General features: G+C 58.5%; 48 protein-coding genes and 4 pseudogenes (1 of these 52 running past the window's edge). 27 read left to right on the forward strand and 25 right to left on the reverse strand.

Going from position 1 to position 57,671, the window contains the following annotated elements:
* Positions 1 to 43 precede the first annotated feature (43 nt).
* From ALO43_RS11405 to ALO43_RS11445, 9 genes are all read left to right on the forward strand, one after another.
* Entirely contained in the window at positions 44 to 787 is a 744-nt protein-coding gene (locus ALO43_RS11405) for a CPBP family intramembrane glutamic endopeptidase (RefSeq protein WP_054997522.1), read from the forward strand.
* A 268-nt stretch (positions 788 to 1,055) separates the two neighbouring features.
* Positions 1,056 to 4,532 carry a type I restriction-modification system endonuclease gene (gene hsdR, locus ALO43_RS11410; RefSeq protein ID WP_054997523.1) on the forward strand — a complete coding sequence of 1,159 codons (3,477 nt, stop codon included), beginning with the start codon at positions 1,056 to 1,058 and terminating at the stop codon, positions 4,530 to 4,532.
* Positions 4,533 to 4,610: 78 nt separating this feature from the next.
* Complete coding sequence (locus ALO43_RS11415) at positions 4,611 to 5,255, forward strand: hypothetical protein (RefSeq protein WP_054997524.1); 645 nt, start codon at positions 4,611 to 4,613, stop codon at positions 5,253 to 5,255.
* The gene (locus ALO43_RS11420; protein WP_054997525.1) at positions 5,252 to 5,956 is read left to right on the forward strand and encodes a hypothetical protein; all 705 of its coding nucleotides are present in this window, start codon (positions 5,252 to 5,254) and stop codon (positions 5,954 to 5,956) included. Before ALO43_RS11415 ends, ALO43_RS11420 begins: the two co-directional genes overlap by 4 nt.
* Complete coding sequence (locus ALO43_RS11425) at positions 5,957 to 6,643, forward strand: PP2C family protein-serine/threonine phosphatase (protein ID WP_054997526.1); 687 nt, start codon at positions 5,957 to 5,959, stop codon at positions 6,641 to 6,643.
* Between the two features lie 53 nt (positions 6,644 to 6,696).
* Positions 6,697 to 8,241: a class I SAM-dependent DNA methyltransferase gene (locus ALO43_RS11430; protein ID WP_054997527.1), complete on the forward strand. Its 1,545-nt coding sequence runs from the start codon at positions 6,697 to 6,699 to the stop codon at positions 8,239 to 8,241.
* Positions 8,238 to 9,587, forward strand: coding sequence for a restriction endonuclease subunit S (locus ALO43_RS30700; RefSeq protein ID WP_054997528.1), 1,350 nt, complete (start codon positions 8,238 to 8,240; stop codon positions 9,585 to 9,587). The genes ALO43_RS11430 and ALO43_RS30700 overlap by 4 nt, the downstream gene beginning before the upstream one ends.
* 28 nt (positions 9,588 to 9,615) lie before the next feature.
* Entirely contained in the window at positions 9,616 to 10,527 is a 912-nt protein-coding gene (locus ALO43_RS11440; RefSeq protein ID WP_054997529.1) for a restriction endonuclease, read from the forward strand.
* A 475-nt stretch (positions 10,528 to 11,002) separates the two neighbouring features.
* Entirely contained in the window at positions 11,003 to 11,872 is an 870-nt protein-coding gene (locus ALO43_RS11445) for a type III effector (RefSeq protein WP_083492155.1), read from the forward strand.
* Positions 11,873 to 11,929: 57 nt separating this feature from the next.
* On the opposite strand, the pseudogene ALO43_RS31410 reads toward ALO43_RS11445, so the two are convergent.
* Positions 11,930 to 12,121: pseudogene (locus ALO43_RS31410) on the reverse strand (site-specific integrase); the annotation flags it as partial.
* A 564-nt stretch (positions 12,122 to 12,685) separates the two neighbouring features.
* Here ALO43_RS31410 and ALO43_RS11450 point away from each other — a divergent pair.
* Positions 12,686 to 13,501: a formate/nitrite transporter family protein gene (locus ALO43_RS11450; protein ID WP_005896541.1), complete on the forward strand. Its 816-nt coding sequence runs from the start codon at positions 12,686 to 12,688 to the stop codon at positions 13,499 to 13,501.
* A 139-nt stretch (positions 13,502 to 13,640) separates the two neighbouring features.
* Here the strand turns inward: ALO43_RS11450 and ALO43_RS28695 are convergent.
* The 7 genes and pseudogenes from ALO43_RS28695 to ALO43_RS11480 all read right to left on the reverse strand — a co-directional run.
* Positions 13,641 to 13,883 (reverse strand): annotated as a pseudogene (locus ALO43_RS28695) (LysE family transporter); the annotation flags it as partial.
* Positions 13,853 to 14,113: pseudogene (locus tag ALO43_RS28700) on the reverse strand (AraC family ligand binding domain-containing protein); the annotation flags it as partial. The pseudogenes ALO43_RS28700 and ALO43_RS28695, both read right to left, overlap by 31 nt.
* 98 nt (positions 14,114 to 14,211) lie before the next feature.
* Positions 14,212 to 14,842 (reverse strand): annotated as a pseudogene (locus tag ALO43_RS11460) (4'-phosphopantetheinyl transferase family protein).
* Complete coding sequence (locus ALO43_RS11465) at positions 14,839 to 18,873, reverse strand: Pls/PosA family non-ribosomal peptide synthetase (protein ID WP_054997530.1); 4,035 nt, start codon at positions 18,871 to 18,873, stop codon at positions 14,839 to 14,841. The pseudogene ALO43_RS11460 and the gene ALO43_RS11465 overlap by 4 nt, the downstream one beginning before the upstream one ends.
* A 243-nt stretch (positions 18,874 to 19,116) precedes the next feature.
* Positions 19,117 to 19,626, reverse strand: coding sequence for a GNAT family N-acetyltransferase (locus ALO43_RS11470; RefSeq protein WP_054997531.1), 510 nt, complete (start codon positions 19,624 to 19,626; stop codon positions 19,117 to 19,119).
* Positions 19,627 to 19,671: 45 nt separating this feature from the next.
* Complete coding sequence (locus tag ALO43_RS11475) at positions 19,672 to 20,901, reverse strand: type II toxin-antitoxin system HipA family toxin (RefSeq protein ID WP_054997532.1); 1,230 nt, start codon at positions 20,899 to 20,901, stop codon at positions 19,672 to 19,674.
* Positions 20,901 to 21,224 carry a helix-turn-helix domain-containing protein gene (locus tag ALO43_RS11480; RefSeq protein ID WP_005896527.1) on the reverse strand — a complete coding sequence of 108 codons (324 nt, stop codon included), beginning with the start codon at positions 21,222 to 21,224 and terminating at the stop codon, positions 20,901 to 20,903. Before ALO43_RS11480 ends, ALO43_RS11475 begins: the two co-directional genes overlap by 1 nt.
* A gap of 308 nt (positions 21,225 to 21,532) precedes the next feature.
* Here ALO43_RS11480 and ALO43_RS11485 point away from each other — a divergent pair, with 308 nt between their 5' ends.
* From ALO43_RS11485 to ALO43_RS11530, 11 genes are all read left to right on the forward strand, one after another.
* On the forward strand, positions 21,533 to 22,603 hold the full coding sequence (locus ALO43_RS11485; RefSeq protein WP_005896525.1) for an FUSC family protein: 1,071 nt from the start codon (positions 21,533 to 21,535) through the stop codon (positions 22,601 to 22,603).
* A gap of 11 nt (positions 22,604 to 22,614) precedes the next feature.
* On the forward strand, positions 22,615 to 23,076 hold the full coding sequence (locus tag ALO43_RS11490) for an Lrp/AsnC family transcriptional regulator (RefSeq protein ID WP_005896523.1): 462 nt from the start codon (positions 22,615 to 22,617) through the stop codon (positions 23,074 to 23,076).
* Positions 23,077 to 23,226: 150 nt separating this feature from the next.
* Positions 23,227 to 24,906, forward strand: a complete 1,680-nt coding sequence (locus ALO43_RS11495) for a flavin monoamine oxidase family protein (RefSeq protein WP_005896521.1) — start codon at positions 23,227 to 23,229, stop codon at positions 24,904 to 24,906.
* A 14-nt stretch (positions 24,907 to 24,920) separates the two neighbouring features.
* Positions 24,921 to 25,721, forward strand: a complete 801-nt coding sequence (locus tag ALO43_RS11500; RefSeq protein ID WP_054997533.1) for a carbon-nitrogen hydrolase family protein — start codon at positions 24,921 to 24,923, stop codon at positions 25,719 to 25,721.
* 129 nt (positions 25,722 to 25,850) lie between these two features.
* Positions 25,851 to 28,181, forward strand: a complete 2,331-nt coding sequence (gene pqqF / locus ALO43_RS11505; protein ID WP_054997534.1) for a pyrroloquinoline quinone biosynthesis protein PqqF — start codon at positions 25,851 to 25,853, stop codon at positions 28,179 to 28,181.
* A 135-nt stretch (positions 28,182 to 28,316) separates the two neighbouring features.
* On the forward strand, positions 28,317 to 28,391 hold the full coding sequence (pqqA, locus tag ALO43_RS28710; RefSeq protein ID WP_003422658.1) for a pyrroloquinoline quinone precursor peptide PqqA: 75 nt from the start codon (positions 28,317 to 28,319) through the stop codon (positions 28,389 to 28,391).
* Between the two features lie 85 nt (positions 28,392 to 28,476).
* On the forward strand, positions 28,477 to 29,388 hold the full coding sequence (pqqB, locus tag ALO43_RS11510) for a pyrroloquinoline quinone biosynthesis protein PqqB (protein ID WP_054997535.1): 912 nt from the start codon (positions 28,477 to 28,479) through the stop codon (positions 29,386 to 29,388).
* Between the two features lie 8 nt (positions 29,389 to 29,396).
* Positions 29,397 to 30,152: a pyrroloquinoline-quinone synthase PqqC gene (gene pqqC, locus ALO43_RS11515; RefSeq protein ID WP_024689714.1), complete on the forward strand. Its 756-nt coding sequence runs from the start codon at positions 29,397 to 29,399 to the stop codon at positions 30,150 to 30,152.
* Positions 30,149 to 30,433, forward strand: coding sequence for a pyrroloquinoline quinone biosynthesis peptide chaperone PqqD (gene pqqD / locus ALO43_RS11520; RefSeq protein ID WP_005896508.1), 285 nt, complete (start codon positions 30,149 to 30,151; stop codon positions 30,431 to 30,433). The genes pqqC and pqqD overlap by 4 nt, the downstream gene beginning before the upstream one ends.
* On the forward strand, positions 30,426 to 31,595 hold the full coding sequence (gene pqqE / locus ALO43_RS11525) for a pyrroloquinoline quinone biosynthesis protein PqqE (protein ID WP_054997536.1): 1,170 nt from the start codon (positions 30,426 to 30,428) through the stop codon (positions 31,593 to 31,595). Before pqqD ends, pqqE begins: the two co-directional genes overlap by 8 nt.
* Positions 31,558 to 33,390, forward strand: coding sequence for a S9 family peptidase (locus tag ALO43_RS11530; RefSeq protein WP_054997537.1), 1,833 nt, complete (start codon positions 31,558 to 31,560; stop codon positions 33,388 to 33,390). The genes pqqE and ALO43_RS11530 overlap by 38 nt, the downstream gene beginning before the upstream one ends.
* A gap of 42 nt (positions 33,391 to 33,432) precedes the next feature.
* Here ALO43_RS11530 and ALO43_RS28715 read toward each other — a convergent pair whose 3' ends face one another.
* The 10 genes from ALO43_RS28715 to bioB form a co-directional block, all read right to left on the reverse strand.
* A complete protein-coding gene (locus ALO43_RS28715) occupies positions 33,433 to 33,594 on the reverse strand; it encodes a YqaE/Pmp3 family membrane protein (RefSeq protein ID WP_002555565.1) in 162 nt (53 codons plus the stop codon).
* Positions 33,595 to 33,985: 391 nt separating this feature from the next.
* Positions 33,986 to 35,764, reverse strand: coding sequence for an acyl-CoA dehydrogenase C-terminal domain-containing protein (locus ALO43_RS11535; protein WP_054997538.1), 1,779 nt, complete (start codon positions 35,762 to 35,764; stop codon positions 33,986 to 33,988).
* A 168-nt stretch (positions 35,765 to 35,932) separates the two neighbouring features.
* The gene (locus tag ALO43_RS11540; protein ID WP_054997539.1) at positions 35,933 to 37,231 is read right to left on the reverse strand and encodes a GGDEF domain-containing protein; all 1,299 of its coding nucleotides are present in this window, start codon (positions 37,229 to 37,231) and stop codon (positions 35,933 to 35,935) included.
* A 319-nt stretch (positions 37,232 to 37,550) separates the two neighbouring features.
* On the reverse strand, positions 37,551 to 39,356 hold the full coding sequence (locus ALO43_RS11545; RefSeq protein WP_005896496.1) for a phenylacyl-CoA dehydrogenase: 1,806 nt from the start codon (positions 39,354 to 39,356) through the stop codon (positions 37,551 to 37,553).
* Positions 39,357 to 39,689: 333 nt separating this feature from the next.
* On the reverse strand, positions 39,690 to 39,986 hold the full coding sequence (locus ALO43_RS11550; RefSeq protein WP_024669206.1) for a hypothetical protein: 297 nt from the start codon (positions 39,984 to 39,986) through the stop codon (positions 39,690 to 39,692).
* A gap of 154 nt (positions 39,987 to 40,140) precedes the next feature.
* Positions 40,141 to 40,821, reverse strand: coding sequence for a dethiobiotin synthase (gene bioD / locus ALO43_RS11555; RefSeq protein WP_024669205.1), 681 nt, complete (start codon positions 40,819 to 40,821; stop codon positions 40,141 to 40,143).
* 25 nt (positions 40,822 to 40,846) lie between these two features.
* A complete protein-coding gene (gene bioC / locus ALO43_RS11560) occupies positions 40,847 to 41,662 on the reverse strand; it encodes a malonyl-ACP O-methyltransferase BioC (protein WP_054997540.1) in 816 nt (271 codons plus the stop codon).
* A complete protein-coding gene (locus ALO43_RS11565) occupies positions 41,655 to 42,386 on the reverse strand; it encodes an alpha/beta fold hydrolase (protein WP_024689718.1) in 732 nt (243 codons plus the stop codon). The genes bioC and ALO43_RS11565 overlap by 8 nt, the downstream gene beginning before the upstream one ends.
* Positions 42,379 to 43,569, reverse strand: coding sequence for an 8-amino-7-oxononanoate synthase (bioF, locus tag ALO43_RS11570; RefSeq protein WP_005896487.1), 1,191 nt, complete (start codon positions 43,567 to 43,569; stop codon positions 42,379 to 42,381). Before bioF ends, ALO43_RS11565 begins: the two co-directional genes overlap by 8 nt.
* 64 nt (positions 43,570 to 43,633) lie before the next feature.
* Positions 43,634 to 44,692, reverse strand: a complete 1,059-nt coding sequence (gene bioB, locus ALO43_RS11575) for a biotin synthase BioB (protein ID WP_005896486.1) — start codon at positions 44,690 to 44,692, stop codon at positions 43,634 to 43,636.
* Between the two features lie 91 nt (positions 44,693 to 44,783).
* Here bioB and ALO43_RS11580 point away from each other — a divergent pair, with 91 nt between their 5' ends.
* From ALO43_RS11580 to ALO43_RS11590, 3 genes are all read left to right on the forward strand, one after another.
* The gene (locus tag ALO43_RS11580) at positions 44,784 to 45,521 is read left to right on the forward strand and encodes a ComF family protein (protein ID WP_024669200.1); all 738 of its coding nucleotides are present in this window, start codon (positions 44,784 to 44,786) and stop codon (positions 45,519 to 45,521) included.
* Between the two features lie 135 nt (positions 45,522 to 45,656).
* Complete coding sequence (locus ALO43_RS11585) at positions 45,657 to 46,421, forward strand: TOBE domain-containing protein (RefSeq protein WP_005896482.1); 765 nt, start codon at positions 45,657 to 45,659, stop codon at positions 46,419 to 46,421.
* Between the two features lie 81 nt (positions 46,422 to 46,502).
* The gene (locus tag ALO43_RS11590; RefSeq protein ID WP_054997545.1) at positions 46,503 to 48,419 is read left to right on the forward strand and encodes a PhoX family protein; all 1,917 of its coding nucleotides are present in this window, start codon (positions 46,503 to 46,505) and stop codon (positions 48,417 to 48,419) included.
* A gap of 104 nt (positions 48,420 to 48,523) precedes the next feature.
* On the opposite strand, the gene ALO43_RS11595 is transcribed toward ALO43_RS11590, so the two are convergent.
* From ALO43_RS11595 to ALO43_RS11620, 6 genes are read right to left on the reverse strand one after another with little or no spacing between them, the layout of a single operon-like run.
* Positions 48,524 to 49,357, reverse strand: a complete 834-nt coding sequence (locus ALO43_RS11595) for a phosphodiesterase (protein WP_005896476.1) — start codon at positions 49,355 to 49,357, stop codon at positions 48,524 to 48,526.
* Between the two features lie 25 nt (positions 49,358 to 49,382).
* Positions 49,383 to 50,414, reverse strand: coding sequence for an ABC transporter ATP-binding protein (locus ALO43_RS11600; protein ID WP_054997541.1), 1,032 nt, complete (start codon positions 50,412 to 50,414; stop codon positions 49,383 to 49,385).
* On the reverse strand, positions 50,411 to 51,205 hold the full coding sequence (locus ALO43_RS11605) for an ABC transporter permease (RefSeq protein WP_024689721.1): 795 nt from the start codon (positions 51,203 to 51,205) through the stop codon (positions 50,411 to 50,413). The genes ALO43_RS11600 and ALO43_RS11605 overlap by 4 nt, the downstream gene beginning before the upstream one ends.
* The gene (locus ALO43_RS11610; protein ID WP_005896469.1) at positions 51,202 to 52,071 is read right to left on the reverse strand and encodes an ABC transporter permease; all 870 of its coding nucleotides are present in this window, start codon (positions 52,069 to 52,071) and stop codon (positions 51,202 to 51,204) included. Before ALO43_RS11610 ends, ALO43_RS11605 begins: the two co-directional genes overlap by 4 nt.
* A complete protein-coding gene (locus ALO43_RS11615; RefSeq protein ID WP_053931825.1) occupies positions 52,071 to 53,072 on the reverse strand; it encodes an ABC transporter substrate-binding protein in 1,002 nt (333 codons plus the stop codon). Before ALO43_RS11615 ends, ALO43_RS11610 begins: the two co-directional genes overlap by 1 nt.
* Entirely contained in the window at positions 53,056 to 54,075 is a 1,020-nt protein-coding gene (locus tag ALO43_RS11620) for a LacI family DNA-binding transcriptional regulator (RefSeq protein ID WP_024669192.1), read from the reverse strand. Before ALO43_RS11620 ends, ALO43_RS11615 begins: the two co-directional genes overlap by 17 nt.
* A gap of 193 nt (positions 54,076 to 54,268) precedes the next feature.
* Between ALO43_RS11620 and ALO43_RS11625 the strand changes: the two genes are divergently transcribed.
* Both ALO43_RS11625 and rarD read left to right on the forward strand, forming a co-directional pair.
* Positions 54,269 to 55,243: a serine/threonine protein kinase gene (locus tag ALO43_RS11625; protein WP_024689725.1), complete on the forward strand. Its 975-nt coding sequence runs from the start codon at positions 54,269 to 54,271 to the stop codon at positions 55,241 to 55,243.
* A gap of 133 nt (positions 55,244 to 55,376) precedes the next feature.
* Positions 55,377 to 56,264, forward strand: coding sequence for an EamA family transporter RarD (rarD, locus tag ALO43_RS11630; protein WP_054997542.1), 888 nt, complete (start codon positions 55,377 to 55,379; stop codon positions 56,262 to 56,264).
* 224 nt (positions 56,265 to 56,488) lie between these two features.
* Here the strand turns inward: rarD and ALO43_RS11635 are convergent, their stop codons facing one another.
* Positions 56,489 to 57,007, reverse strand: coding sequence for a glycine cleavage system transcriptional repressor (locus ALO43_RS11635; protein WP_005896459.1), 519 nt, complete (start codon positions 57,005 to 57,007; stop codon positions 56,489 to 56,491).
* Between the two features lie 319 nt (positions 57,008 to 57,326).
* Between ALO43_RS11635 and ALO43_RS11640 the strand changes: the two genes are divergently transcribed.
* Positions 57,327 to 57,671, forward strand: partial view of a malate synthase G gene (locus ALO43_RS11640; protein ID WP_054997543.1) — the beginning only. The gene runs 1,833 nt beyond the window's last position; the window shows 345 of its 2,178 coding nt (coding positions 1–345); it begins with the start codon at positions 57,327 to 57,329; its stop codon lies off the right edge, out of view.

The raw sequence follows: 57,671 nt of genomic DNA on the forward strand, positions 1-57,671 counted from the left end.
TTTCGCGGGCGCGAAAATCTGAACATTACGAGGAGTGAAGACGATGGCAAACCAAGCTAAGAATGACTCTGAAACACCCAGACCAAAAGTGTGGCACCTATTTTGGGGAGATCACGGTTTGGCACTGATGCCCTGGCTGCTCATAGGCCCTGCCGTTTACGTTATTTACCGGCAGCTCGTTAAAATACTTATGGAGAATACTCCATACCTCACTCTGATAGCCTATGACGTCCCCATTCTTTATGGTCCACCTGCAATTCTGCTTGTCGCAGTGCTATTGCTGCAGAAGCGACTTAGACCACACCAGAGCTTGCTGGGCACAATTAAGCGTCGCCATCTAGTAATTGGTCTCGTATCGGTATTAGGAGCTTACGCAGCCAGTATCGGGGGGTCCATTTTTCTCGGCTTCGGCAGAGAGCTATCGATGCAAGGACTCGGATTTGGCAAAAGCGAGCCGCAGTACCTGCTTATGGTCATCTCATTACTAATCCTGCCGCCTATCGTGGAGGAGATTGCATTCAGGCACTTCATCCTTGGCATGCTGCCGTTCAAGCACCATTTCCTCGTAGCTACTGTGGCAGTGACCCTTTCATCCATCTTTTTTATGTACGCGCACTTAGGCCGCTACGATTTCTGGCCCACACACGCGTTGATGCTTACCCTAGGGGTGATTTTTTCTGTGGCGAGGATTCAGACAGGCGGACTTTTGCTGCCGGCGGTTCTGCACAGCGCAGCGGTGGCAATTGCTCTTACCGCCAACCTCTTTTGGGGCTCTTTGGATGGGTGAACTTTTGCGTAATCGTTGTGAATGGTTTTAGAAATTCCCTCAATGAAAGCGGTGATGAACAACTCCCATAGAGAAATGCAGATAGCCTCCAACGTCCTGAAACAGCCATGGGCCACCTAAGCATGCCAGCAACCCACTGCACGTGTCGGACTATTGAGTAGCACAGTGCCATGGCCAAACTCGTCCTACCTTGGTTAAGCTATCGACACTTACGCATAACAAAGCCAGGCTTCGCGCTCTGACTGGATACGCAACCGAAGGATCGACCATGGCAACCAGTAGTAACTTCGCGTTTCTCCAGGAGCACGATCCCGTCTTCCTAAAGCTTGCAAGCACGGCCGAGCAGGCATTCGCCAGCGATCCCAACACCACTCTGATCAAACTGCGCCAACTTGGCGAAGCCTTGGCCCAGGACCTGGCCAGCCGCTCCGGTATCGAATTTGCTACCAATACCTCCCAGTCCGACCTGCTCTACAAGCTCAGTCGTGAGATCCAGCTGGATCAAAACATCCTTAGCTTGTTTCATACCTTACGCGTCGAAGGAAACAGAGCCATCCATGGGTTCCGCACCCAACATCGTGAAGCTATGGATGGGCTAAAGGTCGGTCGTGCCCTGGCCATCTGGTATCACCAGTCCTTCGGCAAGAACGCCTACGCCTTCAAGGCCGGTCCTTTCGTTACACCCAGCGACCCCAGTACCCCACTACGCGACCTGCAAAGCCAGATCGAACAGTTCAAAGCGCAGCTCAGCGAATCCAATCAGCAGTTGGAGAGTAATCAGCAGCTCGCCGAACTGCTCAAACGCGAAGCCGAGGAATATGCTGTGCTCGCCGAGCAGATGGATGCCGAGTCTCGCAACCATAAGCAATTGGCCGCAGAGCACGAAGCCGCTTTACACAAGATGCGCATCGAGCATGAACAAAGCCTCAAAGCACTGCAGCAAAAACTCGCTGCACAGCCACAGGCCAGCAAACAGGTTGCCAAGAAAACCCAGCAGGCCAGCAGCAGCTTTGATCTCTCCGAAGACCTTACCCGCATCCTGATCGACCAGCAGTTGATCGATGCTGGCTGGGCCGCAGATTCCCTCGACCTCACCTACAGCAAAGGCGCACGCCCCGAGAAGGGTAAGAACAAGGCCATCGCAGAGTGGCCCACCAGCAGCCCCAAAGCTTGTGCCGATTACGTGCTGTTCGCCGGACTTACGCCCATAGCCATCGTCGAAGCCAAGCGTAAACGCATCAATATTGCCGACCGCATTTCCCAAGCGGAGCGTTATGCCCGCGAGTTCAGCCTCTCCCCCGAACATCTACAGCCCTGGCTGCAAGCTGGCCAAGCACACCCTTGGAACGATGGTGAAGGCAGCTACTTCCGTGTGCCCTTTGCCTTTTCCTGTAACGGGCGCCCCTTTATCAAGCAGCTCGCAGAACAATCCGGCACCTGGTTCCGCGACCTGCGCAGCCCCGCCAACACGCGCCGGCCGCTGCCAGACTTCCACACGCCAAGCGACCTGCTCGACCTGCTCAAGCGCAGCCAGGCTGAAGCCGAGGCCAAGCTCGAAGTAGAGGGCTTTGCTTACCTGAAACTGCGCGATTACCAAGAGAAAGCCATCCAGTCAGTGGAGCAGGCGCTAGCTAACAACCAGCGAGATTGCCTGCTGGCAATGGCCACTGGCACCGGTAAAACCCGCACAATCATTGGCCTGATGTATCGCTTCCTCAAGACCGAACGCTTCAAGCGCATTCTGTTTCTGGTCGACCGCAGTGCCCTTGGCCAGCAGGCCATCGACTCGTTCAACGACACCACGCTTGAGCAGAATCACACCCTAGGGCAAATCTACGACATCAAAGAGCTCGGCGACATGGCTGCAGAAGCGGAAACCCGCGTCCAAGTCGCCACCGTGCAAGCCATGGTCAGCCGTATTTTTCGCTCGGACAATCCACCGCCCGTAGGGGAGTTCGACTGCATCATCGTCGACGAAGCCCACCGGGGTTATACGCTCGACCAAGAGATGACCGAAGGTGAGCTGGCCGTGCGAGATCACAGCCAATACCTTTCGCAGTACCGTCGCGTGCTCGATTATTTCGATGCCTGCCGTATTGGCCTTACGGCAACGCCAGCCAAACATACCAGCGAAATTTTCGGCAAACCGGTATTCACCTATAGCTATCGGGAAGCCGTTGCCGACGACTGGCTTATAGATCACGAACCACCGATTCGCTATGAAACTCAGCTCACTAAGCACGGCATACATTATGAAAAAGGCGAGTCGGTCAGTGTTATCAACACCCAGACTGGTGAGGTTGATGTCGCAGAACTGGACGACGAGCTGACCTTCAATATCGAATCGTTCAACCGTCGCGTTATCACACCCGCCTTTGACAAGGTCATCTGCGACGAGTTGGCCAATGAACTGGACCCGTTCGGCGAAGAGAAGACGATGATTTTCTGCGTCAACCAAGCCCATGCCGAACGAGTGAAGAATCTGCTTGATGCTGCTTTCAAGGCAGCTTATGGCGAGCAATACAATGAAGCGACGGTGCGTATCATCACGGGCCAGAGCGACAATGTTGAACAACTGATTCGACGCTACAAGAACGAACCTCACCCTAGTATCGCCATTACCGTGGACTTGTTAACCACCGGTATTGATGTGCCGAAAATCTGCAATCTGGTGTTTATGCGCCGTGTACGCTCGCGCATTCTCTATGAGCAGATGAAAGGCCGCGCTACCCGCCGTTGCGACGAAATAGGCAAAACCGTATTCCGCATTTATGACCCTGTCGACCTCTACGCCAGCCTTGAAGCGGTCGACACCATGAAACCGCTAGTCAAGAATCCCAACATATCCTTGGAGCAGTTGGTCAGCGAACTCAGCAAAAGTGCCAGCCACGATGCACCCGGCAGCCAACATGACAGCAGCCACGCTCACGATGTGCTCGACCAACTGAGTCAGCGCGTCATGCGCATTCTGCGCAAGGCTCAACACAAAGCCGAGAGCAAACCGAGCCTCAAGCAAAAGTTGGATGAGTTGCAGGATACCTGGGGCGTCGAACCATCAAAACTTCACAGCCACCTGCATAAACTCGGTCCGCAGCTAGCCGCTAACTTTGTGAACGAACACAGCCAACTGATCAACCAACTGGCCACCGTCAGCGCTCTACTTGGATCGGAAAACTACCCGATAATTTCCACACACGCCGACGAGTTGATGGTGCGCGAGCAAAACTACGGCAAGAACCAGAAACCTGCGGACTACCTTGAAAGTTTCCATGAATTCATCCACAAACAGCTCAATCAGTCTGCGGCCCTTGGCGTCGTGGTTAACCGCCCTAAAGATCTGACGCGTGAGCAACTCCGTGAAGTGCGCTTGCTCCTCGACCAACATGGCTTCAGCGAGGCCAGCCTGAAAAGCGCCTGGCGCTCCCAAACCAACCAGGAAATAGCCGCCAGCATCATCGGCTATATCCGCCAGGCAGCCATCGGCGAAGCATTGCTCCCGTTCGAGCAGCGAGTGATGCACGCCATGCAAAACATCTATGCCCTGCAACCTTGGACGCCCGTGCAGCGTCGCTGGCTCGAGCGATTGGCCAAACAGTTGGTACATGAAGTGATCATAGACCCGCAGCAGGTCAATGATGCATTCCGAAATGATGGCGGCCTCAAAGGCCTGAACCGCAATCTTGGCGGCAACCTGGGCCTAGTTCTGGACGCTTTGAACGATAACCTGTGGCAAGCAACTGGCTAAGCATTGACACGCACTATGCGTAAACGCTTAAAATGTCCTCAGTCCTAGGACAGAGGACAGTCACTAGCTGAGGCCGCAATGAAGAGTCAAGATGTTCTGCTGCTAATCAAACTGATCTGCCTCGAGCAGCGCGAGCGCGAGCAGCAAAGGCTCGCAGGCGAAATGACAGAACTGATCAAGCAGGGTGATGCCTATCTATCAGATCAATGGCGTGGCTGGGAGGATCAATCAGAGCAGGACCCTCCGGTCCATAACGACAGCTATTCCGTTCGTGCTTTACAAGCCTCACTTGGAATTAGCAAAACTGAAATTGCCTCCGCACTGAAACGCTGCCAATACATCGGACTATTACGTGTAGACCCCGACACACAGCTGCCTCGGGTCAATAGCAAAGCATTGCTGGGCTTTATCGAACATGGCCTGCGCTACGTGTTTCCAGCCAAACCTGCAGAAATGGTCCGGGGCATCCCTACAAGCTTTTCCGCGCCAATGCTGCAGGGCAAACTAATGAGCGGCGGTGACCTTATCCATGTATGGCCAGACGCCTACGGTAATCGTAAGGGTCAATCTGTAACCCCTCTGTTCAAAACAGTACCGGGCGCAGTCAAGAAAGATCATTCCCTGTATGAATACTTGGCCCTTATAGATGCAATTCGACTGGGAAACGCCAGGGAAGCAAATCTAGCCAACAAGATTTTGCGTGAGAAGGTTCTGCAATCATGAGCCGTACACAAAACATTCAGATGCTGGAAGTGGTTGCCCAGGCGCTCGGCCAAGAGCTCTGCCAACAGGTTGCCTTTGTAGGAGGGTGTACCACAGCCCTACTTTTGACCGACGAATTTAGCCGTGAAGAAGTACGCTACACAGATGATGTCGACCTGGTTGTACATTTGACGGGGTACGCTGGCTGGCAAAGGTTAGTTGAACAGCTTAGGCAAAAAGGCTTCACACAGTCGCCGGAGGATGAGGTGATCTGCCGTATGCGCTTGGGCGAGCTGAAAGTCGACTTCATGCCAGAAGATGCGCAAACCGCCGACCTGTTGGGCTGTAATAACCGCTGGTTCACTGACGGCCTGGCCAGCGCACAATGGCACGAATTGCCGAGTGGATGCCGCATTCGCCTGTTCACTCCCCCCTATTTTCTAGGCAGCAAATTAGAAGCCTATGCAGGGCGCGGTAAGGAAAACCCTTTAGGCAGCCAAGACCTTGAGGACATTCTCAACCTTGTGAACGGTCGAGAGGAACTGCTGCACGAAGTGGACACCGCCGCGCCAGACCTGCGGGCTTATCTTGCCCAAAAGCTGGCAGCGCTAATGGAAAATAACGATTTCGGCTACCTGGTACAAGACGCCGCACGTGGAGATGACGAACGTGAGCAGATCATCTGGCAGCGTTTGCGCCATATCGCTCAGGTAGCCGACTAAATGCGAGCATCCCTGCAATGGCAGTCCCAGGCCGGCACCTTCACAACTGACAACCGGGATGCCTTCGCCCATGTCGAGTTAGCCCATGCCAGCCTTTACCTGGTCGCCGACGGGAGCAGCAGTCACCCTCTAAGTGGTGAACTGGCCAATGCCTTGCTGGCAAAGCTAGTAGCGGATTTCACCCACGCGCGCACAGAAGAGATGAACGCAGAGCAAACAGCCGAAGCGTTATTGCATATAATCGCCACCAGCCAGCAGGTGCTGCGTGATGAATACCCTCGCGCTGCTTGCAGTTACTTGGTGTTATGCCTACTCACCGATGCTGCATTCAGCATTCACGAAGGCGACTGTTGCCTTGGCCTGATTGAGCCGACCGCCAGTATCCATTGGTTAAGTAGCGTGCATTGTGCCGCTAATTGGCAAGGCAACCTCACACATGCAGAGATTGCCCAGGACACATCACGCCACCTACTGACTCGCTGCTTCAGCGCCAGACGCCCTAGTAATCCTGAGACCAAACACTGGCCTACTGCCCCAAACCAGCGTTGGCTGCTGGCCAGCGACGGCTTCTGGGCCTGTCTGAGCCACCAGGAACAACTGACTTTTTTGCGCACCGGCAATCTACTCGCACCGCCTACGGATGACGACATCAGTTGCCTAAGCGTTTCAACGCCCCCTATTAGATGAGCCGAACCACTCCACGGTTCGACTCACAACCTGATCAAATTAGAGTGCTACCCATGACCAATTCCGACATCGTCCAGAAACTCTGGAACCTTTGCGACGTACTGCGCGATGATGGCATCAACTACAGCGACTACGTCACCGAGCTGGTACTGCTGCTGTTTATCAAGATGGAATACGAGCAAGTACAAAACAACGACAGCTTTGCCCACAAACTGCCACTAGGCGCGCGCTGGCCGGACCTGGCTGGCAAGTCTGGCCTTAACCTGCTCGACTACTACCGTCAGATGCTGCTGGACCTGGGCAAGAACAGCGACCCGCTGATCGCCGCCATTTATACCGATGCGCAAACCCGCATGAAGGAGCCGCGCCATCTGGAGCAACTGATCAAGAGCCTGGACGGGATCGACTGGTTCAGCGCTCGCCGTGATGGCCTGGGCGATCTTTACGAAGGCCTGCTGGAAAAGAACGCCAGCGAAACCAAATCCGGTGCAGGGCAGTACTTCACTCCGCGTCCATTGATCGACAGCATCATAAACTGCATCAAGCCCCAGCCAGGAGAGACCATCCAGGACCCTGCTGCTGGTACCGCTGGTTTCTTGATTGCCGCCGACGCTTATATCAAGAGCCACACTGACGACCACTACGATCTCGATGCCAAGGCCCAGTCCTTCCAGCGTAACCGTGCTTTTGTCGGCATCGAATTGGTGCCCGGCACCCGTCGTTTGGCGCTTATGAACACCCTGCTGCACGGTATGGAGGGCGATGAAGAAGGCGTGGTTCACTTGGGCAACGCCCTCGGCCAAACCGGGGCTAACCTGCCCATGGTTGACGTGATTCTCTCCAACCCGCCGTTCGGTACAGCCAAAGGTGGCGGTGGCCCTACCCGTGACGATCTGACCTACAAAACCAGCAACAAGCAACTGGCCTTTCTTCAGCACATTTACCGCGGTCTGAAACCGGGCGGCCGAGCTGCTGTGGTACTGCCGGATAACGTACTGTTTGAGGCTGGCGTCGGCACCGATGTGCGCCGCGACCTGATGGACAAGTGCAACCTGCACACTATCTTGCGTTTGCCCACCGGCATCTTCTACGCCCAGGGCGTGAAGACCAACGTGCTGTTCTTTCAAAAAGGCACTGCCGATAACCCGCGCCAGGAGCATGGCAGCACACAACGCACATGGATCTACGACCTGCGCAGCAATATGCCCAGCTTTGGCAAACGCACGCCCTTTGGTACTCAACACCTCAAGCCTTTTGAAGACGCCTATGGGGAGGATGCCAACGGCAATAGCTCGCGTGCCGAGAATGTTGAAGGTATCGGGGAAACTAGCCGCTTTCGCGTGTTCACCCGCGACTTTATTCGTGAGCGTGGCGACTCGCTAGATATCAGTTGGCTCAAAGATGGCGACAGTCTCGACGCCGCTGATCTACCCGCGCCAGAAGTACTGGCTGGTGAGGCTATGGCCGAACTGACTGAGGCATTATATGAACTGGAGGAACTGATGAAAGCGTTGGGGGCTGGGGATGAAGTAGCAGCTCAGAAGCAATTGATGGCGGAAGTGATGGGGTTGATGGTAGTTGAGGGAAATGGAGAATGAGGGAGTTACCTAAGGGGTGGACTGAAACAACTTTAGGTGACGTCGCTAACTGGGGCTCAGGGGGCACTCCATCTCGCAGTGAACCGGGTTTTTACGGCGGAACAATCCCGTGGATAAAAAGCGGGGAACTAAATCGCAGCTACGTAATGACAGCTGAAGAGCACATCACGGAAGCAGCACTCAAAGGCTCTAGTGCAAAGCTATTCCCTGCTGGCTCCGTTGCTATAGCCATGTATGGAGCAACGATTGGTAAAACAGCAATTCTTGGTATCGATGCAGCAACAAATCAGGCCTGTGCAGTTGGCGCACCAATAGAAGGTCTTATTGGAAAGGAGCTCCTGTATCGACTTCTGCAAAATGAAAAAAATGCTTTCATTGAGAAGGGTAAAGGCGGTGCACAGCCGAATATATCGCAGGCGGTTATAAAGACCCATGTAATAGGGCTCCCACCTCTCGCGGAACAAGCTCGTATTGTCCAAAAACTCGATGAACTACTCGCACAGGTCGACACCCTTAAAGCCCGCATCGACGCGATCCCCGCCCTGCTCAAACGCTTTCGTCAATCCGTCCTAGCGACAGCATTTTCTGGGCAGTTGACGGACGAATGGCGCACCCAACAGCAGAGCATCCAGCCAGAATGGAGCACAAGCCATATCGGTGAGATATCTTTTGTCACTAAACTTGCGGGGTTTGAATACACCAAGTTCGTCAAATACAGACTAGGTGGTGACTTAAAAGTAATCAAAGCAGAGAATGCTGGAAAACAAGGCTTTAAATACACAGATTTCTCTACCATTCGCTCTCAAGAAGTAGCCTCACTAACCCGCTCCAGGCTAAGCGGAGGTGAGCTGCTTATGGTATTTGTAGGAGCAGGAACGGGCCAAGTAGCGGTCGTTCCAAAAGGTGACAATTGGTTCTTAGGCCCCAACATAGCCATGATCAAACCAAATAATGAACTTGTAATCTCAAAGTATCTGGAGCACTACTGCAGAAGCCCTCAGGGTTGGGCCGAAACTCTCAGCTTCCAAAAAAGCACGGCCCAACCTAGTTTGTCAATGAAGACAATAAGACAAATAAAATTGCCATTGCCTTCTATTGATGAACAAACCGAAATCGTCCGCCGCGTCGAACAACTCTTCGCCTTCGCCGACAACCTGGAAACCAAAGTCGCCGCAGCCAAAAGCCGTATCGACCATCTGACCCAAAGCATTCTGGCCAAAGCCTTCCGTGGCGAACTGGTACCGCAAGACCCCAACGACGAGCCAGCCAGCATGTTGCTGGAGCGCATCAAGACACAGCGTGCCTCCGCGCCCAAAGCCAAATTCAATCGTAAGACATCGGCCTGAGCCCAAGCGACCGAACAGGAAGTTATTTATGCCTATCCCGGATTTTCAGAGCGTTATGCGGCCGATATTAGCCACCGTTGCCGATGGTACTCCGCTTGCGCTGAGCGATCTGCGTGAGCGAATTGCCAACGAGTTTCAGCTCAATGAAGAAGAGCGCAGCGAGCACCTGCCTTCCGGGAAGCAGACGGTGATTAACAACCGAGTCGGTTGGGCACGCACCTACCTGAACAAGGCTGGACTGCTGAGCATTCCGGCCAAGGGGATGGTGCAAATTACCGAGCGCGGACGAGAGGCTCTGACTAACGGTCAGGCACGCATTACCGTAAGCTGGCTTAAGCAATACCCGGAGTTCGCCGCGTTTCATTCCACTAGCCCCGCCGACAGTTCGGCCCCCACCCTGCAGAGCGAGCCGGTAGAGCAATCTACCCCCGATGAGCAGCTAGCTGCAGCACACCAGACGCTGACGCAATCACTGGCCGATGATCTGCTGACCCAAGTTCGGGCTGCCTCGCCGACTTTTTTCGAGCAACTGGTGGTCGACCTGATGATCGCCATGGGCTACGGCGGCTCACGCAAGGAAGCAGGGAGTGCGACGCAACAAACCAACGATGACGGTATCGATGGCATTATCAAGGAAGACAAACTCGGCCTGGACGTGATCTACCTGCAAGCCAAGCGCTGGTCTAACACCGTACACCGCCCGGAGATCGACAAGTTCATAGGTGCTCTGACCCGCCAGCGCGCCCGCAAGGGAGTGTTCATTACCACCTCTGACTTTTCCAGCGGTGCCCGCGAGGCAGCAATGAGCCTGGATATAAAGGTGGTGCTGATCGATGGTTTGGAGTTGGCACGCCTGATGGTCGAAAACAACCTGGGTTGCAATGTGAAGCAAGTTTACGAAGTGAAGCAACTGGATAGCGACTACTTCATCGAAGACTGATCTGCTTCATACCTAAAACAGAGTCGGTGCTTCTAAACTGCACCGCCCCCAAGCTACACACGGAGTAAATATCTCCTCCGCGACACAGAGGACGGCATTAGCGATGTCATCCGATGGAAAAGCAAAAACTGGCCGTTTGGCTACCCGAAGAACAGCACACTGACGGTACAGTGCCCAGCTTTTAAAAAATACGCTCAATTACGCTACAGCCCTTATATCACGCTACTTCCAGCTCACTGTACCTTCGCTAAGTTATGCCCGATTTCACTGGACCAACAACGTTTCTAAGCAACAAGAATCCCATGGTCCAACACCGGAAAGCTCTGAGGCTCACCCTGCCAGGGTGCGTACGAACTACCCTTACTCATCAGTAAAAACAAGATTGCCGCCCGTTGCTTCTGCAGGCAGAGCGCTGCCTGAAGTACTGTCTTCACTGCCCGGCTACTTACTGTTGCGAAGGCTGGACCATCGCCCTGTGGACCAAGAAGGTATTAACAGTCTGATCCCGGCAGACAAGGCTGTGACTGAAGCGCGCCGTGCATTGCCCTTTGGAAGAGGCAATATTGATGTGGATGCGCAACTTACCAATCAGGAAAGTAGAGCCCGCACAGTTGCAGCACGGCGCTTGAGAAAAGATGCTGAGGCCGCCGGTCATGAGCCTATGCCTGCGAATGCGCCGATGAACTGGCATGTTCTTGTTGCGATGTCAGGCCAGGTGTTCGGCGCGGGCAACTGTGGCGAGCATGCGCATATAGCAAGCTTCGCCTATGGAGCTTTGGCCCAGGAAAACGGACGGCCTGAAGATGAAAACATTCACTTGGCTGCATCCACTGAGGAAGATCATGTGTGGGCTGAAACCGACGAATCCCGGTCTGGCACCTCAACGATTGTCATGGACCCGTGGTCAAACGGTCCCGCCATATTTGCGGAAGACAGCAGGTTTGCGAAAAATCGAAATGCTGTAGAGCGTACAGATACGTTTAAACTTTCAACCGCCGCCGAAGCGGGCAACATTACGCGTGAAATAGCGGAGAAGGCTTTGACGCAGGCCACACCCCGTCTGCAGCAGCGTCTGGCGGATCAACAGGCGCAAGTCTTGCCCATCAGAAGTGGTCGCTATCGACAAGAACAATCGGTACTTGATGATGCGTTTGTCCGCAGAGTGAGCGGCAAGTTAACCACTCTCAATCCGCAGCGTGCACTGCAGGTGGAAATGGAGGCGGTCGGCGTCGCAATGTCGCTCGGTGCCAAGGACGTCAAGGAAGTTACTCGAAAAGCCCGACCTCTGGTTGAGCTGGCAGAGAAAGTCGCCTCTCCCCGAGGCTTGTCGCGACGAGATGTTTGAACCCTGAATGGACCTCGCCGGTTTCTAATTGCATGCGCACCTTGCGAATGGCCCTAATGTATAGGAACTGGACGGGCTGACTTCACGCATATAACGCAGCAGGGCATTCTCAGGTGTCATGCGCTCGGAGTGGATGTACACCTCTCTGACCATTTCGTCTTCGATACGCTGTGACCAGTCCTCTGCATCACGCTAGGTGCGGAAAGTTTTCGCTACTATTGGCCAGCCGATTTTATGCCTTTGAACGATAGGACTCCATCAGTGGAGAACCACCCAGAAACGCGAAAGCCGCGCAATGCGCGGCTTTGAGTATGGTGGGCCCACACGGACTCGAACCGTGGACCAAAGGATTATGAGTTGGCTCTGCGGTTGAGTCGATGATGATTGCGCCGCCTTTCCAGCGCCTTCATTCGAAATGCTCGGCAAAGGACCGGTTACGCCAGCGTTATGGATTTTCATTGCACCCTCAACGAATCGAATACTTTAACCATGTTCGCTAAGTCGTCACCTGGTCCGGGTTGGTTCCTCCCAAGCAGGTCCGCTCATCCAGGCTGTGGCCACTGAAGCGAAATCAATTGGCTTTCCGAATGACTCAGGCTATTGCGCACTCGAGACAGAAACTACCGAACCTCACCGTGAGCCTAAGCCCAACAGAACCCTCCTGCCTCATTGACCCTCTCAATCAGCCGATCAAAACATCCGATTAGCCATTTTCCGAAACATTCCGTAACGTCATGGGCCGGTGCGACAGATGCGCGCACCGCCTGAGCTTTTAGTCCGCATGCTCAGCCCACGACCACGTACGAGCCGAACATGTCTTTGAACACCCCGCAGCAAATCGCTGAAATTGCCGTCGAAAGCGGCGTCAAGAAGGCTCACTTGAGCTTGTCGTCGTTAATGATCCTGGGCTTTCTGGCGGGGGCTTTCATTGCCCTCGGGTTTCTTCTCGATATTCATGTCAGCACCATGATCCCTCACGAGTGGGCTTCGCTGGGCAATCTGCTTGGCGCCGTGGTATTCCCGGTCGGGCTGATTCTGGTGGTGCTGGCCGGCGGCGAGTTGCTGACTGGCAATATGATGAGCCTGCCAATGGCGCTGTTTGCCGGGCGTATCGGCCTGGGTCAGTTGGTGCGTAACTGGCTGCTGGTGACCTTGGCCAACCTGATTGGCGCACTGTTCGTCGCCTATTGTTTCGGCCATGTGGTGGGCCTGACTGAAGGCGCCTTCATGGCCAAGACCGTGGCCATCGCCAATGCCAAGGTCGGGGCCAGTTTCGAACAGGCTTTTATCTCCGGCGTTGGCTGCAATTGGCTGGTTTGCCTGGCGGTGTGGCTCAGCTACGCGAGCAAGGACGTGATCGGTAAAGTGGTCGGCATGTGGTTTCCGGTGATGGCATTCGTCGCAATCGGCTTTCAGCACATCGTCGCCAACATGTTCGTCATCCCTGCGGCGATCTTTGCCGGAGCCCTTAGCTGGGCACAGTTCGGCGACAATTTCGTTCCGGTATTTTTGGGTAACGCAGTGGGCGGCGCGGTGTTCGTCGGCCTGGCCTATCATTTGGCCTTTTTCAATGCGGCAAACCGGCCTGCTGAGCTGTCCAGCACCAGTGGCGCGCAAAACCCGGAATAATCTGACGCCCTACAGGCTCTGCGACGATAAGAGATGACGATCGCAGAGCGAAAAAACTCATAGAACAAAGAGCTGCTGGCTGCTCGACACGATCGGCTTTGAAATGAAGCCGACTCCTCGTATGTCACTGCCAACCGGCGCTTACCCAAGCCCCCCCACCCCCCACTTTCACACACTGTCCATAAAACCGATCCACGCTGCCAAATGAGTGGCCGAGACCCATGCCGACGAGCAGCACCAACAGTGCAGCACCGGTGCAGGTGCCCAGAATCAAAGGTACGACGGCGCGCCAGCCGAAGCGGGCACTGTTGCTTAATACCAGGATATTGGTGGGGCCGGGTGTGATCGAGGCAGCATCTGATAGGTAAAGCCTTCGGCGCACGGAGCATTGCCATCATGGATTTCACCCGGCTCCAGTGTGAACACCTGCCCAAGCGTGCTGGCATGACGCTGACGGCGGCAATTGAACTGCTGAACACCTTGCCGGGTAACGCCTACCAGATAGCTGTCATGCCAGTGGGGATCGTAAGCATGGCCTTGAAAGTGCGCGTGCAGGGTCTCGATGCCTGTATCAAGGTCGCGAGCGAGGTCTATCCAGTGTGTGGAAGGCAAAAAACACCTGAATCGATGAAAGCGATTGGTTATCGCTGACGTCAGGAGGTGAGTCTAGAACATTCGTGTACTCATCTTCGATTGGCAGCAGGCATCAATCAAGGTGGCGTGCGCCGCTCAGCTGATTCAGGTATTCCATCAAACCGGACTCAACGCCACCACGCCAACCAACCCGTCCCCCAACTCAACCTCGGCCCCCACTCCCTGCAACCCATCCACTGCCGTCCATTCCTCAAGCGCCAATCCATGCAACTTCAAGAACGCTTCGCGCCTGCACCATGCCTTGGCAAAGGCCACCGGACGCGTCGACTCGGGCATGCCTGACAGCACACTGGCAACATCAGCCCCCAGATAATCCTGCGCGACAACATGCCAGTCCGGCACAGCCTGGACCTGCATCACGTCCACGCCCACTGCGCCACGGAGATTGACGGCAGCCAGCGAGAATCCAGCTTCATGGCTGATGGAAAAACCAGGCTCTGACAGCCTGTCGATAAGCAATCGAGGTGCGACACCTGGGGCGCTGATGAACGTAATTGCCTCGGCTGGCAAGCCGAGCCAGTGAGTTACGGCGTTACGCACGCAGCTGCGAATGCTATCTCGCGCCTCGGCTCTGGTGGTGCCCGTTCTGATTGCGCAGCTGACCAGTAATATCCCCTCATGCGGGAATGGCTTGCGAAAGGCGAGCCGGCCATCCTCGTCGAATGCCCAGATCGCCCCGAGGCTCATGCCCTGTCAGGTGCAGCAGGGCATCCGGCCCAGCGGCTGGCGGCGGGGATGTGTTCGCCTTTCATGACCAGGGTCAGCGAGCCGAGGTGCGCATCGTCGCCCACTGCGGCACTGTAGAGCACGGAGCTGCGTGGCCCCATGTAGACGCGTTCGCCGATGATCACCTGGTCAATTTTCATTATTCGGTCTTCGAACAGGTGGGTTTGCGGGCAGGCCCCGGCGTTCAGTTCGCTGTGCGCGCCGATGCGCACGCAGTCAAATTCGGTGATGTCGGTGGTGTCCATGTACACACCGCGGCCAATCTTGCAGCCGAGCATGTTGAAGGCCAGTGGCAACCAGGGCGTGCCACGCAGGTAGCGCATGAAATTCGGCGCGGCCATGCCCTCATAGAGGCTGGTGGTGCCTTCTGAAAACCACACAAAAGGTGTCCACATCGGATCTGCGCGTTTGCGGTAGCGACCGATGACCAGCCATTTCATCGCGGCGATGAACAGAAAGTTACCCGCGCTGTAGCTCAGGCCAATCAGCGCCAGGTAGCCCAGCACGGCACCCCAGCGGTCGTCTTCGGCCAGCGGCATGAGGTCGAGCATGACGGTGTAGCCGACTGCGATGACCACTGCGTGCGGGGTGACGATGCGCACGGCTTCGACCAGGCCTCGGGCCAGACGGCGCAATGTCGACGGCTTGAAGGTCAGCGATTCTGGCGCACCGCTTGACTGTTCCCGGGCAGGCAGATTGATCGGTGGCGAGCCCAGCCAGGTATCGCCGTCGGTAATTTCGTCGTTGCGCGGCGCGCAGGAGTGAACGCCGATCAGGACGTTTTCTGGCAGTACCGTGCCGTCCGGGATGTAACTGCCATTGCCGACAAAGCTGCGATTGGAAATGGACGTCGGCTGCAAGGTCATCCAGCCGCCATCGATACGCTCGTCACCGAGCATCACCGCATCAGCGATAAAGGTTTCGTCACCCAGCGTGAGCATGTCGGGGATGACGCCCTGAGCGCTGGAAATCTCCGCGTCGCGGCCGACTTTCGCGCCCAGCAGCCTGTACCAGAATGGCGAATACACCGTGGCGTAAATGCCGGACAGCACGTTCAGGCTCGCCTCCTGGATCTGGCTGATCAGCCACTTGGCGCAATAGGTGTTGCTGTGGACGGCGTAACGGCCAGGCAGGAGACGTGGGAAAACAGCCCAGCGCAAGGCGGCAGAGGCCAGCACGGTAGCGACGATCAACACGGCACTGGCCGGGAAGGCGAGGAGGAAATAGCGGGCGAGTTGCCCCGCCACCCCGCTCCCCTCGAACCCAGGCAGAACGTGTTGGGCATCGAACCAGTCAATCAGGAAAAAGGTCGGGAACACCGGAATGAAAAACAGCGTGGCGATCAACAAAACGCCCAGGCAGAAGAACAGCTTTTCTGTACGCAGGCGCGCACGGCTGACCACAGGGCGTGCAGGCTGACTGCGAATATCAAAGGCACCGACATCCCGTGCAGGCGAACCCTGCCAGATGCGGCCGGCCGGGACTTCGCGACCTTCCGCCAACGCAGACTGGGCTTCCAGATGCCCCCACGGCGCGACAGCGGTATTGCCCTCCATGATCACGTAAGAGCCGACGCATGCGTTGTCTTGTAACGCGATATTCCCCAAGTGCAGCTGGCCCCGCTCGACGCGCGCGTTCTCGAGGCTGACACCGTTGCCGATGCTGACGTTGTCGCCTATCTGTAGAAGGTCAGGAGCCCTGACCGTGGTGCCGCCGATCACCACTTCCTGACCGATCTTCGCGCCCAAGGCTCGTAGCCACATGGGATAAAGCGAAGAACCACTCAGCAGATAGACCGGTGCTGACTCGACCACGCGGTCGGCGGCCCACCAGCGGAAGTAGGTGACGCCCCACAACGGATAAACGCCGGGTTTCAAACGTCCGGCAATCAGCCATTTGCCCGCAATTGCGATAAAAAATTGCAGCACGGTGGCGAACAGGAATACCGAAACAGACGCGATGGTCGCCAGCGCAATGGAGTCTCCGGGCGAGCCGGTGAGCAAGTGATAGGTAAAAAAGGGTGCAAGCCACTGGGTCATTCGCAGGCTGACCATTACCGGCAACGCCAGCGCCTGCACAACGCCGCAACGCCAGCGCCGCCAGGCTGAAGGCGGTGTCCAGTCGTCCGCAGCAGGCGTTTCCTGGCGCGCCAGATCAAGCACCTCGGCAATCGCGCCGACACGCCGTTGCTGGTAGATGTCGCGCACAGTGATCTGATCGAAACGAGGATTGGCACGCAAGGCCGACGCCAGACGTGCAGCGAAGAAAGAGTGCCCGCCCAGATCGGTAAAAAAATCGGCGTCACGGCGGATCGGCATGCCTGGAAAGAGCGTCGCCAAGGCTTCGAACAGGGCGGCTTCGCCTTCAGTTTCCGGCACATCGGATTCGGCACTGCCGACACTGAGCGCAAGCGGGCGGGACTTGAGCGCCTTGCGGTCGATTTTGCCAGAGGTCAGGCGCGGCATGCTGTCGAGCACTTCAAAATGCCCCGGCACCATGTAGGGCGGCAGTTGCTTTTGCAAAACCTTGCGCAGCTGGCTCGTGAAAGCGGGAGTAACTTCGCTGTCGCATACCAGGTAGGCAATCAGTTGATCGACGCCGTTTTCGTGACGCAGCAGCACGGCAGTGGTGCCGACACCGGGCTGTTGCGCCAGCAAGGCTTCGATCTCCCCCAGCTCCACACGAAAGCCACGAATCTTCACCTGATCGTCCGCGCGTCCGAGGCATTGCACCTGCCCATCGGCGTCGATGCGCGCCAGGTCGCCGGTGCGGTACAGGCGTGCGTCGTGATAACCGGTGGACCACGGGTTAGGCAGAAATTTCTCTTGGGTCAGGTCAGGTCGGCCAAGATAACCTTCGGCCACACCGGGGCCAATGATGCACAGCTCGCCCACTTCGCCAATTGGCAGAAGAGTGGGCGCCACCTGGCTCCCGATCGCGGGGTCATTGGCGATCACCAACAGCCCGTAATTGGGCAGCGGCGTACCGATGGTCACCGGCCTGCCACGCGACAACGGCGCCAGACTGGCCGACACCGTGGCTTCCGTAGGTCCGTATGTATTGAACATCTGCCGCTCTGGCGTGGCCCAGCGCTCGACCAGCGAGTCGGGGCACATTTCGCCGCCCAGATTGATCAGGCGCAAACTCGGTACATCTTCACTGAACAGCGCCAGCAAGGTGGGCACCGCGTGCAACACGCTGATTCGCTGCTCGTTCAGCAGTCGCGGCAGGGTTTCGGGATCGCCACTGGTTTCCTTCGGGCCGATCCACAGCGTCGCCCCTACCAGATAGGCGATCCAGATTTCTTCGAAGGACATGTCGAACGCGACCGAAAAGCCCTGATAAACCCGGTCGCTGGAACGTATTCCCAGGATCGCGTTTTCGCTGCGCAGAAAATGGCAGATGCTGCGCTGGGAAATCACGATGCCCTTGGGCTTGCCGGTCGAACCCGAGGTGTAGATCACGTAGGCAGGATGATCCGGCGAAACACCGCTGCGGCGAACCGGGGCCGTATAGCTCTGCATCAACAGCACTTCGGCGGTCCAGACCGTCAGCCCGGTATGCGCCAGCAGCGGTCTCAGCGTTTCACAGCACACCACACCCACTGCATCGGCGTCTTCCAGACAAATCTGCAGACGTTCGACCGGCGTATCCTGATCCAGTGGCAGCCAGGCCGCGCCGGTCTTGGCAATGCCGGCCTGCATGACCAGAAGTTCGATGCCGCGCGGCAACCACAGACCGACGATCTGCCCCGGCCGCACGCCGGCTTCAATCAGGGCGGACGCTACCTGATCTGCCTGTCGATCAAGCTCTCTGTAACTGACCTGTCGCTCGCCAAAGATCAATGCCACGTGTTCAGGATCGCGTTGCGCGCTGGCTTCCAGCAGGTCGGCCAATACTTCTTCACGTAACAATTGGGGTTGAATCGGACCGTAAATCACATTCGCCGACGGTTCGTTCCGGTAAGGCTGGAGCAGGTTCAGGTTATTCATGGCAGCAAATAGTCGCTCGTCAGAAAGGAGAAGCCTGATATTTTTTCGTTATGGGTTCAGAGCCGGTCCATCAGCGAGTGGCATGCAGTGTGTAGTGGCAAAGCGTCCACAATATTTCTGTCTGGATACATTTTGACTGGAGCATCGCAGCTCTCACCGAAGCGAAAGAACGGGCTGGCAAAACGAATATGGCAAAGGCTGGCTGTACAAATGTTGAACAATGGACCGAAGGCAAATGGCTGATCAGCGATGACAGCAGCGCCAGAGGGTTTCACGCGTCGCCGGATCGAGCATCAGCGACTGACGCTCTACAACAGCCTTCAGCCCCGCGCCCATTTGGGCCTCAGGCATAGGGACGAAGCCGTGCTTTCGAAACCAGGGTCCATTCCAGAGAGGTGCGCGGAAGGTGGTCAGGCTTAGTGCCTGCACCTGAAGGACCTGCGCCCAGGCCTGGACAGCCTCCAGCAAAGCCGTGCCCACGCAGTGGCCTGAGGCACGCGGATCAACAGAGATATTGTCCAGATACAAAAGTCCGTCGAGAGGCCGCATGGCCGCAAAGCCGATAACCTGCTGACATTCCCGGTCCACAGCAACCACGACACGGCAGGCTTTGAATCTGTCTGCGCTTAGCGCAGGCGTATCGGCGACGTACGCCAGCGAAGGAATGGTTTTATAGCGAACACGGGCCTGCGCCGAAATACGTATCAAATCCGGCAGATCGCAGTCTTGCGACAGACGCAGTTCAAACGTCATCGGGGCCTCCCTGATCGTTATGTCCCCATGCACAACCGCTCGACGTCATTGTTGCAAGAGACGTGTACCACTGGTCGCCTGTACCGCAGCATCCAGTTCCGCGCCAACAAGAAACTGACTGTAGTAGTCATGCAGCTCGGCTTCCCAACCGGCCACTTCATCCAATACCGCTTCCGCCTCTGACTTGGTCAGCGCGAAGTGGAGGTGCTGGCTCAACAGGTTGCCTCGATTGAGACGCGGCCCTTCGATACCCACTGACATGGCTAGCGATTGTGCGGGGCCTTCGTCCAGAATCGGCAGCACGTCGTACATGGGCGACAGGCGCCATGCTCCGTCTATCCAGATAACGGCATGGTTGCGAGGGTGGTCATCGGCGTTACCGACTAATACGTTGTAGGCCATGCGCCGATACAACTCTTGCCTGTCCTGATCCGGGGCGCCTCGACGATAAAGTTCGTCGGCGAGCGCCGCATACTGCCAGTCGGGGTGACTGCGTGCCTTCCACTCTGCATCCAGCAGGGTCAGCCCGCTGAGCATCGGCAGGCGCCGGAAACGACCCGTCAGCTCATCAAATGCCCGATCAAAGCGTTCGACCAGAAGCGTATTGATTCTTTCGCTGCGATACAGCGATGTTCTGGCAGTTTCTAGCCCTTTGAGCCCTGCGAACGTCATGCAGGCATGTTCCACAGACGGCAGATCATAGTGATCGAATTTGTCGCGCGGCTTGGCAAGGATCAGCTTCTTGTCGAACAGATAAGTGCGCTTTGGACGAGCGCCACCTGCCGAAGATCGCTGATCCCTGACCTTCAGGGCCTTAAGCTGTTCAGCACCCAACTGGCTGTCGTAAATCGCTTCGCAAGCGTCGATGAAGTGATCAAGACCTTTGGCATGCAGAGCCTTGGAAGGCGTATGGCCCAGTCCGTCCTGCGGCACGCGTGCCGTGCCGGCCATAATGTTGCCCGCTCTGTCACCATTGGGGGACTTGAGCAGAAGCTGGATCGAGTCCAGTGGGCCTTTTTCGACCCGATGCAACAGCCGCTCCCCCCAGCCATCAGGCATTGCGTCGTCAATAAAGCCGGGAACGCCGCCGTTTTTCGTCACCGTATAAGAACGCGCGGACAGTGGATACCTTACAGCATCGGGCACCCAGATTTTCTCCTGCACCGCATCAGGTGAATACTGAAAAGTCCCGACCCCGGCCTGAATCGTCAGTTTGCCCAGCGTAAGTGTTTGTCCGCTGACAGGGCACTCCATATAGATGTAAGCCTGAGCCATCAGAAGTCCTCCGGCTTGTTCCGGGGCAGGCGGACGCGCTTGCGATCAGCAGCTTCAAGCTGTTCGACGGTGAACGACTCGTCATCACGCAGCCCCTGAAAGAGGCGCTCTGACACACCCAGGCTCCAGACCACCAGCATGAAGTCGCGCAGCGATACGCCGTCGGCGCTGCCCGCCTCAATGCGGCGAAGCGTACGCAAGGAAATGCCCAGACGCTCGACAAGATCGGTTTGACGAACGTCCTGCTGCAGCCTGGCCTGCTTTACCAGCAAGGCAATTCGCAAAAGCGTGTCGGTGCATTGAACAGGGAAAAAGGCCTTCATCAGCAGTTACCAGTGAGCAGGCGCGAGAATCATGGATGCACAAAGTAGCACATACAAGGACATGAATGAATAAATAAGAGAGCACTTAATGATACTTTATACCGAATAAAGCATCATCTTGAGATACCTTAAATTTCCATTAAACGACGTGTTCGAATACTCATGGTGCTGCTTCCACCCCAAAAGCGGCTAATGCTGCGCCTGTTTGCCGACAACAAACACCACCCATTTCCTGTCAAATGTGGCTTACTTGACTTCATCATCATCCAATCAGGGATTTCTTCCCTACCCTCGCGGTCTCTTTACGCATGACGAACTCGCGCTCTGCTTTCATACCCTCCTGGCTTCGCCCTGTTCTGCGTCCTTTGCTGGACCCGTATCGCCGTTATCGGCATGCGCGACTGATCCACGCTGCGCGAATCGCGGTGGGGTTGCTGGTGACCATCCTGTTGACCACAGGCCTCAATCTGCCGCACGGCGAATGGGCGTCGGTCACGATGCTGATCGTGATCGGTGGCTTGCAGCACCACGGCAACATCGGCAAGAAGTCGGTCGAGCGTGCCTACGGGACGCTGATCGGGGCCGGGCTGGGTTTGATCGTCGTGGTGCAGCAGGGCTATCTGGAAATGCCGCTGCTGACCTACGCCATGATGTCGGTGATGTGCGGTTTCTTTGCGTACCACGCCATCGGCAAAGGTGGCTACACAGCGCTGCTTTCAGCGATCACGCTGTTTATCGTGGCCGGGCATGGTTACAACCCGATCAGCGACGGCCTGTGGCGAACCGTGGACATCCTGATCGGTATCGCGCTGGCGCTGGCGTTTTCCTTCGCCCTGCCCCTTTATGCAGTGTTCTCCTGGCGCTACAACCTGGCCAGCGGCCTGCGCGATTGTGCCAAGGTGTATGGGCGCATCGTGCAAGGCCAGCCGGTGGCCGCTGACGAACACCTGAAGCTCACGGCCAGGCTCAACGGCACGATGCTGCAACTGCGTTCGCTGCTGCCGTCGGTTTCCAAAGAAGTGAAGATGTCGATGGTCGAGCTGGATGCGATTCAGGGCCATTTCCGCATGTGCCTGAGCACCCTCGAAATTCTGGCCAACATCCGCCCGGCCAACCTGGATCAGGTCGCAGGCGAATCCTTCAAGACCTCGCTGGACAACGATTACCGCCAGATTCGCCGCCAGTTGATCGGCATGGCGCGGGCGCTGCAAACGGGCGCCACTGAACGCCTGGAACGCACCTCGGAAACCTCCCTTGCACAACCCGTCATACCTCCTGCCGAGCTGATGGGCTATCACTTGATGACCCAACAGCTGGCGCAGAACCTGGACGGCTTGCAAGCGCGCCTGGCGAAGACCGCCAGACGCTGGAAGTTCTGAAGGAAATGCCCGTGCCCGACAGCCGTCAGCCAACACTGGATGAGATCGATCGAAAACTGATCGCTGCGCTGCAGATCAATGCCCGCGAAAGCGTCGCCACGCTGGCCCGCCAGTTGGGTATCGCCCGCACCACCGTGACGTCGCGGCTGGCCCGACTGGAAAGCAGCAAAGTGATTACCGGCTATGGCGTACGCCTTGGTCAGCGTGTGGTGGATGGTGGCTTGCAGGCGTATGTCGGCATCACGGTGCAACCGCGCTCCGGCAAGGAAGTGCTGCGTCGGCTGAGCGCCATGGCTCAGGTTCAGCAGCTGTGTGCGGTCAGCGGCGAGTTCGACTACGTGGCCTGGTTGCGCACCGAGTCTCCGGAGCAACTGGATCAATTGCTGGACCTGATTGGCAGCGTGGACGGCGTTGAGAAAACCACTACATCGATCATTCTCAGCAGCAAGATAGACCGTGGGCAACCGGTCTGAACATCAGTTGAGCCTGTTCGACCAATCAAAATAACCAGCAGCCTCGTCGTTTAGCACAAACAAACAGCATTTCGACGACACTTTGCGTCTTATTAACGTGCGCGCCCTTCTCTAGACTGTCGTTTTCGCCGTTGCCCACCAAGGTCCGTCATGAAAACCAACCGTCACCCCGCCAACGGCAAAAAGCCGATCACGATGTTCGGCCCTGATTTTCCGTTTGCCTTCGATGACTGGATCGAGCATCCGAAAGGATTGGGCAGCATCCCCAGCGAAAACCACGGCGCAGAAGTCGCGATTATCGGCGCGGGTATCGCCGGTCTGGTAGCGGCTTACGAGTTGATGAAGATGGGCCTCAAGCCTGTGGTGTACGAGGCCTCCAAAATGGGCGGCCGCCTGCGCTCGCAGGAGTTCGAAGGCGCCAAAGGCATCGTTGCCGAATTGGGCGGCATGCGCTTTCCGGTGTCATCGACAGCGTTCTTTCACTACGTCGACAAGTTGGGCCTTGAGTCCCGGCCCTTCCCCAACCCGCTGACTGCCGCGTCAGGCAGCACGGTCATCGACCTGGAAGGCACCACGTATTACGCCCAGATGCTCTCGGACCTGCCCGCGCTGTTTCAGGAAGTCGCCGATGCATGGGCCGATGCACTGGAAAGCGGCTCGCAGTTTGGCGATATCCAGCAGGCAATCCGTGACCGTGACGTGCCGCGTCTCAAGGAACTGTGGAACAAGCTGGTCCCTCTCTGGGACGACCGCACCTTCTATGATTTCGTCGCAACGTCCAAAGCGTTCGCCAAACTGTCGTTCTTTCACCGTGAGGTGTTCGGTCAGGTCGGGTTCGGTACAGGCGGCTGGGATTCGGACTTCCCCAATTCGATGCTGGAAATATTTCGCGTGGTGATGACCAACTGCGACGAGCACCAGCACCTGATCGTCGGCGGCGTGCAGCAAGTGCCGGTCGGGTTGTGGAGCCATGTGCCTGAGCATTGCGCTCACTGGCCGAAAGGCACCAGCCTGTCGTCGCTGCATCGCGGCGCACCGCGTCCCGGCGTGAAGCGTATCGCACGGGCCGAGGACGGGAGCTTCAGCGTTACCGACAACTGGGGTGACACCCGGCAATACGCCGCCGTGCTGACCACCTGCCAGAGCTGGCTGCTGACCACGCAGATCGAATGCGAGGAAACGCTGTTCTCGCAGAAGATGTGGATGGCACTGGACCGCACACGCTACATGCAGTCCTCCAAGACTTTCGTCATGGTCGACCGCCCGTTCTGGAAGGACAAGGACCCGGAAACCGGGCGCGACCTGATGAGCATGACCCTGACGGATCGCCTGACCCGTGGCACGTACCTGTTCGATAACGGCGATGACAAACCGGGTGTGATCTGCCTGTCTTATTCGTGGATGAGCGATGCGCTGAAGATGTTGCCGCAGCCTGTCGAAAAGCGCGTAAAGCTTGCGCTTGATGCACTGAAGAAGATCTACCCGAAAGTGGACATCGCCGCGCGGATCATTGGCGACCCGATTACCGTTTCGTGGGAGGCAGACCCACACTTCCTGGGCGCCTTCAAAGGTGCGCTGCCGGGCCATTACCGCTATAACCAGCGCATGTACGCGCACTTCATGCAGCAGGACATGCCCAGCGAACAGCGTGGGATGTTCATCGCCGGTGACGACGTGTCCTGGACACCGGCCTGGGTGGAAGGCGCGGTACAGACTTCGCTGAACGCGGTGTGGGGCATCATGAATCACTTCGGCGGCAAGACCCACAAGGACAACCCCGGCCCGGGCGATGTGTTCAACGAAATCGGCCCGATCAAGCTGGCTGACTGACAAAAGGAAACGTCATGCGCATTGCGCTGTATCAGTGCCCACCCTTGCCGCTGGACATCAGCGGCAACCTTAACAGGCTTGAAAAACAGGCCATTGCCGCAGCCAGCCAAGGCGCGCAGGTGTTGATTTGTCCGGAGATGTTTCTGACCGGCTATAACATCGGCGCACAGGCAGTCGGCAAGCTGGCACAAACTTCTGATGGTTTGGCCGCAACGCGTATTGCCGCCATCGCTCAGGCAAACGGCATCGCGATTCTGTATGGGTACCCGGAGCGCGGTGCAAATGAACAGTTCTACAACGCTGTGCAACTGATCGACAGCCATGGCGTCAGGCTGTGCAACTACCGCAAGACGCACCTGTTCAGTGAGCTGGACAGGTCGATGTTCTCGGCGGGCGATGATAACTGTCCGATGGTGGAGCTGAACGGCTGGCGACTGGGCCTGCTGATTTGCTACGACGTCGAATTTCCCGAAAACACCCGTCGTCTGGCGCTGGCGGGTGCCGAACTGATTCTGGTGCCGACAGCAAACATGGCGCCTTACGACTTTGTCTGTGACGTGACCGTGCGGGCACGGGCGTTCGAGAATCACTGTTACGTGGTGTACGCCAACTATTGCGGCAGCGAAGGCGAGATTCGTTACTGCGGGCTCAGCAGCCTCTGCGCCCCGGACGGCAGCCGGCCGGTATTGGCAGGCCAGGACGAAGCGCTGCTGGTCGGCACGCTGGACCGGGCACTGCTGAGCCAGGCCAGAACCGTGAATGACTATTTTGTTGATCGAAGGCCCGAGCTCTATGCGCCACTGACTCGAACCTGATGCTTGCGTTGCGGCACAAGCCTGCGACGCAGAGCGTCGAGAAAGGTGTGTCTGAGCAGCACGCTCGCGAAACCGGTCGTTAATCCGCTAGCATGATGCGCAGATTTTCACGCTTTTCCGGACCTTCTCATGCCTGCCCCCAACCCCGCTGACATAAGACGCCTAACGCTGGCCAACGGCCTGAACGTGGTGCTGTGTCATGAGGCGCGGCTCAAGCGCAGTGCGGCTTCGTTGCGTGTGGCGGTCGGCAGCCACGATGTGCCACAAGCGTGGCCGGGGCTGGCGCACTTTCTGGAACACCTGCTCTTCCTCGGCACCGAGCGTTTTCCGCAGAGGGAAAACCTGATGACGTTCGTGCAGCGACACGGCGGGCAGGTCAACGCCAGCACCCGCGAGCGCACTACCGATTTCTTCTTCGAGCTGCCGCAATCATGCTTTGCCCAAGGCCTGGAGCGCCTGTGTGACATGCTTACCAAGCCGCGCATGGCGATGGCTGATCAGCGCCGCGAGCGCGAAGTGCTGCACGCAGAGTTCATCGCCTGGGTGGGTGATGCCGAAGCACGCGGTCAAATAAACCTGCTGTCGACGCTCAACCCTCAACATCCTTTGCGCGGCTTTCATGCCGGCAATCGCTACAGCCTGTCGGTCCCCAACCCCGCATTTCAGCGCGCCCTCAAGGATTTTTTCCAGCGCTTTTATCAGGCCGGGCAGATGACCTTGTGCCTGAGCGGGCCGCAATCTGTGGATGAACTGGAGGCGCTGGCACGAACCTGCGGCGCAATGTTCGCGAGCGGCGAACAGGCACCTCGACTGCCGCCGCCGACGTTGATCGCCCCTTCGGCGAACCCTCGACAGGTCGAAGTTGAAAAGCATCTGCTGTTTGCCTGCGAGGCTCTGCCGGACAAGGCTGACGAGGCAGCTGCGTTCCTCTGCCATTGGCTGAACGCCGCACAAGAGGGCGGGCTGGGCGCCGAACTGGTCAAACGAGGTCTGGCTGACTCACTAAGTGCCACTGCGTTGTATCAGTTCGGTGACCAACTCTTACTCGACATCGAGTTCAAGGGCGCTGAGGCAGACGCCGCTGCCCGCAACGCGCTGTTTTTCAGCTGGCTTGAATTCTTCAGCGCCCACTGGCCTGCATTGGTCGAGGAATATCAAAGCGTTCAGCAGCGGCGTCTGCAAACAGGCAGTGCATTGGCGCTGGCGCATCATTACTGCCGCGAAACCCCTTGCCGGCTGAGCGAGCAAGGCGCGGCAGCCTTGAGCGTATTGCTGGACCAACTCAGCGCCACTGCGCAGGTCAACATGGCGGTGCTGGAAAGCCTGAAAGATGCAGCGCTGCGGTGGCAACTGCCGACACCCAACCCATTCCTCGGGCCAACGCCAAACGACAATGCCGAGGCCGCGGTTTACCTGCGTTGGACGTTGCCGTCCCCGCAGCCTGCGCTGTGGCGAATGCTCGATGCCCGGCTAAAACGACTGACCGAGGACGCACGACAAGCCGGTGTGCTTTTGACATTCAGCGCTTACGGCTCCTTTTGGCAGCTCCAGCTCAACGGGTTGCGGGAACCAATGGCGGCGGTAATCGAACACTGCCTGCGCCGACTGCATCCTTTAGACGACGAGACGCTGGCTTCGGCAAAGCAATACGAGGAGCCCGCACAGATTCCGATTCGCCAGTTGCTCAAGCGACTTGCCGATCATTACCTGACCAGCGACACAGCGCAGCCGGCACACGACCTCAAAACCATCTGGGCACACTCACGCTGGATCAGTTTCGTCAGCGGGTTCTGCCCGTCCAGCCTGCCGCCGGTGAACGTCGAGCTGAGTAACGCGCCAGGCAGTCGTCAAGATGGGTCAGTGGCGTTGCCAGCCGTCACCGCCGGCAAGCGCTGGGTCGCCGAGGCATGCCCCTCGCCCGAAGCCGCGGTGCTGGTGTTCTGCCCTGCACCAACGGCGTCCATTGAAGATGAAGCCGCATGGCGCCTGCTTGCGCACCTGCTGCAAGCCCCGTTCTATCAGCGATTGCGGGTCGAATTGCAGCTGGGCTACGCCGTGTTCAGTAGCGTCAGGCAGATCGCGGGAAGGACTGGATTGCTGTTCGGTGTACAGTCGCCCACCTGCAGCGCCGAACAGCTTGTTCAGCACATAGAAGCCTTCATCGATGAGCTGCCGGAGCTGATTCGCAGCATCGACCTGCCTGCGCAGATCCAGGCTCTGTCAGCGCAATTCGACTCATCGAGCATGCCCGACCAGCAGCAGGCAGACATGCAATGGCACGCATGCCTCGCCGAGCATGAGGGCGATCACCTGAGCGCATTGCAAAGTGCGCTGTCAAATCTGGATACACACTTGTTGCTGGCTGCCGCAAAACAATTGAAACACGCTGTCGGCGGCTGGCTCATTGTGGCCAACAGCCCTGTTTCCGAGGTCGTTGCTCGATCCTTACCTGAACAGTAAGGGTCTTTGGTGAATATTCCGGCCCTGCTTAATTGTGAAAATGAGTAAGATAGCTCCCTAAGCATCTGAACGTATGGCGTCAGCCACGCACTAAGATGTAGTCACACACCGCCGCACTTATCCGAGGAGATTTTTATGTCGTGGACTAAACCTGCTTACACTGATCTGCGTATCGGTTTCGAAGTCACCATGTACTTCGCAAGCCGTTGATTTCAGTGCGCTGTGAAGCCTCGGTTCGCCGGGGCTTTTTTTATGGTTATGGCTGTTTTTTATTTTTGTGTACCAGGGAGCTGCCATGTACATCCAGATTCTAGGTTCCGCTGCGGGCGGCGGGTTCCCCCAATGGAACTGCAACTGCGTCAATTGCGCAGGTTTCCGCGACGGTAGCCTGCGGGCACAGGCGCGGACCCAGTCGTCCATTGCGCTGTCCGACGACGGCGTGAACTGGGTGCTGTGCAATGCCTCCCCTGACATTCGTGCGCAACTGCAGGGCTTTGCGCCCATGCAACCTGGACGAGCGCTGCGCGATACCGGCATCAGCGCCATCGTGCTGATGGACAGCCAGATCGATCACACCACTGGCCTGCTCAGCCTGCGCGAGGGCTGTCCGCATCAGGTGTGGTGTACCGAAATGGTGCACGAGGACCTGAGCACCGGTTTCCCGTTGTTCGAGATGCTCAAGCACTGGAACGGCGGCCTGGACTGGAACCGCATCGAGCTGCACGGCAGCTTCGTGATCCCGGCCTGCCCGAACCTGCGCTTCACGCCCTTCCCGCTGCGCAGCGCCGCGCCACCCTATTCGCCGCACCGTTTCGACCCGCATCCAGGCGATAACATCGGCTTGCTGGTCGAAGACACGCGCACTGGCGGCAAGCTGTTCTACGCACCGGGGCTAGGCAAGGTCGACGAAGCGCTGGCCGAAAAAATGCGCGACGCAGACTGCCTGCTGGTCGACGGCACGATGTGGGACGACGATGAAATGCAACGCCGTGGCGTCGGCACGCGCACAGGCCGGGAGATGGGCCATCTGGCGCAGAGCGGCCCTGGCGGCATGCTCGAAGTGCTGGAAGGCTTCCCGCAGCAGCGCAAGGTGCTTATCCACATCAACAACACCAACCCGATTCTCGACGAAGACTCCCCACAGCGCGCCGAACTGGTTCGTCGCAACGTCGAAGTCGCCTACGACGGCATGAGCATCGAGCTTTAGGAACCGACATGAGCCAGACGACTGCACTGTCCCCTGCTGAATTCGAACAGGCCCTGCGTGCCAAAGGCGCGTATTACCACATTTATCACCCGTTTCATGTGGCGATGTACGAAGGCCGCGCCACCCGTGAGCAGATTCAGGGCTGGGTTGCCAACCGCTTCTACTATCAGGTGAACATCCCGCTCAAGGACGCAGCGATTCTGGCCAACTGCCCGGATCGCGAGATTCGTCGCGAGTGGATTCAGCGCCTGCTCGATCACGACGGCGCCCCCGGTGAAGATGGTGGCATCGAAGCCTGGCTGCGCCTCGGTGAGGCCGTCGGCCTGGACCCGGATCAATTGCGCTCTCAAGAGCTGGTGCTGCCAGGCGTGCGCTTTGCCGTCGATGCCTACGTGAACTTCGCCCGCCGCGCCAACTGGCAGGAGGCCGCCAGCAGCTCGCTGACCGAACTGTTCGCGCCGCAGATCCACCAGTCGCGACTGGACAGCTGGCCGCAGCATTACCCGTGGATTGATCCGACAGGCTATGAATATTTCCGCACCCGCCTGGGTCAGGCCCGGCGCGATGTGGAACATGGCCTCGCCATCACGTTACAGCACTACACTACCTATGAAGGCCAGCAGCGCATGCTGGAAATCCTGCAGTTCAAACTCGACATTCTGTGGAGCATGCTCGATGCCATGTCCATGGCCTACGAATTGAATCGCCCGCCGTATCACAGCGTCACAGACCAAAGGGTCTGGCATAAGGGGATTACGCCATGAAGCACGATCCGGCTTTTCGAGCCCTTACTCCGAAGTGGCACCAAGGCTATCGTTTTCAGTACGAGCCGGCGCAAAAAGCGCATGTGGTGCTTTATCCGGAAGGCATGATCAAGCTCAATGAAAGCGCGGCGCTGATCGCCGGGCTGATCGATGGACAGCGAACGACCGCCGTCATCATTGATGAGCTTCATCAGCAATTCCCCAATGTCCCCGAGCTGGGAATGGACGTCGACGAGTTCATGGAAGGCGCCAGAAAGAAAAACTGGATCGATCTTGTCTGACATCGTGCCTGTGATGAACAGCCCCTACATACCGCCCACGCCCGAGGTCGGCCTGCCGCTGTGGCTGCTCGCCGAGCTGACCTATCGCTGCCCGCTGCAATGCCCGTATTGCTCCAACCCGCTGGACTTCGCAAAACAGGGCCAGGAGTTGACCACCGAGCAGTGGTTCAAGGTCATGCAGGAAGCACGCGAAATGGGCGCGGCGCAAATCGGCTTTTCCGGGGGCGAGCCGCTGGTGCGTCAGGACCTTGCCGAGCTGATCGCCGAAGCCCGACGTCTGGGTTTCTATACCAATCTGATCACCTCGGGCATCGGCCTCACAGAAGAAAAGATCATCGCTTTCAAGGAGGCTGGCCTGGACCATATCCAGATCAGCTTTCAGGCCAGTGACGAGCAGGTGAACAACATGCTCGCCGGCTCGAAGAAAGCCTTCGCCCAGAAGCTGGAAATGGCCAAGGCAGTGAAAAAGCACGGCTACCCGATGGTCCTGAACTTCGTGACCCACCGGCACAACATCGACCGGATCGACAAAATAATCGAGCTGTGTCTGGCACTGGAGGCTGACTTCGTCGAACTGGCGACCTGTCAGTTTTACGGCTGGGCGCATTTGAACCGTGTCGGCCTGCTGCCGACCAGGGATCAACTGGTACGCGCTGAAGCGGTCACTAACCAATACCGTGACCAACTGGCTGCGCAAAACCATCCGTGCAAGCTGATCTTCGTCACCCCCGACTATTACGAAGAGCGTCCCAAAGCCTGCATGAACGGCTGGGGCAATATTTTCCTGACCGTGACGCCAGATGGCACCGCCCTGCCGTGTCATGGCGCGCGGCAGATGCCGATCCAGTTTCCCAATGTGCGCGATCACAGCATGCAGCACATCTGGTACGACTCGTTCGGCTTCAACCGCTTTCGCGGCTACGACTGGATGCCCGAGCCATGCCGCTCGTGCGACGAGAAGGAAAAGGACTTCGGCGGCTGTCGCTGCCAGGCCTTCATGCTGACCGGGGATGCTGCCAATGCCGACCCGGTGTGCAGCAAATCCTATCACCACGGGATCATCACTCAGGCTCGCGACGAGTCGGAAACCGCTACTCAAACCATTGAAGAGCTGGCCTTTCGCAATGACCGAAACTCACGACTCATCGCAAAATCCTCTTGAACCCCTGACCGCTGCTCAAGCGGTTGCAGCGGGTATCGACTTCGCCGAACTGGACGTCAGTTCGGCCGGTCTGTTCTGGAACGAATATCGCCCCGAAGACGGCGCCAGCCGCATCTGGCACTGGTACGCGAACAGCAAACGCTGCCTGACGCCACAAGGCTTCAGCGTTCGCAGCCGGGTCTACGAATATGGCGGCGGCTCGTTCTGCCTGGCTGACGACACCGTTGTGTTCGTCAATGAACGCGATCAGCAGCTGTATCGACAGGCGCTGGACGCGAGCGAGCCGGTGGCGCTGACCCAGGGCGACAAGCGCTACGGCGGCCTGTTCTTCGGCAACGGGCAGATCCTCGCCGTCGAAGAAGACCACAACACCCACCGATTGGTCGCCATTGACCTCGCTGACGGGCAGCGTCATTTGCTGGCCGAGGGCGCTGACTTCTACTCGTCACCGCTCATAAGCGCCGATGGCCAGCGCCTGGCCTGGGTCGAATGGCAGCGCCCGCACCAGCCGTGGACCCGTACCCGACTGATGTGCGCAGAGAAGCAGGACGACGGCCACTGGGCCAGCCCCTTGTGTGTCGCTGGTGAAGGCGCTGAAGAGTCCTTGCAGCAGCCACGCTTTGATGCGCAAGGCCACCTGCATTGCCTGACTGACCGTGCCGGCTTCTGGCAGCCGTGGAGCGAGTCGCCTTCAGGATTTACAGCGTTGCCTGCCGTGTCGGCCGATCATGCTTCCGCGCCTTGGCAACTGGGCAGCTGCACTTGGCTGCCGATCAACGAAGGTTATCTGGCCAGTTGGGCGCAGGACGGCTCTTGGGTATTGGGGCTGTGTGAGGCTGACGGTTCATACGCTGATTTCAGCGCCGGCTACAGCCGCTTCCGCAGCCTGGCCGTGGACGAAGAGTTCATTTATTGCATTGCCGCTTCGGCGCTCAGCACATCGGCGGTGCTGGCCATATCGCGTAGCGATGCCAGCGTGCAGGTTCTCGCGGGGGGTGGGTCTCCCTTGCCTGCCGAACAGATCAGTCACCCGCAAGCGCTGCGCTACCCCAGCGGCGGTTCTGAAGCTTACGGTTACTTTTACCCAGCCATGAACGGCGTCGAACATCCCCCGCTGGTGGTGTTCATCCACGGCGGCCCTACTTCGGCCTGTTACCCGGTGCTGGACCCACGCATTCAGTACTGGGCACATCGCGGTTTCGCCGTTGCAGACCTGAACTACCGCGGCAGCAGTGGCTATGGCCGTGACTATCGGCAGAGCCTGCACCTGAACTGGGGGGTGGCCGATGTGGAAGATGCCTGCGCAGTGGTCGCACACCTTGCCGAACGTGGCTTGATCGACCCGCAGAAGGCATTCATACGCGGCGGCAGCGCGGGCGGTTACACAACCCTGTGCGCACTGGCCTTTCGGGATGTGTTTCGTGCCGGGGCAAGCCTTTACGGGGTCAGCGACCCTGTGGCACTGGCCAAGGCCACGCATAAGTTCGAGGGTGATTACCTGGACTGGCTGATTGGCGATCCGGAAAAGGACATCGAGCGCTATGAAGCCCGCACACCGTTGTTACACGCGGACAACATCAGTGCGCCCGTCATTTTCTTTCAAGGCGAACTGGATGCGGTGGTTGTACCGGAGCAGACCCGAGCCATGCTCAAGGCCTTGCAGGACAATGGCTTGAAGGCTGAGGGGCATTTTTATCCTGACGAGCATCATGGTTTCCGCAAGGCGACTAACCTGGCAGATGCGCTGGAGAAGGAATGGAAGTTTTACCGGGATGTACTTGATGGAGCCGATTGATCGCTCCTGCTGAAGGAACGATCAACCCATGCGCCGGGGGTGTTATTTACGCGAGACGATGATGTAGATCGCGTGGATGATGCCCGGGATGTAACCCAGCAGGGTCAGCAGGATATTCAGCCAGAAAGCGCCAGCAAAGCCGACCTGCATGAACACGCCGACCGGCGGCAGCAGAATGGCGAAGATTATACGAATGATGTCCATGAAATGCTCCTGAGTGATTGGCTCTAAATGGCCATACAGCTAATCGACCCTGGCCATCGGTGAGGGTTCAACCGGCTCTGGCAAGACGCCATTGTTTTCAGGAGTGTTTTACTGCGATCAGCCCTGTGTATACCCAATGGCTGTAAAAGAAGCCTGCGCCAGCCTATAAAACGCAGACAAAGAAAACCCCGCCGAAGCGAGGTTTTCCAGACTGTTTCCCTGATTTCCTTTTCACCCCACCGTCCTGGCAGGCTTCCCTACGTGTCCCTGTTATGTCTTGTTGCGCGTCCTGCGCTACGTCCATGAACAAAGATTAACTTTGGATCCCTTTCGTGGGAAGAGGCTAATTGGCGACACGTAGTGTAAGCAAATGCTTACACTCATTTCTCAGTCAGAATTGTGATGCTTCCAGCAGAAACAGGGACTCGCTGCCTGCGCGTACCGATGCATCGAGCGAATGAATACGCGGCAGCAGGCGCGCAAAATAGAAGCGTGCGGTGCCCAGTTTGCTCGCGTAAAACGCTTCCTGCTGTTCTTTACCCAAGGCTGCCTTGGCCATCATTGCCCACATGTAGGCCAAGGCGGTGTAGCCGAACAGATGCAGGTATTCGACAGACGCGGCGCCGATTTCATTGGGGTTACTGCGCGAGCGGTCCAGCACCCAGGCGGTCAGCTCGTCCAGCATGTTCAGCGCAGACGTCAAAGGCCGGACAAACTCGCCAAGCGAGCTCTCGGAACTATCGATGAACTGACGCACTTCATCCGAGAAGACCTGATAGAACGCGCCGTTCGACCCGACAATCTTGCGACCGACCAAGTCCAGCGCCTGGATGCCGTTGGTGCCTTCGTAGATCTGCGTGATGCGCACATCGCGCACCAGTTGCTCCTGCCCCCACTCCCGAATATAACCGTGACCGCCGAATACCTGCTGGCCGTGGACCGTGGTTTCCAGGCCGATATCGCTCAAAAAGGCTTTGGCGACCGGAGTCAGCAGCGCCACCAGATCGTCGGCACGCTTGCGCGCAACTTCGTCCGGGCTGAACTTGGCGATATCCAGTTGCAGGGCAACATAGCTGGAGAACGCCCGACCACCTTCGTTGAACGCCTTCATCGTCAGCAGCATGCGTCGCACATCCGGGTGGACGATGATCGGGTCAGCAGCTTTTTCCTTGTTTTGCGCGCCGGTCGGCGCACGGCTCTGCAGGCGATCAAGGGCGTATTCGACAGCGTTCTGATAAGACTGCACGCCAGACGCCAGGCCTTGAATGCCCACACCGAGACGCTCGTAATTCATCATGGTGAACATTGCCGCCAGGCCCTTGTTGGGCTCACCGATCAGGTAACCGACGGCGTCGTCGAAGTTCATCACGCAGGTCGCAGACGCCTGAATACCCATCTTGTGTTCGATGGAGCCACAACTGACGGTGTTGCGCGAACCGACGCTGCCATCGTCACCCACCATGAACTTGGGCACCAGAAACAACGAGATACCTTTAGGGCCAGCCGGAGCGTCAGGCAGCTTGGCCAGCACGAGATGGATGATGTTCTCGGTCAGGTCGTGTTCACCACCTGTAATGAAAATCTTGCTGCCGGTGATCGTGTAGGTGCCGTCCGCTTGTGGCTCGGCTCTGGTGCGGATCATGCCGAGGTCTGTGCCTGCATGTGCCTCGGTCAGGCACATGGAGCCGGCCCAGGCGCCCGAATACATGTTGGGCAGGAATTTGGCCTTGAGTGCTTCGGTGGCATGGGTGTCGATCGACACGCACGCCCCGGAGGTCAACATCGCGTACAGACCAAAGGCAAGACTGGCGGAGTTGATCATTTCCTCGACCTGAGCCGAGACCACCTTGGGCATGCCCATGCCGCCGAACGCGGGGTTTCCGCCAACGCCGACCCAGCCACCTTCGGCATAGGTCCGATAGGCTTGCGGATACCCCGCCGGCGTAGTCACGACGGTGTCATTCCAGTGACAGCCCTCCTCGTCGCCGTTGCGGCTCAGCGGGGCAATGGTCTTGCTGGTGACTTTGCCGGCTTCTTCGAGAATGGCGTCGACCGTTTCCGCGTCGACTGATTCAGCCAGCTCGGGCAGCTGTGCCCAGAGTCTGGAGACCTCGAACACTTCATTGAGGACGAAGCGCATATCGCGCAGTGGCGCTTTGTAGTCAGCCATGGCAAACCTCGTGAACACGTAACGAGAAACAGTGGGAGGCTGGTCGATGCGTGCAAATACGACGATCAGCTACCGGGTTTCACGAGTCTACCCGAACAACATTTCAGACACATAGGGTCGTGTCATGACTCGATGGTCATAACAGGTCACGGCTTTATAAGGTGTTGATCAGTTCGTTGCACTCGGAGTACGCACGGCGCCACGTCGATTCAGGTGTTCATGGGAGACGACACAGTTGCGCCCCGCCCCCTTGGCCGCGTAAAGCGCCTGGTCAGCGCATTTGAGCACCTCTTCAGGCGTGCGATGTTCGGGTTGGCGTTCGGCAACACCGATACTGACCGTTACCGACACACTGCCTGCCTGAGCACCGTTGCGTCGCTGGCGGCCTTGCTGATCGTCCTGAGGACGGCTGTCCTTGTTGCGCAACTGGATCTCGTAAGTGGCAATGGCTTCGCGAATGGCTTCCAGGTGCGGCAGGCACTCCTCAATGGTTTTGGCCGCAAAGACAATGGCGAACTCTTCCCCGCCATAGCGATAGGCCTTGCCGCCGCCATTGGTGATTTTCGACAGTTTGCTGGCCACCAGCCGCAGCACCTGATCTCCTACATCGTGACCATGTGTGTCGTTGAATTTCTTGAAGTGATCGACGTCGCTCATTGCCAGAACATAATTGCGCCCCAGACGCTGCATGCGCTCATTGAGTGCCCGACGGCCTGGCAGCCCTGTGAGTTCGTCGCGAAAGGCCATCTGGTAAGCCTCGTGAGCGACGGCAGCAGCAATCATCAGCATGACCTGACTGCAAAGAATATTCAGCGTGAACGGCAGAATGAAGGTTTTGGGCAGCGCCCAGAACAGCCCCAGCAGACCGACGATCTGCGCGGCGTGCAGCGGTCGCGGTTTTTCCAGGTACTGCCAGATCAGCACCGCGAACGACATTAGAAACATCGCGTAGGACAACTGGATCAGACTCATCCACGAGCCATGCAATGCAGGCCAGCGGATGTCCGCCAGCCAGGCTTGCAGTTCGACCGGATAACTTTGCTCAAGCCCCACTGCCACGCCGCCCAGGGCCACCATTACCGCGAGACGCGCGACCATGTCCTGAAACAGATGAGTGCGTTCCTCCCACGCCGCGTAAAGCCCGAACAGCACCGGCAACAGCAGGCACACCAGATGGAAGATGACTGCGGCATCGTCACGGACCTTGCCGTTGTCGCGGTAGAAGTCGGTCTGGGTATCAAGCAGGTAATAGGCGATGTAGACGGTGAGCATCAGGAACAGCTCGCGCTGCCGACGATAGACACAGCAATACGCACCGCCCAACAGCAAAACCAGAGTGGGCAGCACATTGAACAGAGAGGTGAAGAAGACGTTCAGGTCCTTTACATACGCAGCCGCAAGCCCCGCCACCAGCAATGCCAGTGAGGGCAGAAAATGACTCAGGCGTGCAGCTGATGGACGCAACAAAAAAACAATCTCCTGCCCAAGGACGAATCGATGTCATTGTGCCTTCATCCGGCGAACAATGCATTCAGCAGGATCAACAAACGAGCTACTTCTGTAACGGCAGGAGAGTGGAAATGTTTATTGCGTGATCCTCTAACGCGCTTCTTGGCGCTCTACCGCCGCACCTCTGCGCCGCACCACAACTCAAGACCGCACGCAGAGCGTTCCCACGCAGGAGCCCGAAGAACGAGTTCGCTGAGTCGCATTAGCCGCTACAAACGCAGCCCAAAAAAAAGCCGCCTGATCAGCGATCAGGCGGCTTGGTTGACTGACGGAGGGCTCAGTAAGCCAGACCGAAGTCTTCTTCCTTCATGTCCATCAGGTTACCGGCGCCCGACAGGATGGCGGCAACGTGGGTACGGGTGCGCGGCAGGATGCGCTGGAAGTAGAAGCGTGCAGTCTGGATCTTGGCGCGGTAGAACGCCTCGTCCGACGTACCGGCTGCGAGCTTCTCAGCGGCCAGACGCGCCATGTCGGCCCAGAAGTACGCCAGGCAGGCATAGCCGGAATACATGATGTAATCCACCGAAGCAGCGCCCACTTCTTCACGGTCCTTCATTGCAGCCATGCCCACTTTCAGAGTCAGGTCGCCCCACTCCTTGTTCAGCGCAGCCAACGGGGTGACGAATTCCTGAACGGCTTCGTTGCCTTCATTGCCCTGGCAGAACTTGTGTACGATTTTGGTGAAACCCTTCAGTGCTTCGCCTTGGGTCATCAGCACCTTGCGGCCCAGCAAATCGAGTGCCTGGATACCCGTGGTGCCTTCGTACAGCATCGAAATACGGCTGTCGCGAACGTTCTGTTCCATGCCCCACTCGGCGATGAAGCCGTGACCACCGTAGATCTGCACGCCATGGTTGGCGGCTTCAAAGCCCACTTCAGTCATGAATGCCTTGGCAATCGGCGTCATGAACGCCAGCAGCGCGTCGGCGGCTTTCTTCTGCTCGGGGTCTTCGCTGTACTTGACGATGTCGACCTGCTTGGCGGTGAAGTACACCATCGCGCGGGTGCCTTCGGCGAAGGCTTTCATGGTCAGCAGCATGCGCCGCACGTCAGGGTGGACGATGATCGGGTCAGCCGACTTTTCCGGCGCTTTCGGGCCGGTCAGGGAGCGCATCTGCAGACGGTCACGGGCGTATTTCAGGCCGCCCTGAAAAGCCACTTCGGCATGCGCCAGGCCTTGCAATGCGGTGCCCAGACGCGCGGTGTTCATGAACGTGAACATGCAGTTCAGGCCCTTGTTCGGCGGGCCGATCAGGTAGCCGGTAGCACCGTCGAAGTTCATCACGCAGGTTGCGTTGCCGTGGATGCCCATCTTGTGTTCGATCGAACCGCAATTGACTGCGTTGCGCTCGCCGATGCCGCCATCGGCAGCCGAGATGAACTTGGGCACGATGAACAGGGAAATGCCTTTGGTGCCTGCAGGCGCATCCGGCAGACGAGCCAGCACGATGTGGACGATGTTATCGGCCATGTCGTGCTCACCGGCGGAAATGAAGATCTTGGTGCCGGTGACCTTATAGGTGCCGTCCGCCTGTGGCTCGGCCCTGGTGCGCAACATGCCCAGGTCGGTGCCGCAATGCGACTCGGTCAGGCACATGGTGCCGGTCCATTCGCCGGACACCAGCTTGGTCAGGTAGGCCTCCTGCTGCTCGGGGGTGCCGTGCTCGGAGATCGTGTTCATCGCGCCATGAGAAAGCCCCGGGTACATGCCCCACGACCAGTTGGCTTCGCCGACCATCTCGCTGACTGCAAGACCGAGAGACTCCGGCAGACCCTGGCCACCGTGCGCCAGATCGTGTGCCAGACTCGGCCAGCCGCCCTCGACAAACTGCTTGTAGGCCTGCTTGAAACCGGACGGCGTCTTCACGCCCGACTCGCTCCAGGTGCAGCCTTCGGTATCACCCACGCGGTTCAGCGGGGCCAGCACCTGCTCACAGAACTTGGCGCCCTCTTCAAGAATGGCGTCGACCATGTCCGGCGTGGCGTCGTGGCAAGCGGGCAGACTTTGATAGTGCGCTTCATAACCGAGCAGCTCGTCGCGGACGAAACGAATATCACGCAAGGGGGCCTTGTAGTCAGGCATAGCGATAAACCTCTGCTGATGAATCCTGGAACGAATGACCGGACGGTCGCCGAGAACAGAGCCTCAAGCACCAGACAATCTCGCATGCCTTGCGGTCAAACAGGTGTTTGAAACATACGTTTACGCCTAAACCTTGTCAATAGCGAACCACGCACCATTCGTCCAAGGCATTGACCGACCGCGCAGGCACAGGCATGCAGCGCAGAAAAAAGCGTAACGAGAGGTTAGTTGGGGCGAAGAGAACAGCGCGGGCGATACAGCGTAGTGATAGCGGGGGATTCAGCCGATGACGCCGCGCGGTGTAGGTACCACGCGGGTTCTTTGATCGGAATATTAAGCGTAAGTGTCGATCAGCGTACCGAGCGCTTCGTTGCTTGCTCTTTGAGCTGCAAGGCCGGCCTCGAACTGATTTTTGCCTGCTGCGAGCTCGACAATATTGCCAGGCAGATCCGAGCGCTGGCTGCGATCAACAGAACGAAGGTTTTCGAGCTGGAAGTCCGATGACTGGCTTCGGCCCGCCACTTCGACATTGGTGCTGGCGATCTGGGTGGCCGCCTGATCCACACGTCCCTGCCCGACCTGCATGGCGCTCAAGCCTGGGTAGAGGGTGTTGTTCATGGTGATTTGCATAAGCCGATCCTCAGTTCAAAAAAATGAACACCTGCATTGAACCAGCATTTGCTCAGGAATACTCGACAAACAGACTAATGGCACTAGGCCTCACGATAGACTGAGCCTTTGAAATTGGAAAAGACCTTTGTCTGTCAGGAACATAGCAACGCTGTCAGCAGAGCTTCCCGATATCAAGATATAGCGCCACGTTTTCGGCGCTGGCCGTGTCCAGACGAGGGACACGCCCCAGGCACGGAGCGGGCAAGCGCTCGACCAGCGTGACAAGGTTTTCCTCAAGCCGCGCCGTCTCAGGGTCGATGATATTGGCCACCCAGCCCGCGAGATGCAGACCGTCGCGGGCAATGGCTTCGGCGGTCAGTACGGCATGATTGATACAGCCCAGACGCACGCCCACCACCAGAATCACCGGCAAACCCAAGGCAATGGCCAGATCGGAAAGATTGCTCTGCCCATCCAGCGGAACACGCCAGCCACCTGCACCTTCAATCAAGGTGAAGTCAGCCTGTTTATCGAGAATGTGGCGCATCGGCGTTAACAAGGAATCAACGGTCAGTGTAACGCCCGCCTCGCGTGCGGCCAGATGTGGAGCAATCGCTGGCTCCAGCGCCAGCGGGTTGACCTCATCGTAATCCAGCGCAAGCGAACACTCGGCCTGCAACGCCAGCGCGTCGGAATTGCGCAGCCCCTGCGCGCTCTTCACACAGCCGGACGCGACAGGCTTGCCCGCAGCCGTACTCAGGCCACTCAGCCGGGCAGCGCACAGCAGACCCGCTGCCACTGTGGTTTTACCCGCATCGGTGTCTGTTCCGGTTACAAAATAAGCAACACTCATCCTGGAAACCTTTCCTTCATCACACTCAGCCATCAGTTTTTTCCAGCACCGCGTACACCACTTGATACGTGGCAGGCAGCCCCGCCTCCAGGCGAAAGCGCTCATAGGCCTTGACCATGCCCAGCATTCGCTCGCGTCCAGTCAGGCCGCTGGGTCGCCCCGGATTGAGATTGTGCGCTCCGAGGGCCTTCAACTCGTGGGTCAGGCTGCGCACATCCGGGTAGTGCAACACGTGTGGGCGAACGTCCAGGCTGCGCACTCGCAGACCACTGGCGGCACACAGCTGGCGGTAGTCATCCTCGCGGCGGAAGCGATTCACATGCACCTGGCCGTCAACCGCTTGCCAACTGTCGCGCAGCTCATACAGCGTGCCCACGCACAGGCTGGCAAAGGCAAACACGCCGCCGGGCTGCAATACACGATGAGCCTCACTCAGCACAGCCTTGAAATCAGCACACCACTGGACGGCGAGGCTGGAGAAAATCAGCCCGCAGCTTTGATCGCGCAACGGCAGATGCTCGGCATCCCCCGCAATAAAATGCTCTGCTCCACCAAGCGGCTGTGCGTGACGCAACATGCCTTCGGCGATATCCAGCGCGATGCCTTCGCTGCTGCTGAACGCTTGCCCCAGCAGCCGGCTGAAATAACCGGTGCCACAGCCAAGGTCCAGCCAGCGCGCAGGCGTGAATCCGGCAGGAAGACAGGTCAGCAAATGGTTGCCGACGCTACGCTGCAATTCAGCGACGCTGTCGTAGCTGCCCGCTGCCCGGGAGAAAGACGCCGCGACCTGGCGCTTATCGGGCAGCACAGAGGGCGGCTTGGGATGGGAAAGATCAGTCATCGCCCGACTCATGTAGAAAAGCCTGGATTGCCGCCGCCACCCCATGAGGGTTTTCCAGAAGAAACGCGTGACTGGCTTGCTCGATGACGCCTACTTCTACATCCGGCAACAAGGCCAGCAGATCACCTGCGGCCTCGGCTGGCACGAAGGCATCCAGCCCGGCGAACAAGTGCAATTGCGGCCCACGATAGGTTTGCAGCGCGCTGCGGGTATCCAGTTGTTGAAGTATTTTCAGGCCATCGACCAGCGCGGTACTCGAAGTGTGCGGCGCACCGGCCTTGAGCAGGCGCGCCAGACCGCGAGGGTCTTCTGCACCTTGTGTACACAACAGGCTGAAGCGCTTGAGCGTCGCCTCCGGGTCTGCGCAACAGCCTGCCAGAAACACATCGAAATCCAGTGCAGGCATCGCATTCGGCCATGCGCCGCGAGTAACGAAACAGGCATTGCTGGCCAGGGTCAACAAGCCGCAGCAACCCTCACCACGCCGCGCTGCCAGCTCGGCAGCCAGCATGCCGCCCAACGACCATCCGCCCAGCCAGGCATCATCCGGCAGGTTGCTGTCCAGTTCGTCGAGCCAGTCCGACAGATCGCAGCTGTCGATGTCCGGCAGTGGCTCGATCTCGACTCGCAAACGCTCGTCCAGCCCGCACAATGCGTCGGCAAGCGGTTGCAGAGGAGACACACCAAGGCCCCAGCCCGGCAATAGAATCAGACGATCACGCATGCACAGGCTCCGTAGATTGACGTGCATCCAGCAGCGGGTAGCACTGCTCCAGCGCCTCTAATAACAGTTGCACGTCCGCCTCGCTGTGGGCAGCAGATAACGTCACGCGCAGCCGGGCACTGCCGGCAGGCACAGTGGGTGGGCGTATGGCGGTCACCAGCAAGCCACGCTCTCGCAGCAACTGCGACAAGCGCAGCGCGCGACCGGCGTCGCCGATCATGATCGGCTGGATCGGCGTGAAGCTGTCCATCAGTTGCAGGCCGAGCTGCTCGGCACCGCGCCGAAATTGCTGAATCAGACGGGCCAGATGCTCGCGACGCCAGTGCTCGGTGCGCAGCAGTTGCAGGCTTTTCAGCGTCGCGCAGGCCAGCGCAGGCGGTTGACTGGTGGTGTAGATGTAAGGCCGGGCAAACTGGATCAGGGTTTCGATCAGCTCTTCACTGCCTGCCACAAATGCGCCAGAGGTGCCGAACGACTTGCCGAGCGTGCCGACCAGCACCGGCACATCATCCATACTCAAGCCGAAATGCTCGACAATGCCCGCCCCGTTCGCGCCCAGCGACCCGAAACCATGCGCGTCGTCGACCATCAGCCAGGCGCCGCGGGCCTTTGCAGCCTTTGCGAGCGCAGGCAGGTCGGCGATGTCACCATCCATGCTGAACACGCCGTCGGTCACCACCAGCGTATCGCCGACGGATTTTTCCAGCCGCGAGCTCAGGCTGTTGACGTCGTTGTGCAGATAGCGGGAAAACCGTGCGCCGCTGAGCAAACCTGCATCCAGCAGCGAAGCGTGATTGAGGCGGTCTTCCAGTACGGTATCACCCTGCCCGACCAGGGCCGTCACTGCACCGAGGTTGGCCATGTAACCGTTGGAGAACAGCAGCGCGCGCGGTCGTCCGGTCAGGTCGGCAAGGGCTTCTTCCAGTTCGTGATGCGGTGCGCTATGGCCGATTACCAGATGCGACGCGCCGCCACCCACGCCCCAGCGCTCGGCGCCTGACTGCCATGCGGCGATCACGTCGGGATGATTGGCGAGGCCCATGTAATCGTTGTTGCAGAACGCCAGCAGCGGCTGACCATCGACGATGACCTGCGGGCCTTGCGGGCTTTGCAGCAGCGGGCGCTGACGATACAGATGCTGCGCGCGACGGGCATCAAGGCGTGTGCGGAGATCGAAAGACATGCAGGCCCCGGTCCGGAAGGTAGCTATTCAAAACGGGCCGATAAAGACCGGCCCGTTTCAGGCGTCAGGCAGAAGCTGCGTCGTAAAACATCGAACTGCTTTGCTGCTCGACCAGCGCCTGCTCGATGGCAGCCTGATGCACTTCGTCGGCATGCCCCTCGCCCGCTTCAGGCTTGATGCCCAGGCGCGAGAACAGCAGCATGTCTTTGTCGGCTTGCGGGTTGGCGGTGGTCAGCAGTTTGTCACCGTAGAAAATCGAGTTGGCGCCAGCAAAAAACGCCAAGGCTTGCATTTGTTCGTTCATCGCTTCGCGGCCGGCAGACAGGCGCACGTGGGATTTGGGCATCAGAATACGCGCCACGGCCAGCATGCGAATGAAGTCGAAAGGGTCGACGTCTTCAGCGTTTTCCAGCGGCGTACCAGCGACCTTGACCAGCATGTTGATCGGCACAGACTCCGGATGCTCCGGCAGATTGGCCAGCTGGATCAGTAAACCGGCGCGGTCATCAAGCGACTCGCCCATGCCCAAAATGCCGCCAGAGCAAATCTTCACTCCCGCATCGCGAACATAAGCAAGGGTTTGCAGGCGCTCGCCATATGTACGGGTGGTAATGATGCTGCCGTAAAATTCCGGCGAGGTGTCCAGGTTGTGGTTGTAGTAATCCAGCCCTGCGGTGGCCAACGCCTCGGTCTGCTCCTGGTCGAGACGGCCCAGGGTCATGCAGGTTTCCAGGCCCATTGCCTTAACGCCTTTGACCATTTCCAGCACATACGGCATGTCTTTGGCAGACGGATGTTTCCAGGCTGCGCCCATGCAGAAACGGGTCGAACCGATGGCCTTGGCACGCGCGGCTTCTTCGAGGACCTTCTGCACTTCCAGCAGTTTTTCCTTTTCAAGCCCGGTGTTGTAATGACCGGACTGCGGGCAGTACTTGCAGTCTTCAGGGCAGGCGCCGGTCTTGATCGACAACAGGGTGGAGACTTGAACACGGTTGGCGTCGAAGTGAGCGCGATGCACCGTTTGCGCCTGAAACAGCAAGTCATTGAATGGCTGTACAAACAACGCCCTGACCTCGGCTAAAGTCCAGTCGTGACGCAAAGTGGCGGTGGTGCTGGCGCTCATCGGGCGGCTCCTTGGTATTTCTGGGCAATGCGCGAGGGGCGAAAAAGACCACACACGCAACACGGATGTCGGGCATATTTAAGGAAGAGCCATGCAGTGTCAACCCAGGCACTACCATCAGGTTTACATCTGGTTAAAAAACAAACAAATCTGCCTGTTGTGCGATGAACGCAGCGAGGTGCCAACCCCCATCTGTGTGCCCTGCGAAGCCGAGTTGCCTTGGCTTGGCGCGCAATGCGAGTGTTGCGCACTGCCCTTGCCCGGCGCCGGTCTGAGCTGCGGCCTTTGTAGCAAGCGTTCGCCGGCCTTCAGCCAGGTTATCGCGCCGTGGCGGTATGACTTTCCGGTCGACAGCCTGATCACCCGCTTCAAACACAACGGCAAGTTGCCGATGGGGCATTTACTGGCCGACCTGTGCGGGCAATTTCTTCAGCACCGCTTCGATGAAGGTGTGCCGCGCCCGGATTACCTCTTGCCAGTGCCTTTAGCCGTCAAACGCCTGCGTCAGCGCGGCTACAACCAGGCGGCAATGCTCGCTGGATGGCTGGGCAAAAAGCTGCAATTGCCTGTCGACGAACACCATCTGCTGCGCAGCCGGGAGACCGCAGCGCAACAAGGCCTGGACGCCAAAGCCCGCAAGCAGAACCTGCACGGCGCCTTCACCCTGATTGATGCCGACTGGGTGCGAGACAAGCACCTTGCATTGGTCGACGACGTCCTGACCACCGGCTCGACGGCAGAGGTTATTGCTCGCCTATTGAACGACGCCGGTGCGCGACGGGTGGACGTCTACTGCCTGGCAAGAACACCCAAGCCAGGTAGTAGGTGACTCAGGTAAGTCTGGCGATTATCGTTCCCACGCTCCAGCGTGGTAACGCCCTTCTGGACGCTCCGCGTCCGGCTTTCGACGTCACGCACAAGAACGATCATACTGCCCTCTCTTCCCCAACCCGCCCGGATCACCATGTCCCTGCCTCCCTTGCTCACGCAATACATGGTCCGTCGCCCGCAACGCATTGCGCTGTTGCAGCATATTGCCGAACAGGGTTCGATCACCCGTGCCGCGAAAAGCGCAGGCTTGAGTTACAAGGCCGCCTGGGACGCCATCGACGAACTCAACAACCTGGCGCAAAAACCACTGGTAGAGCGCAATGTCGGCGGGCGTGGCGGTGGCGGCGCCAGACTGTCGGTCGAGGGCGAGCGAGTGCTGCGTCTGTATCAGCGGGTGCAAGCCTTGCAGGCTCAGGTGCTGGAGGCTGCCGAACACAGTAGCGACCTCGACCTGCTTAATCGCCTGACCCTGCGCACCAGCGCGCGCAACCAGTTGCTGGGGCGGATCGTGAGCATCACTCAGCAAGGGCATAACGATCAGGTGCGCCTGCAATTGGCCGATGAGGTGTTTATCGATGCGCAGGTGACGCACGACAGCACGCTGAGTCTGGGCCTGGAAATCGGCACGGACGCTGTTGCACTGATCAAGGCGGGATGGCTGGAATTACACGCGCCGGGCGCCGAAGAAACAAATGGAAACAATTGCCTGACCGGTCATATCGAAAGCGTCATCGACGCCGAAAACGGCCCCAGCGAAGTGCGCATCGCATTGCCCAGCGGCCAGACGCTGTGCGCCCTCGCGACACCTTCGCAGCTGCACGCGCAGCAGTTGAAAACTGGCGCCAGCGTGCAGGCAAGATTCGCAGCTTCGTTCGTGCTGCTGGGTATACCGCTGTAAGCCCAGGCGCGTCATCACTGCGACACAATTTCGTCATATGTGCCCACTAAGGTGGCTGCCATATTCGAGGGAGCCGTGATGATGAAACTATTAGAAGAAAATCAGACCACCGATCTGGAAAGCATGGTCGCCACTACCAAGGCTGGCCTTACCCGCCGAGGTTTCATCAGCGCCGGGGCGTTGTGCGGTGCTGCGATGTTTCTGGGCGGCAACCTGCTGAGCCGCACCGTGCTGGCAGACAGCGTCAAGGCAGCGTCCGGCGCCTTGCTGGGTTTTGACAGCATCGCTGCCGCAACCACCGACAGCATCAGCTTGCCAAAAGGCTACACGTCATCCGTTCTGATCAGTTGGGGCCAGCCGCTGCACGTGGGCGGCCCGGCCTTCGATCCAAGCGGCAAGGGCACTGCCAAGGCTCAGGAAGAGCAATTCGGCGACAACAACGACGGTATGTTCCTGTTCCCTATGCCGGGGCACACTGATCGCGCCCTGATGGCGATCAACAACGAATACACCAACTACCGTTACCTCTTCGATCACGGCAAAGAGCCGCAATCTGCTGAAGAAGTGCAGAAGGCACTCGCTGCAGAAGGCGTTTCAATAATCGAGGTGCGGCAGAAAGACGGCAAATGGCAGTTCGTCCAGGACTCGCACTACAACCGTCGCGTGCATGGCAATACCCCGATCGACCTGAGCGGCCCCGCAGCCGGTCACGACTGGCTCAAGACCGACGCCGACAAGACCGGCACACACGCTTTGGGGACCTTTCAGAACTGCTCCAGCGGTCAGACGCCGTGGGGCACCTACCTGACGTGCGAGGAGAACTTCACTGATTGCTTTGGCAGCAGCAACCCCGAGCAGAAGTTCGACGCAGGCATGAAGCGCTACGGCGTCGTGGCCGCCAGCAAGGAGATCAACTGGCACCCGCACGATCCGCGCTTCGATATCGCGAAAAATCCCAATGAAGTGAACCGCCACGGCTGGGTGGTCGAGATCGACCCGCTCGACCCCAAATCGACACCGGTCAAGCGCACTGCACTCGGACGATTCAAGCACGAAAACGCTGCCTTCACGCAAACCAAGGGTGGGCGCGCTGTGGTGTACATGGGCGATGACGAGCGTGGCGAATTCATCTACAAGTTCATCAGCCGCGACAAGATCGATCACCAGGACCCGAAAGCCAATCGGAATCTGCTGGACCACGGCACCTTGTACGTGGCGCAGTTCGACGCGGGCGACAGCAATCCGGATCATCCGAAAGGTAAAGGCCAGTGGATCGAACTGACTCACGGCAAAAATGGACTGGATGCAGCCGCCGGCTTCAATAATCAGGCAGAAGTGTTGATTCATGCGCGTCTGGCCGCCAGCGTCGTCCAGGCCACACGCATGGACCGCCCGGAATGGATCGTGGTCAGCCCCAAGGACGGCCAGGTCTATTGCACCCTGACCAACAACATCAAGCGTGGTGACGAGGGGCAGCCTGTCGGCGGGCCGAACCCGCGCGCCAAAAACCAGTACGGGCAGATCCTGCGCTGGAGCGAAGAAGACAGCAATCCTTCGGCGATGGACTTCGAGTGGGATCTGTTTGTGGTGGCGGGCAACCCTGCCGTGCATGCTGGAACACCACAGGCCGGGTCGAGCAACATCAACCCGCAAAACATGTTCAACAGCCCGGATGGCTTGAGCTTCGACCAGGCAGGTCGCCTGTGGATCCAGACCGACGGAGACTCCAGCAACAAGGGCGACTTCGCCGGAATGGGCAACAACCAGATGCTTTGCGCAGACCCGGCCAGCGGCGAGATTCGTCGTTTTCTGGTCGGCCCGGTCGGCTGCGAAATCACCGGAATCAGCTTTGCGCCTGACTACAAGACAATGTTCATCGGCATCCAGCACCCTGGCGAAAACGGTGGCTCCACCTTCCCCGAGCACCTGCCCAATGGCAAGCCGCGCTCATCGGTGATGGTGATCACCCGTGAAGACGGCGGCGTTATCGGCGCCTGATCGGCGGAGCGCTGAGCAAGGAGCACGCAAAGCGCTCTGCCTTACATGCAAGGCCCGAACTCTCAGGAGATAGGGCCTTTGTGGGAGCGATCACCACTCGGGCGTCAATCGATCAGCCCGTTCACATCGTAAAACGGATACGGTCCTTCATAGTCGCCGAACACCGCGTTGTGGCTCACCAAACCTTGCTCGGGAACCCAGCGGTGCAGTACGTAGCCTGCCGGTTCAAGGTTGAAATGTGCAGGAGCGGCCTCATCCAGGTCCAGCACGATCTGGTGCGAGGTGCCGGGACAGATACTCGCCAAACTGCCACCAAAACGGCGCTGCATCGGTCGATGCAGATGGCCACACAACAGGCGCTCTACCTGCGGATGCTGAGCGATCACACGCTCCAGCGCCGACGCATTGCCGAAGGGTTCGCGGTCCATGTGGCCAATCCCGGTAATAAACGGCGGGTGATGCAGAATGATCAAGGTCGGCACATAAGGGCGTCGCGACAGTTGGGCATGCAGCCAGTCCAGTTGGCAGTAATCCAGTTGCCCGCCATGTTCGCCGGGAATCGTGGTGTCCATTCCGATCAGGCGTACTGGATACTGTTCCACCACCCAGTCCAGAGGCCCGCTGGCCGAAAAGGGCAGATACACCTGGTCGGCAAACGCAGCCAGCAGGTTCTCCCGGTTGTCGTGATTGCCAGGCACCAGGTAGAACGGCATTTGCAGACGCTCAAGCTCTGGCTTCAGCACGGCATATTCATCCTCGCGACCGAAGTCCACAAGGTCACCGCTGATCACGACTATGTCAGGCCGCTGTTTGCTGGCGTTGATATGAGCGACGGCGCGGCGTAACGCCCCCAGCGTATCGACCACGCCGTAGGTCAGACGACCATCGGCTTTCAGGTGCAGGTCGCTGATCTGAGCAATAAGAAACGAACGGTTCACAATAATCTCTCGACAGAAAACGGTTTCACGAATGCAGTGTGAACAGCATTTGCGGTTCGACGCTCAGGGCGATGACAGCATGTGCGGCATAAATTACGTTGTCGGTGCTGTCCACCAGCAACGGCTGAGCTGCGCCCACATCCACCAGCAAACGGCTTTGCGCCCCCTGAAAAAACTGCCCGACCAGACGCCCATGAAGCTGCCCGCCGCCTGACATCGGCTGCAAGTGCTCGGGACGGCAGTAGACTGTAGACGGCACATCGGCACCGCGCCACGGCAGCTCGCCGCCGCTTACCTTGAGACCGCCAGATGTGCGCTCGACCACGCTGAATGCGTTCAGATTGCCGACAAACCCGGCGACAAATGCGTTGGCGGGTTGTTGATAGATTTCCCTCGGTGTCGCCAGCTGCGACACACAGCCTTTTTCCATAACCAGAATCCGGTCGCCCAACGCCATCGCTTCGCCCTGATCGTGGGTGACGAAGACCGACGTAATACCCAGCCCGCGCAGCAACTGATCAAGCTCGCTACGCAGGCGCTCACGCAACTGCGCGTCCAGCGCGGCAAGCGGTTCGTCAAGCAACAGCACCCGAGGACGCGGCGCGAGGGCACGGGCCAGCGCGACCCGTTGCCGCTGGCCGCCAGACAGCTCGTTGACGCGACGATTGCCATGACCGGTCAGGCCGACCAGCTCCAGCAACTCATCACAACGTTTATTGCGCTCGGCAGCCGACAGCCCTCGAATCTTCAGGCCATAGACAATGTTGCCTGCCACATCAAGGTTCGGAAACAGCGCGTAATTCTGAAACACCATGCCGACATCGCGTCGCTCGATAGGCAGCCGGGTGACGTCCTGATCATCGAACAGCACCTGACCGACATCCAGGCGTTCAAGGCCGGCGATCAACCGCAAGGTGGTGGTTTTGCCGCAACCGGACGGGCCGAGAATCTCCAGCGTTTCGCCGGGCTCGATGGTCAGGTGCAGATCCTGTACAGCAACGGTGCCATCGGCAAATGCCTTGCGGCAGCCCTTCAGGCGAATGGTGGTTCCGCTCATCGGCTCTCTCCACGGGCAAGACGCGCGCTGATGGCCTGCAACGCAATCAGCAGCGGCACAATCAGCAACAGAAAAAGAAGGGTGTAGGCGCTGGCAACTTCCAGCCGGGCCGAGGCGTAGCTGTCGGCCAGACCGACCGGCAGGGTCTTGGTCATCGGCGTGTGCAGCATCCAGGTCAGGTTGAATTCACCCAGCGACAGGGTGACGACCATCAGCACGCCGGCAAGAATCCCGGCCCTGCAGTTAGGCACCACCACGCTGAAGAAGCGCTTGATCGGTCCGGCACCCAGGCTGGCAGCAGCCTCCTCGAGCACCGGCAATTGTTGACGCTGCATGACGGCCATGACCGGTCGTACCAGAAACGGCAACGTAAACAGCACATGGCCGACCAGAATGAACAGCCAGCTGCTGCGAAAGCTGCCGAACTGGCCGTAGGTCAGCAACAACGCCAAAGCACTTGCCAGACCGGGCATGGCGACCGGCAGGACCATCAGCTCTTCAAACGCACGGCTGAAGCGATTGTTCATGCGCACCAGCGCATACGCCGCCGGAACACCGACCACGCATACGCAAATCGCACAGGCCACAGCTAGTTGCAGCGACAGCCAGACGGTCGGCGAATAGGCCTGCCAGACCTGTATCAGCCAGTCGAAGGTCAGGCCGCTCGACAGTCCGAGAAAATAATTGCGGGTCAGGCCGGCCAGCAGCGACAGCACGACCGGCACCAGCATGAATGCGCAGACCAACAGCGTGAAGGCCAGCTGCGCAGCAAACAATGGCGAACGTTTCACAGGGCGACTCCCGACTTGCCGACCATGCGGCGGGCCAGCAACAGCACCGCCCAGGTCACCAGCCCAAGGATCACCGACAGCGCGGCAGCCACGGTGAAATTGGCGTAATTGGTGAACACGTTGTAGATCGCCACCGGGGTAACGTTCAAGCGCGTGCCCAAGGTGAAAGCAGTGCCGAATGCGCCCATCGAGGTGGCGAAGCAAATTGCACCGCAGGACACCAATGCAGGTGTCAGCCCAGGAATGATCACGTCGCACACCACACGCCAATGACCGGCACCCAGCGAATGAGCAGCCTCTTCAAGACTCCGGTCCAGGCTTTCGCAGGCAGCCATGACGGTGAGGATCACACGCGGTATAGAGAAATACAGGTAGCCGATGAACAGCCCGGTGAGGGAATAGGCAAACACCCATCGTTCACCGGCCAGCTCCAGACCGAGGGCAGCGAAGATCCCTTGTCGACCGGCCAGCAGAATCACCAGAAAGCCGACCACCACGCCGGGAAACGCCAGTGGAAAGGTCAGCAACGCCACCAGTGCAGAGCGTCCGAAGAAGTGGTTGCGGGCCAGAAACACTCCGCTGATGCCACCGACCAGCAATGCCGCCAGCGTCACCACCAGCGCCAGCACGCAGGTTTGCAGCAGGCTGCCGAGGTACTGAGCGCTGCTCAATACCTGCCAGTAACCGCTGCCATTGCCATCCGGATCTTGCGTACCGAGCATGATCAGGTGGGTCAGTGGCAGCAGCCAGAAGGCCAGCAATACCGCCATCGCCGGGGCCAGCGCCACCGCAGCGGTCGGGCGTAGCCGCAGCCTGAGAAATCCGCCCTTGCGCAAAGCCGGCGCTTGTCCCGACGAGGCTGACATTACTTCACCTCACGCAGATAACGAGCGGCGAAGGCTTCCTGCACGGCTGCCATGTGCTGGTAATCCACCACGCCGGCGCGGGCATAATCACTGTCCGGCAGGAACTGCGCAGCCACGTCGGCCGGCATCGTCGAGCGCACCGGGCGAAGATAGGCTTTGGCCCACAGTGCCTGCCCTTCATCGGACAACACGAAATCCAGCACCTTCTCGGCGTTGGCGCGATGCGGCGCCTTGGCGACCATGCTCATCACGTAAGGCACACCGATGGTGCCTTCTTTGGGAATGACAAAGGCGACGTTGGCCTTGTCCTTGTAGCGGGCGCGGTAAGCGTTGAAGTCGTAGTCGACCAGAATCGGCAGCTCGCCGGACAGCACGCGGGCATAGGCGGTTTGCTTGGGCACGATGGGCGAGTTCTTCGCCAGTTTCTGGAAGTAATCAATGGCCGGACCGAAGTTATCCAGAGTGCCGCCCATCGCCTGATTGATCGCTACAGCGGAAACGTAGCCGACGAAGGCGCTGGAAGGATCAAGGTAACCGACCATGCCCTTGTATTCGGGTTTCAGCAGATCAGCCCAGCTCTGCGGCACTGGCAGACCGCCCAGTGCATCGACGTTGACCATGATGCCGAGGGTGCCTGAGTGAATGGCGAACCAGTGCCCTTGCGGGTCTTTCAAACCGGCTGGAATGTCGTCCCAGTGCTTGGGTTTATAGGTATCGACCACACCCGCTTTTTGCGCCTGCAGGCCGAAAGTCACGCCGTAATACACCACGTCGGCGACCGGGGCTGCCTGCTCGGCGACAATCTGCGCCAGCGCCTGCCCGGAGTTCTTGTTGTCCAGCGGCACTTGAACACCCGTGCTGTCGGCAATGGCCTTGAGCTGAGTCCCCCAGTCAGCCCATTCAGGTGGGCAGTTGTAGCAGATGGCGGTTTCGGCGGCCTGGGCGAGGCTGGCCGCACCGCATAACAGCAGTGCCGCAAGGGTTTTACTGAGGCTGAGCATGAAGCATCTCCTGGTAGGGCTGGGTGCTTTCGCCGGGCCGGATGTGGCACGGCAGACAATGAGAAACCGCTGCTGACCCGGCAATCCGGGCCAGCAGTTGGTCGATGAGCAGGTGGGCGAGCTCGGCGATGGGCTGCACCACACTGCACAGCGTCGGGTGCATCTGGGTGCCCAGCGCAATGCCGTCGAAGCCGATGACCGACAGGCGTTCGGGAACGCCCCAGCCATTGCGTCGCAATTCGGCAATCAGGCTGATGGCCAGCAGATCGTTGGAGCAGACCAGGGCGCTCGGTGCGCCTTGACTGCGCAACAAGGGCTCGAGCGCGGCAAAGTCGGCACGGGTGTGATCCGGCATTTCAATCACGGGGCGCGCCTCAAGGCCACGTTCGTTCATCGCATCGCGATAGCCTTCATAGCGCAGGCGGGCGCGGTCGGACTGCATGACCGGGCCTGCAACCATGGCGATACGCTGATGGCCAGCGTCGATCAGGTATTGGGTCGCCAGCGCCATGCCTGCGCGGTTATCCACAGACACAGCGCTGTAATCCACATTGCCGGCCTGGTGATAGGCCAGCACGAACGGAGCGTCCTCACTGGCCAGACTTTCCAGAACACGATTGTGCTCGGCGTCGGTTACGGTCAGCACCAGGCCGTCGACTCGCTGGCGCAGCAGCTCTTCAACCACGGCGCTTTCCCGCTCGGCGCTGTAGTCGGTGGTAGCCAGCAACAAGGTATAGCCGCGCGCCCGGGCCGCTCGCTCCATGGCCTGAAACTGTTCGGCAAACACTGGATTGAGCAGGTTAGGCACCACGACGCCGATAAGGTTGGTGGTTTGCAGACGCAACTGTCTGCCCAGCCGGTTAGGGCGAAAACCCAGCGTACGGGCTGCGGCGAATACCCGGTCACGGGTCTCGGAACGCACCACATCAGGGCTGGCAAACGCACGTGCAGCGGTGGCCCGGGAAACGCCGGCCAGGCTTGCAACCTCTTTCAGATCAGTCATTGTCGCTCGCTTGAGATCGATCTCATTGACGGCGACTCTATGCGCTCAACATGGCTGAATGGCGAACGAGGGATGACCGTTTAGTGACAGTCCGACCCTTGAGCACTTTAATCCGATGGGTTTGGCGAAGCGGGACCGGTCTGCGTTACCATCACCGGTCCGACGCGGCAACCTGCTGCGCGCAGGAGTAGTCATGGCTCACCCGTTTGCAACACTTACTCCCGATCTGGTCCTGGATGCTGTCGAAAGCATCGGTTTTCTCAGCGACGCCCGCATCCTGGCGCTCAACAGTTACGAAAACCGCGTGTATCAGGTCGGTATCGAAGACGGCCAGCCGCTGATCGCCAAGTTCTACCGCCCACAGCGCTGGACCAACGAAGCCATCCTCGAAGAACACAGCTTCACTGCAGAACTGGTCGAGGTCGAAGTGCCGGTTGTTGCGCCGATGGTGCATAACGGCGAAACCCTGTTCGAACACGCCGGCTTTCGCTTCACGCTGTTCCCGCGCCGCGGTGGACGCGCGCCAGAGCCGGGCAATCTTGACCAGCTGTATCGTCTCGGCCAGTTGTTGGGGCGCCTTCATGCAGTCGGCTCGACCAAACCGTTCGCGCATCGCGAAGCACTGGGCGTAAAGAACTTCGGCAACGATTCAGTCAATTACCTGCTGGAAAACGACTGCATCCCGCGTGGCCTGCTTCCGGCTTACGAGTCGGTAGCCCGTGACCTGCTCAAGCGCGTCGAAGACGTCTACGCCGCCACGCCGCACACCAATATCCGCATGCATGGCGACTGCCACCCTGGCAACATGATGTGCCGCGACGAGATGTTCCACATCGTCGATCTCGATGATTGCCGTCTTGGCCCGGCCGTTCAGGACATCTGGATGATGCTGGCTGGCGATCGTCAGGAACGCCTGGGTCAGTTGTCCGAGTTGATGGACGGCTACAACGAATTCCACGATTTCGATCCTCGCGAGCTGGCTCTCATCGAGCCATTACGCGCGCTGCGTTTGATGCACTACAGCGCCTGGCTGGCACGTCGCTGGGACGATCCGGCTTTCCCTCACAGCTTTCCGTGGTTCGGCACCGAACGTTACTGGGGCGACCACATACTGGCACTGCGCGAGCAGATGGCTGCGCTGAACGAGGAGCCACTGAAGCTGTTTTGATGGATTGATAGCCTTCAACATCATAAAGAGCGCTTGTGTATGACGATAAGCGCTCCAGCGTGTGTACGATCAAAACCATCAACCGCATCACCCCACAATAAAACTGGAATCTTCTGTATTAAAGGGACGCTCCATGCAAGCTGCCAATCCACGTCGTGGATACATACTGGGCCTGTGCGCCTACATCATCTGGGGCCTGTTCCCTCTCTATTTCAAAGCCATCGCCGCCGTTCCGGCCATCGAAATCATCATCCACCGCGCGCTCTGGTCGGCGCTCTTCGGCTCGATTGTGCTGATGCTCTGGAAGCATCCCGGCTGGTGGCGCGACCTGCGCAACAACCCGCAACGACTCGCCGTACTGGCGCTGAGCGGCACCCTGATCGCCGCCAACTGGATCGTCTACGTATGGGCTGTGAACAACGGACGCATGCTTGAAGCCAGTCTTGGCTATTACATCAACCCGCTGGTCAATGTGCTGCTCGGCATGGTGCTGCTGGGTGAGCGGCTAAGGCGTCTGCAATGGGTCGCGGTCGCTTTGGCGGCGACAGGCGTCGCCCAACAGGTCTGGCATGTCGGCAGCTTGCCGTGGGTGTCACTGGCACTGCCACTGACGTTCGCTTTCTACGGCCTGATCCGCAAAAAGGCCCCGGTCGCTGCCCTGCCCGGTCTGGTCGTCGAGACCTGGATGCTGGTACCGCTGGCGTTGATCTGGCTGGTCCTCAACCCCACGGCCGTCAGCACACAAGCCGAGTTCTGGACGACGACCCAAGCCATATGGCTCGCCGCCGCTGGCCCGGTCACGCTGATCCCCTTGGTGTGCTTCAACGCAGCGGCCCGCCACTTGCCATTTACCACACTGGGCTTCCTGCAATACGTCGCGCCAACCCTGGTCCTGCTGCTCGCGGTATTGCTGTATGGCGAACAGCTGACCACCAGCACCCTCATCACCTTTGCCTTCATCTGGGCCGGGCTGGCGATCTACAGTGTGGATATCTGGCTGAAATCCCGCGGCCGTCGCTGATCAAAAAACATACAACGCCACGCAGGCCTTTCAAAACGGGGCCTGCAGAGGGTTCTCCAAGGGTTATCCACAGGCAGGCTGACCTTATCTGTGCACAAACCCTTGAAACTGTTGGATTTTTGATCAGTTCTCTACAGGCCACAGTGAACTTGGCGCGCAAGGCTATTCCCCCAGCTTATCCACAGGCAGGTGCACGGTTAAACTGGATAACCTGAAGACTCGAATCACTCTTCTCCACCCAACACCAACTCCACCATCAAATCATCAGCCAGCGTCTCAAGCCCTGCCTGCAGATCATCCAGCGACAAGCCCGCTGGCACGCCCAGCACTGCGTTGGCATGGAACAGCAGTTCGCTGCTCATGGGAGCCGGGGTGACGTCGGTAATCAGGTGCTCAACATTGACGCCCTGCCCGGCCAGCAAACGGGTGATATCGCGCACGATGCCAGGGCGGTCGTTGCCGACCAGCTCCATGCTGATCGGCCGAGTGGTGCCACTGGTTTCGACAACGCTTTCGGCCAGCAGCATGCGGATGCCATGCACCGACAATTCGTTCAGGGCCTTGATCAGGTCGTCGTACTTTTCTGTTTCGACACCAACCTTGAGTATCCCGGCGAACTGCCCGGCCATGCGTGACATGCGGCTTTCCAGCCAGTTACCGCCATGCTCGGCAATGCACTGGGCAATGCGTTCGACCTGCCCGGGTTTGTCGGGAGCAACCAGCGTTACGACGAGATGATCCACGGTCTATTCCTCTTGCAGTGCAGATGATTTGGACACTTCGATATTCCCACGAGTATAGGCGTGCTTGAAGGGCAACTCATGCATGGCAAATCGTGTACCGTCTGGCACGCTTTGTGGAACAATCCCGAGCGCTTTCGAGCGCACAGTGAAATAGCGTGACCCGGCATGAGTGTTCAGTCGTTTACTGACATGTTCAGCAACGTTTCCACGCGATTGCCGCTCATGTAGCATCCCCGGTCACGCACTACATGGCAAAAGATCAATAACAGAGCGCTCTCCGAGTGCGTTCGCCCCTGCTGAGCAGAGTGAGGCAAGTGTAATGACTGAATACGTTCAAGTCGGTGGCCTGCAAGTCGCCAGAGTCCTGTTCGACTTCGTGCAGAACGAAGCCATCCCTGGAACCGGCGTCGATGCTGCGGCGTTTTGGGCCGGTGCGGATCAACTGATCCACGACCTGGTGCCAAAGAACAAGGCACTGCTCGCCAAGCGCGATGAATTACAGGCACAAATCGATGCCTGGCACCGGTCCCGCGCGGGGCAGTCTCACGATGCCTCAGCCTACAAGGCTTTCCTGCAGGAAATCGGCTATCTGTTGCCAGAAGCAGCAGACTTCCAGATCACCACACAAAACGTCGATGAAGAAATAGCCAGCATGGCCGGCCCC

It is taken from the genome of Pseudomonas tremae, from assembly GCF_001401155.1.
Lineage (GTDB): Bacteria > Pseudomonadota > Gammaproteobacteria > Pseudomonadales > Pseudomonadaceae > Aquipseudomonas > Aquipseudomonas tremae.

Excerpts from the sequence above, each read along its gene's own strand:
- ALO43_RS11405 (WP_054997522.1), top strand. The coding sequence starts at position 44 with ATGGCAAACCAAGCTAAGAATGACTCTGAAACACCCAGACCAAAAGTG.
- hsdR (WP_054997523.1), top strand. The coding sequence starts at position 1,056 with ATGGCAACCAGTAGTAACTTCGCGTTTCTCCAGGAGCACGATCCCGTC.
- ALO43_RS11415 (WP_054997524.1), top strand. The coding sequence starts at position 4,611 with ATGAAGAGTCAAGATGTTCTGCTGCTAATCAAACTGATCTGCCTCGAG.
- ALO43_RS11420 (WP_054997525.1), top strand. The coding sequence starts at position 5,252 with ATGAGCCGTACACAAAACATTCAGATGCTGGAAGTGGTTGCCCAGGCG.
- ALO43_RS11425 (WP_054997526.1), top strand. The coding sequence starts at position 5,957 with ATGCGAGCATCCCTGCAATGGCAGTCCCAGGCCGGCACCTTCACAACT.
- ALO43_RS11430 (WP_054997527.1), top strand. The coding sequence starts at position 6,697 with ATGACCAATTCCGACATCGTCCAGAAACTCTGGAACCTTTGCGACGTA.
- ALO43_RS30700 (WP_054997528.1), top strand. The coding sequence starts at position 8,238 with ATGAGGGAGTTACCTAAGGGGTGGACTGAAACAACTTTAGGTGACGTC.
- ALO43_RS11440 (WP_054997529.1), top strand. The coding sequence starts at position 9,616 with ATGCCTATCCCGGATTTTCAGAGCGTTATGCGGCCGATATTAGCCACC.
- ALO43_RS11450 (WP_005896541.1), top strand. The coding sequence starts at position 12,686 with ATGTCTTTGAACACCCCGCAGCAAATCGCTGAAATTGCCGTCGAAAGC.
- ALO43_RS11465 (WP_054997530.1), bottom strand. The coding sequence starts at position 18,873 with ATGAATAACCTGAACCTGCTCCAGCCTTACCGGAACGAACCGTCGGCG.
- ALO43_RS11470 (WP_054997531.1), bottom strand. The coding sequence starts at position 19,626 with ATGACGTTTGAACTGCGTCTGTCGCAAGACTGCGATCTGCCGGATTTG.
- ALO43_RS11475 (WP_054997532.1), bottom strand. The coding sequence starts at position 20,901 with ATGGCTCAGGCTTACATCTATATGGAGTGCCCTGTCAGCGGACAAACA.
- ALO43_RS11480 (WP_005896527.1), bottom strand. The coding sequence starts at position 21,224 with ATGAAGGCCTTTTTCCCTGTTCAATGCACCGACACGCTTTTGCGAATT.
- ALO43_RS11485 (WP_005896525.1), top strand. The coding sequence starts at position 21,533 with ATGACGAACTCGCGCTCTGCTTTCATACCCTCCTGGCTTCGCCCTGTT.
- ALO43_RS11495 (WP_005896521.1), top strand. The coding sequence starts at position 23,227 with ATGAAAACCAACCGTCACCCCGCCAACGGCAAAAAGCCGATCACGATG.
- ALO43_RS11500 (WP_054997533.1), top strand. The coding sequence starts at position 24,921 with ATGCGCATTGCGCTGTATCAGTGCCCACCCTTGCCGCTGGACATCAGC.
- pqqF (WP_054997534.1), top strand. The coding sequence starts at position 25,851 with ATGCCTGCCCCCAACCCCGCTGACATAAGACGCCTAACGCTGGCCAAC.
- pqqB (WP_054997535.1), top strand. The coding sequence starts at position 28,477 with ATGTACATCCAGATTCTAGGTTCCGCTGCGGGCGGCGGGTTCCCCCAA.
- pqqC (WP_024689714.1), top strand. The coding sequence starts at position 29,397 with ATGAGCCAGACGACTGCACTGTCCCCTGCTGAATTCGAACAGGCCCTG.
- pqqD (WP_005896508.1), top strand. The coding sequence starts at position 30,149 with ATGAAGCACGATCCGGCTTTTCGAGCCCTTACTCCGAAGTGGCACCAA.
- ALO43_RS11530 (WP_054997537.1), top strand. The coding sequence starts at position 31,558 with ATGACCGAAACTCACGACTCATCGCAAAATCCTCTTGAACCCCTGACC.
- ALO43_RS28715 (WP_002555565.1), bottom strand. The coding sequence starts at position 33,594 with ATGGACATCATTCGTATAATCTTCGCCATTCTGCTGCCGCCGGTCGGC.
- ALO43_RS11535 (WP_054997538.1), bottom strand. The coding sequence starts at position 35,764 with ATGGCTGACTACAAAGCGCCACTGCGCGATATGCGCTTCGTCCTCAAT.
- ALO43_RS11545 (WP_005896496.1), bottom strand. The coding sequence starts at position 39,356 with ATGCCTGACTACAAGGCCCCCTTGCGTGATATTCGTTTCGTCCGCGAC.
- ALO43_RS11550 (WP_024669206.1), bottom strand. The coding sequence starts at position 39,986 with ATGCAAATCACCATGAACAACACCCTCTACCCAGGCTTGAGCGCCATG.
- bioD (WP_024669205.1), bottom strand. The coding sequence starts at position 40,821 with ATGAGTGTTGCTTATTTTGTAACCGGAACAGACACCGATGCGGGTAAA.
- bioC (WP_054997540.1), bottom strand. The coding sequence starts at position 41,662 with ATGACTGATCTTTCCCATCCCAAGCCGCCCTCTGTGCTGCCCGATAAG.
- ALO43_RS11565 (WP_024689718.1), bottom strand. The coding sequence starts at position 42,386 with ATGCGTGATCGTCTGATTCTATTGCCGGGCTGGGGCCTTGGTGTGTCT.
- bioF (WP_005896487.1), bottom strand. The coding sequence starts at position 43,569 with ATGTCTTTCGATCTCCGCACACGCCTTGATGCCCGTCGCGCGCAGCAT.
- bioB (WP_005896486.1), bottom strand. The coding sequence starts at position 44,692 with ATGAGCGCCAGCACCACCGCCACTTTGCGTCACGACTGGACTTTAGCC.
- ALO43_RS11580 (WP_024669200.1), top strand. The coding sequence starts at position 44,784 with ATGCAGTGTCAACCCAGGCACTACCATCAGGTTTACATCTGGTTAAAA.
- ALO43_RS11585 (WP_005896482.1), top strand. The coding sequence starts at position 45,657 with ATGTCCCTGCCTCCCTTGCTCACGCAATACATGGTCCGTCGCCCGCAA.
- ALO43_RS11590 (WP_054997545.1), top strand. The coding sequence starts at position 46,503 with ATGAAACTATTAGAAGAAAATCAGACCACCGATCTGGAAAGCATGGTC.
- ALO43_RS11600 (WP_054997541.1), bottom strand. The coding sequence starts at position 50,414 with ATGAGCGGAACCACCATTCGCCTGAAGGGCTGCCGCAAGGCATTTGCC.
- ALO43_RS11610 (WP_005896469.1), bottom strand. The coding sequence starts at position 52,071 with ATGTCAGCCTCGTCGGGACAAGCGCCGGCTTTGCGCAAGGGCGGATTT.
- ALO43_RS11615 (WP_053931825.1), bottom strand. The coding sequence starts at position 53,072 with ATGCTCAGCCTCAGTAAAACCCTTGCGGCACTGCTGTTATGCGGTGCG.
- ALO43_RS11620 (WP_024669192.1), bottom strand. The coding sequence starts at position 54,075 with ATGACTGATCTGAAAGAGGTTGCAAGCCTGGCCGGCGTTTCCCGGGCC.
- ALO43_RS11625 (WP_024689725.1), top strand. The coding sequence starts at position 54,269 with ATGGCTCACCCGTTTGCAACACTTACTCCCGATCTGGTCCTGGATGCT.
- rarD (WP_054997542.1), top strand. The coding sequence starts at position 55,377 with ATGCAAGCTGCCAATCCACGTCGTGGATACATACTGGGCCTGTGCGCC.